Here is a 57,671-nt window from a genome sequence, read left to right on the forward strand (position 1 = left end):
GGGGCGCTTGCGGGACTGGGCGCTGGCGGGGCCCCGGCCCCACCGGCGCCCCCGGCCCCCCCCCCCGCCCCCCGCCCCCCCCCCCGCCGGCGGGCTCGCGGCCGTCGACCACGGGCTGCCGCTGCTGGGGCACCACCTGGTGCGCTGGGCCGAGCTGGCCCTGGAGCGGGCGGCCGCGCGCGCGGACGTGCTGGAGCGCAGCCGCCGCCTCGGCGCGGACCTGGAGCAGCTGCTGGTGCGGCACTGGAACTTCGCCGGCCCGGTCTGCCCGGAGCTCATCCGGCTGACCAGCCGGATGATGGCGCAGACCCCCACCGACGTCATCGCCGAGCTGCTGCCGGCCTTCAGCGCGCTCGACGAGCGGGAGGCGCTGCGGGCGCTGGCCGGCCGTCCCGTGCTCGTGCTGGCCGCCGAGCGCGACCTCATGACCCCCGCCGCGCACTCGCGCGAGATCGCCGACGCCCTGCCCGGCGCCGAGCACGTGCTGGTGCGCGGCGCCGGGCACCTGCTGATGCTGGAGCACCCGGCCGTGGTGACGGCGCGCCTGGAGCGGCTGCTGGCCCGCTCCGACGCCCGCCGCGCCGCCGCGCTGCACGAGGTCGTCGTGCCGCTGCCCCGGCGCACCCGGCGGCGGCGCCGGTGAGCGCGCTGGAGCTGGTGCTGGCCGGGCCGCAGGAGACCGCGGCGTTCGGCGCGCGCCTGGGCGCGCTGCTGCGCGCGGGGGACCTGCTGGTCCTCGCCGGCGACCTGGGCGCCGGCAAGACGACGCTCACCCGGGGCCTGGCCGAGGGCCTGGGGGTGCGCGGGCCGGTGACCTCGCCGACGTTCGTCATCGCCCGCGTGCACCCCTCGCTGCGGGGCGGGCCGCCGCTGGTGCACGTGGACGCCTACCGCCTCGGCTCGCTGGCCGAGGTCGACGACCTCGACCTCGACGCCTCCGCCGAGCAGGCCGTCACGGTCGTGGAGTGGGGTCGCGGGCTGGTGGAGGAGCTGGCCGGGGAGCGCCTGGAGGTGGACCTGCTGCGCCCGCACGGGGCGAGCGGCGCGGCCAGCGACGAGGTCCCCGTGGAGCCGCGCACGGTGCGGCTGCGCGGGATCGGCGCGCGCTGGGCCGGCCTGGCCGGGGACCTGGGCCTGGACGGGGGCACGGACCCGGGCCCGGGCCCGGGCCCGGACCCGGTGTGAGCACGCTGGCCGAGCGCGCCGGGGACGACCGCGTCCACGGGCACCGCTCGCGGGCGCTGCCGCCGGCGCGCACCGGTGTCCTCGTCCTGCACGGGTTCACCGGCACCCCGCTGAGCGTGCTGGCCTGGGCGCAGGCGTTCGAGGCCGCGGGCTGCGACGTCGAGGTGCCGCTGCTGCCGGGGCACGCCAGCACCCCCGCCGACTGCGACCGCACGGGCTGGGCGGACTGGCTCGCGGCGGCCGAGCGGGCGCTGGAGGCCCTCGACGGGCACGAGCGGGTCGTCGTGGCGGGGCTGTCGATGGGCGGCGCGCTCGCGCTGCGGCTGGCGCAGCTGCACCCGCTGCGGGTGCACGCCGTCGTCGTGGCCAACCCCGCCGTGGCGCTGCACCCGGCCAAGGCGCTCGCGGTGGCCACCCTCGGGCGGGTGCTGCCGAGCTGGCCGGCGATCGCCGGCGACCTGGCCGACCCGGGTGCGAGCGTGCTGGCCTACGACCGCACCCCGCTGCGCGCGCTCGTCTCGCAGACCGGCGGCTGGCGCGAGGTGCGCCGCGAGCTGCACCGGGTCACCCAGCCGCTGCTGGTGCTGCGCTCGCGCACCGACCACGTCGTCCCGGCCTCCTCGTCGCGGCGCGTCCTCGCCGGCGTCTCCTCCCGCGAGGTCGCCGAGGTGGTCTACGACGCCAGCTTCCACGAGCTGACCTCCGACGTGGACGCGCCCGCGGTGTTCGCCGACTCCGTGGCCTTCGTGCGGCGGGTCAGCTCCCGCTGAGCGTGCGCAGCCACCAGCCGGGGGCGTCCGCGAACGGCTCCGGCGGCGCCGGCCAGGCCGCCAGCGCCCGCGCCCAGCTGTGCGCGCGGGTCACCCGGCCCAGCCGCACGCCCAGCTCGACGGCGCGCTCGGCGGCGCGCGCGTCCGCGGGCGCCCAGCCCGCGGCGGCCCACTGCGCCAGGTAGGCCCGGCGCGCCGGGGCGGGGTCGGGCACGTCGAGGGCGACGAGCAGGCTCGTGAAGGGGTGCGCCACGCACGCGTCGCCCCAGTCGAAGGGCCGCCCACCGGCGGCGAAGACGTTGCCGTCGTGCAGGTCGTCGTGCTGCAGCGCCGCCGCCGGGCCGAGCTCGGCGAGCTCGGCGGCCTCCTCGCGCAGCCGGGGCAGCTGGTCGCGCACCTGCGGCGCCCAGCGCCGCACCAGCTCCGCGGCGACCTCGGGCAGCACCGGCAGGCGCAGGTCGGGCACGCCGAGCGCGACGAGGTCGTCGGCGTGCGCGGTGCTGGCGGCCTGCACCTGCGCGTAGCCGGCGAGGACGTCGGCCCAGCGCCGGGCGGCCGCGCCCGCGTCGGCCGGCGCGACCTCGCGCACGGTGGGGCCGCCGTCGGGCAGCAGCACCCGCCCGCGCTCGGCGTCGACCGCCAGCGGCGGCAGGGCGTGCGGCAGCCGCCAGCGCGCCAGCGCCTCCAGCAGCCGCACCTCGTGGCGGGTGGCCCCGGGGCAGGCCTTCAGCCACACCGGCCCGTCCGGCGTGCTCAGCCGCCACACCGTCGACCAGGGGCGGTGCTTGACGAGCTCGGCGGCCAGGACCGCCACCCCCCGCTCGGCCAGCCGCTCCCGGGCCCAGCCCGGCGCCCGCCCGTCCACCGCGCCGTCCCGCGCGCCGTCCCGCGCGCCGTCCTGCGCGCCGTCCTGCACCGCGTCCTCCTCCTGCACCGGCCTAGGATCCCCTGCGTGCTGCTGCTCGCGATCGACACGGCCACCGACGGCGTGGCGGTCGCCGTCTGCGACGGGGAGCGGGTCCTGGCCGCCCGCCGCGCCGGTGACGCCCGCTCCCACACCGAGGTCCTCGTGCCCACCGTCGGCGAGGTGCTCGCCGCCGCCGGCCGCGAGCGCACCGAGGTCACCGACGTCGCCGTCGGCGTCGGGCCGGGCCCCTACACGGGTCTGCGGGTGGGGCTGGCGACGGCGCGCACGCTGGCGCTGGCGTGGGGGGCGGCGGTGCACGGGGTGTGCTCGCTGGACGTGCTCGCCGCGCAGGCCGTCGCCGGAGGGCTGGCGGGGGAGTTCCTCGTGGCCACCGACGCCCGCCGCCGCGAGGTGCACACCGCCCGCTACGTCGCGGACGGGGACGGGGTGCGCCGCACCGCGGGGCCGGACGTGCTCGCCCCGGCCGCCGTCGAGCGCGCCGGGCTGCCGGTGGTGGGGCGCGGCACGCAGCTGCACCCGGACGCCCTCGGGCCGGCCACCGCGCCCTTCGAGGTCGACGGCGGCGCGCTGGCGCTGCTGGCCGTGGACGCCCTGGCCGGGCGGGGCGGGTGGCGGCTGCTGCCGCCCGAGCCGCTGTACCTGCGCCGCCCGGACGCGAGCGTGCCCGGCGCCCGCAAGCGCGTCACCGCCTGAGCGGCGGGCGCTCCTAGGGTGGGCCGGTGAGCGAACCCGCCGCGGCCCCCGCGCTGCGACCCATGCGCTGGTGGGACGTCGCCGCCGTGCACGCCCTGGAGGTCGACCTGTTCGGGCGCGGCGCCTGGTCGGTGGAGTCCTTCTGGGGCGAGCTGGCCCGGCCCGACCGCACGTTCCTCGTCGCCGTGCAGCCCGGCGGGGACCTCGTCGGCTACGGCGGGGTCGTCGTCGCGGGTGCCGACGCCGACGTGCAGACGATCGGCGTCGCGCGCACCGCCCAGGGGCGGGGGCTGGGGCGCCGGCTGCTGCGCGCGCTGCGCGGCGCCGCGCGCGACGCCGGCGCCACCCGGCTGCTGCTGGAGGTCCGCGCCGACAACGCCCCCGCGCAGGCGCTGTACCGCAGCGAGGGGTTCGAGCAGATCGCCCGCCGCGCGCGCTACTACCAGCCCGACGACGTGGACGCGCTGATCATGCGGGCGGACCTGCGGGGCTGAGGGGGTCCGCGCCGAGCGGCTCCACGACGAGCACCGACTGCCGGCCCGCCAGCCGGGTCAGCACGATCGTCGCCGGCCGCGACCCCTTCAGCGCCAGCTGCCGGCGCAGCTGGTCGGGGTCGACGGCCGTGCCGCGCTTCTTGACCGTCAGCGCCCCCACGTCGAGCGCGCGCAGGCGCGCCCGCAGCGGCTTCAGCCCGAAGGGCATGACCTCCAGCACGCGGTAGCCGCGCGCGAACGGCGAGGAGGCGGGTGCGTCGGTGCTGACGTAGGCGATCGTCTCGTCGAGCAGCCGGCCGCCGAGGTCGGCGGCGACGCGGCCGACCAGGCCCGCGCGGATCACCGCGCCGTCGGGTTCGTGCAGGAACCCCCCGACGGGGCCGACCTCGGCCTGCGGCAGGTCGGTGTCGTCGAGCTCGTCGACGCGGCCGCCGCGCACCACCCGGGCGCTGCGGGCGGTGCCCGCCCGCGCCAGCGGCCCGTGCCACAGCGCGCACTCCACGACCTCCCCGTCCACCGACGTCCACTGCGCCTCCGCGCCCGCGGGCAGCGCGGCGTGCGGGACGCCGGGGGCCAGCTTGGCGCCGGTGGCGGGGACGCGGGCGGCGGTCGCCAGCACGAACGACAGCGGGGGCGAGGTGGCCTCCGGGTCGAAGACGCGCCGTCCCGAGCTCGTGCGCCGGGCGGGGTCGAACCACGCCCCGTCGCCCTCGCCCAGCTCGTCGGCGACCCCGGCGGTGACGTCGGCGCAGCGCACCGGCCGGCCGAGGTTGTGGGCGGCGACGGCGGCGGTCACGGGGTCGGCGTCGACGGCCAGCACGTCCAGGCCGGCGTCCAGGAAGGCCAGCGAGTCCGCGCCCACGCCGCAGCCGAGGTCGGCCACGCGGCGCACCCCGGCGGCCGCGAAGCGGCGCGCGTGCTCGGCGGCGACGACGGCCCGGGTGGCCTGCTCGGTGCCGGCGGCCGTCAGCAGCAGCCCGTGCGCGCGGGGGCCGAGCTTGGCCGCCGCCCGCTCGCGCAGCCGCGCCTGCGTGGTGGCCAGCGCCGCCAGGTGCGGGTCGTGGCCGGCGCGGCGCAGCCGCTGGGCGAGGGCGACGGGGTCCTCGCCGGCGCTGCCGGCGAGCTCGTCGAGCAGCGCGCGGCCGGCCGGGGAGGTCAGCGCGTCGACGTCGTGGACGTTCACCCGGACGATGCTGCCAGGACGGGGACCGGATCTGGCACTCGGCCGACGTGAGTGCTAGCGTTCGGGAGCAGCGTCGGTGGCACTCCCCCCATGGGAGTGCCAACCGCGAGGCAGCGGCCGCCCGGCACCCGCGACGACGGTCGTCCGCCACCTCGCAGCCGACCTTCCCGCACGAGTACGCGACAGAGAAGGGGAGGGCCGCACCAGTGTCGGTCTCCATCACTCCGCTCGAGGACCGCATCGTCGTCAAGCCGCTCGACGCGGAGCAGACGACCGCTTCCGGTCTCGTCATCCCGGACACCGCCAAGGAGAAGCCCCAGGAGGGCGAGGTCCTGGCCGTGGGCCCGGGTCGCGTGGACGACAACGGCAAGCGCGTCCCCGTCGACGTCAGCGTCGGCGACAAGGTCATCTACTCCAAGTACGGCGGCACCGAGGTCAAGTACGGCGGCGACGAGCTGCTGATCCTCTCGGCGCGCGACGTCCTCGCCAAGGTCGCCAAGTAAGCGGCACGAGGTCCTGACGCCCCGGGCGCCCACCACCGGGCGCCCGGGGCGTTCCTCGTCCGCTGCCGAGCTCAGAAGGAGAACGCACCACATGGCCAAGCAGCTGTCGTTCAACGACACCGCCCGCAAGTCGCTGGAGCGCGGTGTCGACGCGCTCGCCAACGCCGTCAAGGTCACCCTCGGCCCCAAGGGCCGCAACGTGGTGATCGACAAGAAGTGGGGTGCGCCGACGATCACGAACGACGGCGTCACCATCGCCCGCGAGGTCGAGCTCGAGGACCCGTACGAGAACCTCGGCGCCCAGCTCGCCAAGGAGGTCGCCACCAAGACCAACGACGTCGCCGGTGACGGCACCACCACCGCGACCGTCCTGGCCCAGGCCATGGTCAAGGAGGGCCTGCGCAACGTCGCGGCCGGGGCGGCCCCGTCCGGCCTCAAGCGCGGCATCGACGCGGCCGTGGACGCCGTCAGCGACAAGCTCCTGTCGCTGGCCCGCGACGTCGACGGCAAGGGCGACATCGCCCACGTCGCGACGATCTCCGCCCAGGACCCGGCCGTCGGCGAGCTGCTCGCCGACGCCTTCGACAAGGTCGGCAAGGACGGCGTCATCACGGTCGAGGAGTCCTCCACGACCGCGCTGGAGCTGGACTTCACCGAGGGCATGCAGTTCGACAAGGGCTACATCTCGCCCTACTTCGTCACCGACGCCGACCGGCAGGAGGCCGTCCTCGAGGACGCCTACGTGCTGGTCCACCAGGGCAAGATCTCCACGGTGCAGGAGCTGCTGCCGCTGCTGGAGAAGGTCCTGCAGGCCTCCAAGCCGCTGCTGATCATCGCCGAGGACGTCGACGGCGAGGCGCTGTCCACCCTCGTGGTCAACAAGATCCGCGGCACCTTCAACGCCGTCGCGGTGAAGGCCCCCGGCTTCGGGGACCGCCGCAAGGCGATCCTGCAGGACATCGCCACCCTCACCGGCGCGCAGGTCGTCGCCGAGGAGGTCGGCCTCAAGCTCGACCAGGTGGACCTCGACGCGCTGGGCACCGCCCGCCGCGTGACGGTCACCAAGGACGACACCACGATCGTCGACGGCGCCGGCTCCTCCGAGGACGTCGCCGGTCGCGTGGCCCAGATCAAGGCCGAGATCGAGCGCACCGACTCCGACTGGGACCGCGAGAAGCTCCAGGAGCGCCTCGCCAAGCTCTCCGGCGGCGTCGTCGTCATCAAGGTCGGCGCGCACACCGAGGTCGAGCTCAAGGAGAAGAAGCACCGCATCGAGGACGCCGTCTCCGCGACGCGCGCCGCGATCGAGGAGGGCATCGTCGCCGGCGGCGGCTCCGCCCTGGTGCACGCCGTCTCCGTGCTCGAGGACGGCCTGGGCAAGAGCGGTGACGAGGCGACCGGTGTCGCCCTCGTGCGCAAGGCGGCCACCGAGCCGCTGCGCTGGATCTCCGAGAACGCCGGTCTCGAGGGCTTCGTCGTCGTCGAGAAGGTCCGCGCGCTCGAGCCCGGCAACGGCCTCAACGCCGCGACCGGCGAGTACGTCGACCTGCTGGCCGCCGGGGTCATCGACCCCGTCAAGGTCACCCGTTCCGCGCTGCGCAACGCCGCGTCGATCGCGTCGATGGTCCTGACCACCGACACCCTCGTCGTGGACAAGAAGGAGGAGGAGCCCGCCGCCGCGGGCCACGGTCACGGCCACGGCCACTGACCCCTCCTGACGCGACGAAGGCCCGGTCCCCCCGAGGGGGCCGGGCCTTTCGTCGTCCCGCGCGCCGCACCACACCGCGCACGGTGCTCGACGACGGGTGTCAGCTGGCGATGCGCAGCGCGCGGCGGCGCTCGGTGGCGTAGACGGCCTCGCGGTCGTCCTCGGTCAGCCCGCCCCACACGCCGTAGGGCTCGCGCACCTTCAGCGCGTGCTCGCGGCACTGCTGCAGCACGGGGCAGGTGGCGCAGATGGCCTGGGCGGCGGCGTCGCGGTTGCGGCGCGCGGGGCCGCGCTCGCCCTCGGGGTGGAAGAAGAGGTTCGGGTCCGCCTCGCGGCAGGCGCCGATGAGCTGCCACTCCCAGATGTCGGCGACGGGTCCGGGGAGGCGGGAGATCTCGGCCATGGTGCGCTCCTGGGGAGGGGAGGGATCTTGCTGACTGGGGATGAAGCTACAACCGCGCCAGAAGTTGTTCAAGCCCCTGGCGCGAAGTTGTTCACGGTGATCCGAGCGCGCCGCCACCGCGCCGGTCCCGGGTCATCCCCGGGTCACCCGCCGCGGAGGCCGAGAACGGCCCGAGCAGCCACGTCGCGGGCCCGCAGGTGGCGCGACGGTGCACAACCCGTGAACAACCCTGTGGATCGCGGCGTGAGCGGGCTCACACCCCGCGACCACGGGTCGCGACCCCGCTGAACAACCGTGAACAACTTCCGGGTGGGGGGTGAGTGGCGGGGTGTCCGGCGGCTTGGGAGGATCGGGCGGTGTCCTCCTCGGCTCAGGGAGCTGCCGTGCCGCCGGCCCCGCGCATGACGCTGACCGTCGCCGCCGTCGCCCGCCGGCTGGGCGTCGCACCGGCCACCCTGCGCACCTGGGACCGCCGCTACGGGCTGGGGCCCTCCGAGCACACCGCCGGCGCGCACCGGCGCTACTCCTCTGCCGACCTCGCCCGCCTGGTCGTCATGCGCCGGCTCACCCTCGAGGGCGTCGCACCGGCCGAGGCCGCCCAGCTCGCCGCGACCACCGCCGTCGCCGACGGCGGGTTCGCGCTGGCCAGCGTCTCCACCATCCCGGCCGCGGTCATCGAGGCCGCGGTCACCGACGCCGCGGCCATCGCCGGCCCCGGTTCCGGCGGCCTGGCGGCGCTGTCCGGCGACGCGCCCGCCCTGGGCCTGGAGCCGCTGGCGAGCCTGCGGGCCGACGCGGGCGCCGGGCCTGCCGACGCGGTGCCCGGCGAGCCCGAGGGGGCCGAGGACGAGGACGAGTCCGAGGACGCCGAGAGCCGCCCGCCGCTGCCGGGTGCGCGCGGCGGGGAGGAGGCCGCCGACTGGGCCGTCAGCAGCCTCGCGGACCGCTTCGGCGAGGAGGTGCGCAGCCGCGGCGTCGCCCCCGCCTGGGACGCGGTGCTCGGGCCGGCGCTGGCCACCCGCGACGCCGCCCTGCACGAGGCCGTCGCCCGGGCGCTGGCCGCGCTGCCGGTCGCCGCGGGCGAGCGCGCCGTGCTCCTGGCGGGCGTGGACGCCCGCTCGCACGGGCCGGTGCTGCTCGCGGCGGCCGCCGCGCTCGCCGAGACCGGCACCGCCGCCCGCGCCCTCGGCGACGGCGTGCCCGTGCGCGTGCTGGCCGCCGCGGTGCGCCGCGCCCGCCCCCCGGCCCTGCTCGTGCACGCCGCCGCCGCCCCCGGCGGTGCGCTGCTCGAGGAGCTCGCGGACCTGCTGCGCGTGCGCCCGGCCCCGCTCGTGGTGCTCTGCGGCGCGGGCTGGCCCGCCGACGCCGCCGACCGCCTGCCGGGGTGCGAGCACGCCCCCGACCTCACCGGTGCGGTCGCCCGCTGCGCGGAGGCCGTGCGGGCCTGACCGGGTCCGACCGGGTCCGACCGGGTCAGGCCGGTCGCGCGAACGGTTCCCGGCGCGTTCACCGCAGGTTCGTGCGCCGGGACCCTCAGGACCGGGCGATCACCTGCCGACAACTCCCTGTGTGGTGCACCCGACGTGCGCCGCGGCGAGGCCACGGACGGCCCCGCTCCACCCACACAGGGAAGAGGTCGTGGTGGCAACGGTTCTGGTCTGTGATGACCTTCCACTGGCTCGTGAGGCCATGCGGCGCATGGTCGCCGCCGTTCCGGGCGTGACCCGGGTCGTGGGCGCCGCTTCCGGCGAGGAGGCGCTGCAGCGCTGGCCCGTCGAGCGTCCCTCGCTCGTGATCATGGACGTGCGGATGCCCGGCATCGGCGGCGTCGAGGCGGCCCGGCGGCTGCTCGCGCGCCACCCCGAGGCGAACGTGCTCATGGCGACGATGGCCGAGGACGGCGACGGCGTGGCTCGTGCGGTCGCCTCCGGCGCCCGCGGCTACCTCGTCAAGGACGTCTCGCGCGAGGAGCTGGCCACGGCCGTCCTCCAGGCGCTGCAGGACGTCTCGCGCCGCCGCGGCGGCAACCGCACGCGCGCGGTGCTGACCGGCCGCGCGCCCGTCCTCACCGAGCGCGAGCAGCAGGTGCTCGTCGGGATGAGCCGCGGGCGCAGCAACGCGGAGATCGGCCGGGAGCTCTTCCTGTCCGAGGACACCGTCAAGACGCACGCCCGCCGGCTGTTCCGCAAGCTCGAGGCCGCCGACCGCGCTCAGGCGGTGGCTGTGGGATTCCGCTGGGGTCTCGTACGGTAGGCAGGTGAGCCCGGGGGGCGACGACGCCGGTGGACGGCAGGACGCGGACGCCAGACGGCGTGACGCCGGTCCTGCCGTCGTGCCCGACGTCCCCCGGGTGGAGCTCGCCGGACCCGCCCTGGACGGGTCCACGGGCGCAGACCTCGACCTGGACGCCGCCCCGGACGCCGCCGGGCAGCCGGACGCGGACGCCGGTCCGGACGCCGCCGCGGGTGTAACGCCCCCGCGGTCGGCAGCGATGAACAGCACGGATGCCGGGGGGCTCCAGGAACTGGCGACGCGCGCCCTGTCGGGGGAGCAGGGCGCGGTCGCCGACCTCCTGGCAGCGGTGCGCCGCCTCGTCCACCGTTACTGCCGGGCCAAGCTCGGGCGACTGCCCGGAGCTGATCACGCCGCCGAGGACGCGGCACAGGAGGTCTGCATCGCCGTGCTGACGGCACTACCCCGCTACAAGGACACGGGCCGCCCGTTCGAGGCGTTCGTGTACCGCATCGCGGCCAACAAGGTCGCCGACGCGCAGCGGGCCTCCTACCGGGCCCCCGTGCCCACCGACGACGTCCCCGACGCCGCCACCACCGAGCCGGGGCCCGAGCAGGTGGCCCTCGACGCCTTCGACGCCGAGACCGTCGGCCGGCTGCTGGACACCCTGCCGCCCAAGCTGCGCGAGATCATCACGCTGCGCGTGGGCGCCGGGATGTCCGCGGAGGAGACCGGCCGCGCCCTCGACATGACGGCCGGTGCCGTGCGCGTGGCGCAGCACCGCGCCATGCAGAAGCTGCGCAAGACCGCGCTGGCCGACACCTCGCTGCAGGTGGCGCCGTGAGCGGGCGGGACGGGGACGGTGGCCGCGGCCACCTGCGGGACGGGCACCTGCGCGGTGCCCGGGGACGAGCTGCGGACGGCGGGGGAGGGGACGTGGACGAGGAGTCGTTCTCGGTGCCCGAGCTGCTGGCCACCGACGCGCTGCTCGACCGCCTCGGCGCCCACCGGGCCACCGGCCGCGACCTGGACGACACCGTCGCGCGCCTGCTCGACGCCTACGCGCTGCACGCCGACCCCGACACGGCCGGTGTCCGGCCGGTGCCGATCGAGGAGATCGTCGCCGCGTCCGAGGCCGCCCCGGAGCCCGAGCCCGTCCAGGCGCCCCGCGTGCTGCTGGCCCGCCGCCGCACCCTGCAGCGGCTGGGCCGCGGCGGTGCGGCCACCGCGGCCGTGCTGGCGCTGCTGGGCGGCACCGCCGCCGCGGCGGCCACCGGCGCCGGCTCCCTGGGCGTGCGCGGTGGTCCCGTCCCCGCGGCGGTCTCCGCGCGGCTGCCGGAGTGGTTCCCGGACACCGTCTTCACCGCCTTCGCCGGCACGCCGGCCGAGCGCGCCCAGCGCGAGCTGCAGCAGGCCGTGCGCGAGGCCCGCGCCGGCGACTCCGAGGCCGCCCTGGCCCGCGTGAGCAACCTGCACGAGCAGCTGGCCGCCGCCGACATCGACGGCACGCTCGCCGAGGCCGTCGCCAGCACCCTCGCGGTGCTGCAGAGCGGCCAGGTCCCCGACGAGGACGTCATCGCGGGGGTGCAGCCCGGCTCCGCGTCCAGCGCGCCCGCGGGCACGCTGGACGCCCTCGTGGAGGCCTCCACGGCGACGACGGCCGCACCCTCGCCCGCGCCGAGCTGGGTGGCGCCGCTGGCCCCCGGCCGCACCACGGGCACCCAGCCGTCGACCTCCCCGTCCACCTCGCCGTCCACCTCTCCGTCGGCCTCGCCGTCCACGGGCTCGGACGGCCCCACCGGCAGCCCGACGGCACCGGGCGTCCCCACCGGGGGCGTGCGCCCGACGGCACCGGTCGTGCCGTCCCCGTCCGCGCCCGCCACCTCCGCACCGGCGCTCCCGCAGCAGCCGGCGCCCACCGCCTCGACCGGTGCGCCGTCCGCGCCGCCCCCCGGCGGCACCGGGAGCGGGTCGCCCACGGGCACCCCCGCCGACACCCCGTCCGGCACCGGGGCGCCCACCGGGCCGGGCTCGCCGACGGACCCCGGCACCGGTGCACCGACCGGGCCGGTGGACCCGTCCACCCCGGCCGCGCCGGAGCCGAGCGCGCCGGGGCCGAGCGCACCGGCACCGAGCGCGCCGGAGCCGGACGGGTCGGTGCCGCCGACGACCGACGCGCCCGCACCCACCCCGCCCGTCGAGGTCGTCACGCCGACGCTGCCGGTCGTCGTGCCGTCCCCGAGCGCCGGGGTCGAGCCGACGGCCGAGGTCGAGGCCACCTCCGCCGCGACCGCCCCGGCGCCCGAGCCGACCGCGGACGCGTCCGCGCAGGGCTGACGCGGGCCGTAGCATCGTGGGTGTGAGCGCGCGCAACCCCGAGGACACCGCTGCCGACACCGCCGCGAACCCCGAGCACGACCCGTTCGGGTTCACCGGGCTGACCTACGACGACGTGCTCCTGCTGCCGGGGGAGTCCGACGTCATCCCCTCCGAGGCCGACACCTCCAGCCGGATCTCCAAGCGGGTGACGCTGCGCATCCCGCTGCTGAGCTCGGCCATGGACACCGTCACCGAGTCGCGCATGGCCATCGCGATGGCCCGCCAGGGCGGTCTCGGCGTGCTGCACCGCAACCTGTCCGCCGAGGAGCAGGCAGCGCAGGTCGACCTCGTCAAGCGCTCGGAGTCGGGCATGGTGACCCAGCCGGTCACCACGACCCCCGAGGCCACCCTCGCCGACGTCGACGCCCTCTGCGGGCGCTACCGCATCTCCGGCGTGCCCGTCGTGGACCCCGACGGCACGCTCGTGGGCATCGTCACCAACCGCGACCTGCGCTTCGAGAGCGACTTCTCCCGCCCGGTGCGCGAGGTCATGACCAAGGCCCCGCTGGTCACCGCCCCCGTCGGCATCAGCACCGACGACGCGATGCAGCTGCTGCGCCGGCACAAGATCGAGAAGCTGCCGATCGTCGACGACCGGGGCCGCCTGACCGGCCTCATCACCGTCAAGGACTACACCAAGTCCGAGCAGTACCCGCTGGCCACCAAGGACGACGACGGCCGCCTGCGGGTGGCGGCGGCCATCGGCATCTTCGAGGACGCCTGGAAGCGCGGCATGGGCCTGGTCGAGGCGGGCGTGGACGTGCTCGTCGTCGACATGGCGCACGGGCACTCCCGCGCGGTGCTGGAGATGATCTCCCGGCTGAAGTCCGACCCCGCGGCCGCGCACGTGGACGTCGTCGGCGGCAACGTCGCCACCCGCGCCGCCGCGCAGGCGCTCGTGGACGCAGGCGTGGACGGCATCAAGGTCGGCGTGGGCCCGGGCTCGATCTGCACCACCCGCGTCGTCGCCGGTGTCGGCGTCCCGCAGGTCACCGCCATCCACGAGGCCTCCAAGGCCGCGCGCCCGGCCGGCGTGCCGGTCATCGGCGACGGCGGGCTGCAGTACTCCGGCGACATCGCCAAGGCCCTCGTGGCCGGCGCCGACACCGTGATGCTCGGCTCGCTGCTGGCGGGCTGCGACGAGAGCCCGGGCGAGCTGGTGTTCATCAACGGCAAGCAGTTCAAAAGCTACCGGGGCATGGGCTCGCTGGGCGCCCAGCAGACCCGTTCCGGCGCCCGCTCCTTCTCCAAGGACCGCTACTTCCAGAACGACGTCGCCTCCGACGACCGGTTCGTGCCGGAGGGCGTGGAGGGCCAGGTGCCCTACCGCGGGCCGCTGGCCGCCGTCGCCCACCAGCTCGTCGGCGGCCTGCGGCAGTCGATGTTCTACTCGGGCGCGCGCACCGTCCCCGAGCTGCAGCGGACCGGGAGGTTCGTGCGCATCACCGCCGCGGGGCTGAAGGAGTCGCACCCGCACGACATCCAGATGACCGTCGAGGCGCCGAACTACAGCGGTCGCTGAGGCCCGCCGGCCGGCTGCCCGCAGCCCACCCACCGGTCGCCGTGCACCGGCGGCCGGTGGGCAGCCGGTAGCCTGACGGGGTGTACGAGATCGAGATCGGCCGCGGCAAGCGGGGGCGTCGCGCCTACAGCTTCGACGACATCGCGGTCGTGCCCAGCCGCCGCACGCGCGACCCCGAGGACGTCTCGACGGCCTGGCAGATCGACGCGTACCACTTCGACATCCCGGTGATGAGCGCGCCGATGGACTCGGTGACCTCACCGTCCTCGGCCGTGGCGCTGGGCCGCCTGGGCGGTCTGGGCGTGCTCGACCTCGAGGGGCTGTGGACGCGCTACGAGGACCCGCAGCCGCTGCTGGCGGAGATCGCCGGCCTGGACCCGGCCGTGGCGATCCCGCGCATGCAGCAGATGTACGCCGAGCCGGTGAAGGCCGAGCTCATCACCCAGCGCCTGGCCGAGGTCCGCGCCGCGGGCGTCACCGTCGCCGGCGCGCTCTCCCCGCAGCGCACCCAGGAGTTCTGGAAGGTCGTCGTCGACGCCGGCGTGGACCTCTTCGTCATCCGCGGCACCACCGTCTCCGCCGAGCACGTCTCCGGGCGCAGCGAGCCGCTGAACCTCAAGCGGTTCATCTACGAGCTCGACGTGCCCGTCGTCGTCGGCGGGGCGGCCACGTACACCGCCTCGCTGCACCTCATGCGCACCGGTGCGGCCGGCGTCCTCGTCGGCTTCGGCGGCGGCGCCGCGCACACCACCCGCACCGCGCTGGGCATCCACGCGCCGATGGCCTCCGCCGTCGCCGACGTCGCGGCCGCGCGCCGCGACTACATGGACGAGTCCGGCGGGCGCTACGTGCACGTCATCGCCGACGGCGGTGTCGGCACCTCCGGCGACATCGTCAAGGCCGTCGCCTGCGGCGCGGACGCCGTCATGCTCGGCGCCGCCCTGGCCCGCGCCACCGAGGCGCCCGGCCGCGGCTGGCACTGGGGCCCCGAGGCGCACCACGCGGTGCTGCCGCGCGGGGAGCGGGTGCACGTCGGCACGGTCGCGCCCCTGGCGGAGATCCTCAACGGCCCCGGCCGGGTCGCCGACGGCTCGACGAACCTCATGGGCGCGCTGCGCCGGTCGATGGCCACCACGGGCTACTCCGACCTCAAGGAGTTCCAGCGCATCGAGGTCGTCGTCTCGCCCTACCAGCCCCGCTGAACCAGCCCCGCTGAACGACCGGACCCGCCGCAGCGGATCCGCTGGACGAACGGACCACCGTGCCCCACCCGGAGCAGACCCCCTGGACGCCCGACGCCATCGGCCCGCAGGAGGGGCGCACGGTGGTCGTCACCGGCGCGAACTCCGGGCTGGGCTTCCACGTCGCCACCGAGTTCGCGCGCCGCGGCGCCGACGTGCTGCTGGCGTGCCGCAACGCCGAGCGCGGGCGCGACGCGCTGGAGCGGCTGCGCGCGGAGGTCCGCGACTCCGGCGTCGAGGCCAGCGCCGAGGTCGTCGCGCTGGACGTCGCCGACCTGGCGAGCGTGCGGCGCGCGGCCTCGGACCTGCTGCACCGGCGCTCCAGCATCGACGTGCTGGTCAACAACGCCGGTGTCATGGCGCCGCCGTTCGGGCGCACCGCCGACGGCTTCGAGACGCAGGTGGGCACGAACCACCTGGGCCACTTCGCCTTCACGGGCCTGCTGCTGCCGGCGCTGCTGGCCGGCGGCGGAGCGCGCGTGGTGAACGTCTCCAGCGTGGCGCACCGCTTCGGCCGGCTGGACCGCGGGAACTACCAGAGCGAGCGCAGCTACCGGAAGTGGCCCGCCTACGGGCAGTCGAAGCTGTCCAACCTGCTGTTCGCGCTGGAGCTGCAGCGCCGGGCCGCCGCCGTGGGCGCCCCGCTGGTCTCGACCGCCGCCCACCCGGGCCTGTCGGACACGAACCTGTGGAAGTCCACGCCGCTGTCGGGCAACCGCGTCGGGGAGGCCGTGGGCGCCGTCCTCAGCCGCGCCATCGCCCAGTCCCCGGCCCAGGGCGCCTGGCCGCTGCTGCGCGCGGCCACCGACCCGCAGGCGCGCGGCGGGGAGTTCTACGCACCGGGCGGACCGCGCGAGTGGCGCGGTTTCCCGGTGCAGGTCCGGGCGAGCGCGGCGGCCTACGACACCGCCGACGCAGCCTGGCTGTGGGCCCGCTCGGTGGAGTGGACGGGCGTCGGCTTCGAGCAGCTCACCGCCTGAGGCGGGCCTCCGCGCGGGCACTCGCGCGGGCGCTCACGCCGGGGCCTGCGCCCCGGCCCGCCCGCGGCGCAGCAGCCGCGGCAGCGGCAGCGCGGTGAGCACCGCGGCGGCGACGGCGACGACGGCCAGCCCGGCGGCCGGGCCGGAGGACTCCGAGAGCGCACCGCCCACCGCCGCGCCCGTCGCCACGCCCAGCACGATGCCGGAGTTCAGCAGGGCCATGACGAACGCGCCGCGCTCGGCGGCCACGAGCGCGGCCGCGGTCGTGCTGATCGTCACCAGCCCGGGCCCCACGAACAACCCGGTGACCAGGACGGCGCCGCTGAGCGCGAGCAGGCCGTGCCCGGCGGCGGCCACGAGCAGGCCCGAACCGGCGAGCATCCCGGCGCCGCACGCCAGCCAGCGCAGCGCCAGGCCGACCCGCTCGGGCACGAGCACCAGGCACAGCGTCGTGGCGGTGGAGCCGATGGCCATGACGGCGTAGACGAGCGAGCCCGCGGACGCGCTGCCGCCCGCCTCGGCGGCGGCGGTGACACCGGTCTGGGTGGCGCCGAAGACGGTCCCCATCGCGAGCATCCCGGCCACCGGCCCGGCCACCGCCCACGGCACCCGCGGGCGGGGGCCGCCGTGCTCGGCGGGGCGGGGGGCGGTCACCCGGTGGGTGCGGTGGCAGGCGAACGCGGTGACGAAGACGGCCACCAGGGCGGCGGCCACGACGAGCGCACCGGCGGGCCCGGCGAGGACGCCGACGATCCCGACGAGGGCCGGGCCGAGGATGAAGGCGGCCTCGTCGACGGTGCCCTCGAAGGCGAACGCGGTCCGCTGCTCCTCGACGCGGGGCGTCATCCGCAGCCACCGGGCGCGGGAGAACCCGCTGACCGAGGGCAGCGTCAGCCCCACGCAGGCGGCGGCCGCCAGCACCGTCCAGCCGGCCGGGCCGGCGAGGGCGGCGAAGAGGCCGGCGACGGCGAGCAGGTGCAGCACCACGACGGTCAGCAGGGCGCCGCGCTGACCGCGGCGGTCGGCGAAGGCGCCCACGACGGGGACGCCGACGGCCTCGCCGACCGCGGCGCAGGCGCTGGCGAGGCCGCCGACGGCCACCGAGCCGCTGGCGGAGGTGACGAGCGCGAGGACGGCCAGCGGCACCATCGTGATGGGCAGGCGGCCGACGGCGGTCGCGGCGAGGTAGGCGGCGCCGGACAGCTCCGGCAGGCGGGAGTAGCGGGACAGCAGGGCGGGCGAGCTCACGGGCAGGCTCCATCGTCGTGGCGCGCCTCCCCACCTCTGACGCGCCGCAGCCCTGAGTCGTTCTGGGAGGGATCCTAGCCCGGCGGGCGCTCCTGGCCGCCGTGCCAGCTGCGCCACAGGCTCGCGTAGGGGCCGTCGGCGTCGACGAGCTCGTGGTGGGTGCCCAGCTCGGTGATGCGCCCGCCCTCGACGACGGCGATGCGGTCGGCGTCGTGCGCGGTGTGCAGCCGGTGCGCGATGGCGACCGTCGTGCGGCCCTCCAGCACCCCCGCCAGCGAGCGCTCGGTGTGCCGGGCGGTGTTCGGGTCCAGCAGCGAGGTGGCCTCGTCGAGCACGAGGGTGTGCGGGTCGGCGAGCACCAGGCGGGCCAGCGCCACCTGCTGCGCCTGCGCGGCGGACAGCTCCACCCCGTTCTCGCCGACGGTCGTGGCCAGCCCCTGCGGCAGGGCGCGCACCCAGCCCAGGGCGCCGACGGGCTCCAGCGCGGCCTCGACCGCGCCGTCGTCGGCCTCCGGCACGGGCAGCGCGACGTTGTCGCGCAGGGAGGCGCTGAAGACGTGCCGCTCCTGGGTGACGAGCGCGACCTGGCGGCGCATCGCCTCCAGCGGCAGCCCCGTCACCTCCGCGCCGCCCACCCGCACCGAGCCGCTGGTGGGCGGGGCGATGCCGGCGATGAGCCGGCCCAGCGTCGACTTGCCGGCACCGGTGGGCCCGACGACCGCGAGCCGCTCGCCGGGCTCCAGCGACAGCGAGACGTCGTGCAGCACGGGGCGCCCGGGGGCGTAGGCGTAGCCGACCCGCTCGGCGCGCACGTCGTCGGAGACGGCCTGCTCACCGCTGACCTCGCGGTCGGGCGGGACCGTCGCCAGGCCCACCACGCGCGCGAAGGAGGCCTGCCCGACCTGCAGCTCGTCCCACCAGATGAGCAGCTCGTTGACGGGGCCCACGAGCTGGCGCAGGTAGAGGACGACGGCCGCGACCTGGCCGGTGCTGGCGAGGTCGTGGCGCACGAGGTGGCCGCCCCACACGAGCGCGACCACGACGGGCAGCAGGTAGGACATCTCGATCGTGGGGAACCACCGCAGGCGCAGCCCGAGGGTGTAGCGCTCGCGCTGCACGGTCTCGCCGATGACGCGGTCCACCAGGCGCACCCGCTGGTCGGCCAGCGCCAGCGCCTCCACGGTGCGCACGTTCTCGACGTTCTCGCCGAGCGTGGTGGAGATCCGTCCCCACCACGCGCGCTCGGCGGCGTACCCGGCCGCTGCCCGGCGCAGGTACCAGCGGGTGCCGACGAGCAGGCCCGGCAGGCCGACGACGACCGCCAGCGCGACGAGCGGGCCGGTGAGGAAGGCCGCCGCGACGGTGAGCAGCGCCGTCACCGACGCCACGAGGATCGCCGGGGCGCCGTAGCGCACGGTGTAGCTGAGGGCGTCGACGTCGTTGGTCGTGCGGGAGACGAGGTCCCCGGTGCCGGCCTGCTCGACGACCGACAGCGGCAGCCGGGTGGCGCGGCCCAGGAACTCCTCGCGCAGCTCGGCGAATACCTCCTCGCTCAGCGACAGCGAGCGGTAGCGCGCCACCCGGGCCAGCAGCGCCTGCGCGACGACGGCGGCGACCAGCAGCACGACGGTGCGGTCGACGTCGCCGAGCACGGCGGCCGGGTCGGCCCCGCGCGCCGCGGCGACGACGTCGTCGACCAGGCCGCCCAGCAGCCAGGGGCCGGCCAGGCCCACCAGCGCGGCGCCCGAGTGCAGCGCCATCATCACCAGCCCCGGCCGGCGGTGCCGGCGCAGCAGGCGGCGCACGTCGCGCAGCACGTGCGCGCGGTCGGCGACCGGCAGGGTGGTGCGCTCGTCGAGGAGGGCCTCGACGCCCTCGGTGGTGGTGCTCACGAGCTCTCCTCGCCGGGCAGGGGGGCGGGTACGGGGCGGCGGCCGCCGGACTGGGCGGGGACGGTGTCCGCGCTGCCGCCGGTGCTCGTGCCGGTGCTCGCGCCGGCGGCGGCGTCGCGGGTGACGAAGCGCCGGTAGCCGGCGTCGCGGGCCAGCAGCTCCGCGTGCGTGCCGCTGGTCACCAGCCGCCCGCCGCGCACCCAGTGCACGGTGTCGGCCTGCGGCAGCACCAGCGGGCTGGCGCTGGCGACGAGCGTGGTGCGCCCGGCGCGGGCCGCGCGCAGCCGGCCGGCGATGCGGGCCTCGGTGTGCGCGTCCACGGCGCTGGTCGGCTCGACGAGGACGAGGACCTCGGGGTCGCGCAGCAGCACCCGGGCCAGGGCCAGGCGCTGGCGCTGGCCGCCGGACAGCGAGCGGCCGCGCTCGGCGACCGCGCCGCGCAGGCCGCCGTCGACGAGGTCGACGACCTCGGTGGCGTCGGCGACCCGCAGGGCGGCGAGCACCTCCGCGTCGGTGTGCAGGTTCTCCGGGTCCACCTGCTCGCGCAGGGTGCCGCTGAACAGCTGGGCGTCGTCCTCGGCGAGGACGACCCGGCGGCGCACCTCGGCCACGGGCACCTGCCGCAGCGGCACGCCGGACAGCGTCGCGCCGGTGCCCGCGCCCGTGCCCGCGCCCGTGCCCGTCGCGGGGGCGTCCTCGAAGCGGGCCAGCCGCCGGCCCAGCGGCCCGGCGTCCTCGGGCGGGTCGCTGACGACGACCGTCAGCGCGCCCGGCACGGCGACGACGCCGGAGGCGGGGTCGGCCAGCGGGCCGGCCGGCGGGTGCTGCAGCTGCCCGGCCGGGGCGTCGGCCAGCAGCGGCGGCACCTCCAGCATCGTCACCAGCCGGCGGGCGGCGACGAGGGCGCGGGCGTACTTGTCCGCGGTCTCCACGAGCATGCGCAGCGGGGAGGTGAGGAAGGCGGCGTAGCCGTAGAGCGCGACGAGGTCGCCGGGGGTGATCTCCCCGCGGACGGTGGCGCGCGCGCCCGCCCACACCAGGGCGGCGACGAGCAGGCCGGGGACGAGCACCTGCAGCGCCTCCAGCGCCGACTCCCAGGCGGCCACCCGCACGCCCGCGGCCCGCACCTGCTGGCTCTTGGCCCGGTAGCGGGAGAGGAAGAGGTCCTCGCCGCCGACGCCGCGCAGGATGCGCAGGCCGCGGACGGTGTCGGTGCCCAGCGCCGTCAGCTGCCCGGTGAGCTCGCGCTGGCGCCGCTGGCGCTCCTGCAGCGGGCGCAGCAGCACCAGCAGCGCCACGAGGACCGCGGGGATGCCGAGCAGGACGATGAGCCCCAGCGGCACGGAGGTGCGCAGCACGAGCACGGCCACGACGACGACGGCGAGCACCGAGGCCACGGCGCGCTGGGTGACGTCGAAGGCGTCGGCCAGGCGGGGGCCGTCGGAGGCGGTGCTGGCGAGCACCTCGCCCTGCGGCAGCCGGGCGGTCACGGCGGTGCCGGCGCGGGCGGTGTGCCGGCCGACCTGCTGCAGCGTGCGGAAGCAGGCGGTGAGCCAGTTCGTGACGCCGTAGTAGTGGCGCACCACGGCGGCCAGCGTCGTCGCGACGGCCAGCGCCAGGACGAGGGCGGACCACCGCAGCAGCGCGCCGTCGTCGCCGGCCAGGACGCCCTCGTCGAGGGCCTTGCCGACGGCGGCGGGCAGGACGGCCTGCGTGAGCATCCAGGCGCAGCCGAAGGCGGTGCCGATCGCGAGGGAGCGCCACTGCTGCGCGGCCGTGCGCAGCAGCAGCTTCAGAGGGGAGCGGACGTCGGGGGCGCCGGGGTCGGCGAGGGGGAGTTCCCGCACGTGGATCGACGGTAATCGTTGTCCGGGCGACTCTCCATCCGATATCGGACCCGCGTCCCACCGGCGGCCGCCGGACGTCGTGCGACGCCGGCGCCACGGTGCGTGAGCGCCGCCGTGGCACAGTGGTCCCGTGGGGGGACAGGAGGGGCCCGGGCCCCTGGACGCGCACGTGCGGCTGCTGCACCTGCCGCTGCTGCTGCGGGCCCGGCTGAACCGCCACGTCGAGGCGCTGCTGCGGGAGTTCGCCCTCATCCGGATCGGCGGGGAGCGCGGGGACGGCGCCTCGCTGCCCACCCGGCTGCTGGAGCTCAGCGTCGAGCTGGAGACCACCTACGCCCCGCTGCGCGCCCAGCGCGCGCAGGCGATGGAGGATGCGCTCGCCGCGGGGGCCACGCACTTCGACGCCGAGTACGACACCACGACCGCGTCGGCGCCCTACGTGCAGCACCTGCTCGACGTGCTCGAGGAGGCCGACGCGTACTGCCGCACCCGGCACCTGCTGACGCTGCCCGCCGAGCCCGGGCTCGTCGCCTTCCGCCGCTGGCTGTTCGGCGAGATCGTCGGCCAGCTCGCCGGTGGGCCGGCCCGGCCCTGGCGGGACGAGGACGCCGGGGAGGCGGTCGCGGCGCCCGGCGCCGTCGCCGCACCGCCGACCGGGGCGGGCGGGCCGGCCGGGGAGGCCGTCGGGCCGCCGCTGGTGCTGGACCCGGTGGCCGACGCGGTGGCCGCCGCCCGCCGCCACGTGCGCTCCACGTTGCGCCGCATGGACGCCGAGGACGTCGAGGAACCCGCGGAGCTGGCCGTCTCGGAGGTCGTCACGAACGCCGTGCTGCACGCCCGCACCCCGTTCGCGATCACCGTGCGCGCCAGCGCCTCCGGCGGGGTGCGCGTCGAGGTCGCCGACGCCTCGCCGGCCCCCGTGCAGGTGCGCCGCCTCGGCAGCTCGGCCACCACCGGCCGCGGGCTGCAGGTGGTGGCCTCGCTGTCCACGGACTGGGGCGTCGAACCGCTGCCCGCCGGGCAGGGGCCGGGCAAGACGGTGTGGTTCGAGCCGCGCCCGGACGCCGGGGCGGCGGCCGGCTGGTCCGTCGACCTGGAGGGGCTGCTGTAGCTGCGGCCGGGGCGACCGGCGGGGGGCCCGGAGGCAATACCCTGGGGAGGTGACGCCGCAAGCGCCCGAGAACCAGTCCGAAGCGACCGACACCGCACCGGCGGAGGTGGCCGCGGAACGCGCCCACCGCCCCGTCCTCGTCGTCGACTACGGCGCCCAGTACGCGCAGCTCATCGCGCGGCGGGTGCGCGAGGCCGACACCTACTCCGAGATCGTGCCCAGCTCCACGCCGGTGCACGAGATCCTCGCCAAGGACCCGGCCGCGGTGATCCTCTCCGGCGGCCCGTCCAGCGTGTACGCCGAGGGCGCCCCGCAGGTGGACCCGGCGCTGTTCGAGGCGGGCGTGCCCGTCCTCGGCATCTGCTACGGCTTCCAGGCGATGGCCCAGGCCCTGGGCGGCGAGGTCGCCCGCACCGGCCGCCGCGAGTACGGCGGGACGGCCGCGCAGCTGCAGGACGCGGCCTCCTCCACGCTGCTGCGCGACCAGCCGGCCGAGCAGTCGGTGTGGATGTCGCACGGCGACAGCGTCGCCAAGGCCCCCGAGGGGTTCCGCGTGACGGCCTCCTCGGCGGGCACCCCCGTCGCGGCGTTCGAGGACGACGAGCGCCGCCTCTACGGGGTGCAGTGGCACCCGGAGGTGAAGCACTCCACGCACGGCCAGGACGTGCTGGTGAACTTCCTGCGCCACGGCGCCCGCATCGACCCGGACTGGACGACGGGCAACGTCATCGAGGAGCAGGTCGCCCGCATCAAGGCGCAGATCGGCGACGGCAAGGTCATCTGCGCCCTGTCCGGCGGCGTGGACTCGGCGGTGGCGGGCGCGCTCGTGCAGCGCGCGGTCGGCGACCAGCTCACGTGCGTCTTCGTCGACCACGGCCTGCTGCGCGCCGGTGAGGCCGAGCAGGTCGAGAAGGACTTCGTCGCCGCGACCGGTGTGAAGCTGCACGTCGTGGACGCCGTCCAGCGCTTCGCCGACGCCCTCGACGGCGTCAGCGACCCCGAGCAGAAGCGCAAGATCATCGGCCGGGAGTTCATCCGCGTCTTCGAGCACGCCGCCCGCGAGGTCGTCGCGAAGGAGGGGTCCGACGAGGTGAAGTTCCTCGTCCAGGGCACCCTCTACCCGGACGTCGTGGAGTCCGGCGGCGGCACCGGCGCGGCGACGATCAAGAGCCACCACAACGTCGGCGGCCTGCCCGACGACCTCGCCTTCGAGCTCGTCGAGCCGCTGCGGGCGCTGTTCAAGGACGAGGTGCGCGCCGTCGGGCTGCAGCTCGGCCTGCCCGAGGCGATGGTCTACCGCCAGCCGTTCCCGGGCCCCGGCCTGGCGATCCGCATCGTCGGCGCGGTCACCCCGCAGCGCCTGGAGGTCCTGCGGGCCGCGGACGCCATCGCCCGCGCGGAGCTCACCGCGGCCGGCCTGGACCGGGAGATCTGGCAGTGCCCGGTCGTGCTGCTCGCCGACGTCCGCTCGGTCGGCGTCCAGGGCGACGGGCGCACCTACGGGCACCCCGTGGTGCTGCGGCCGGTGAGCTCCGAGGACGCCATGACGGCCGACTGGTCCCGGCTGCCCTACGACGTCCTGCAGCGGATCTCCACGCGCATCACCAACGAGGTGCCCGAGGTCAACCGCGTCGTGCTCGACGTCACGAGCAAGCCGCCGGGGACCATCGAGTGGGAGTGATCCCGCGCTGATCCCGCGCTGATCCCGCGCGGGGAGCCCCGCCGCCGGTCGCGGCGGGGCTCAGAGCGCGGCGGCCAGCCGGCGCACGGCCTCGTCGACGGCCGCCTCGTCGGCGGCGGGGACGCACAGGCGCAGGTGCGCGGCCTCCTCCTCGGCGACGGCGAAGTGCCGTCCCGGGCTGACGGCGACACCGCGCTCCAGGGCGCGGCGCGCCAGCTCCACGTCGTCGGTGCCGCGGGGCAGGCGCAGCCACAGCGAGAAGCCCCCGCGCGGGCGCACCCAGGAGCAGCCGGGCAGCTCGCGGGCCAGGGCGGTGCACAGGGCGTCCACGCGGGCGCCGAGCGCTGCCGACAGGGTGCGCAGGTGCCCGTTCCAGCCGGCGCCGGTGACGAGGTCGACGGCGGCCTCCTGCAGCGGGCGGGCGACGACGAGGTGGTCCACCGTGCGCAGCGCGCCGATGCGCTGCGCCACCGGCCCGCGGGCGATGACGCACCCCACCCGCAGGCTCGCGCCGGCCACCTTGCTGAGGGAGTTCACGGTGATGACCCGCCCGTCGGTGTCGTCGCGCAGCAGCGAGGGCGGGGCCGTGGGGCCGTGGCCCAGCCAGCGCGCGAAGTCGTCCTCGACGACGAAGGCGCCGGCGCGCGCGGCGATCTCCAGCACGGGCCGGCGCCGCTCGGCGGCCAGCACGTGCCCGTCGGGGTTGGCGTAGGTCGGCTGCAGGTACAGCAGGCGGGAGCCGGACTGCTCGAAGGCGCGCTCGAGCAGCTCGGGGCGCACGCCGTCGGTGTCGGTGGGCACGGGCACCGGCACGAGCCCGGCGCTGCGCAGCAGGGAGATGACGCCGGGGTAGCTGGGCACGGCCACGAGCACGGGGCTGCCGGCCGGCACGATCGAGCGCAGCACCGTCGACAGCGCCCCCTGCCCGCCGGGCATGACGCAGACGTCCTCGCGGTCGGCGCCCAGCTGCTGGGCGAACCAGGTGCGCAGCTCGGGCAGCCCCGCGGCGGGCGGCACCGACCAGGCCTGCGGGCGGCGGGCGGCGCGGGCCATCGCCGCGGCCAGCCGCGAGGTCGGCTGCAGCCCCAGGTCGAGGTAGCCGCGGGCCAGGTCGAGGGCGCCGTCCGGAGGAGCGGCCAGCGCGGCGAGCACCCCCTCGGCGTCGACGGGGGAGGTGCCCAGCGCCACGCGCTGCCAGTCGGTGTCGAGCGTGGGCGTGCGGGTGGCGCGGGCGACGAAGGTGCCCGCGCCGGGGCGGGTGGTGAGGGTGCCGTCGGCGACGAGGACGTCGACGGCGCGCTGGACGGTGACCGGGCCGACCCCGTGCTCGGCCACGAGCCGCCGGCTGCTGGGCAGCCTGGCCCCGGCCGGCATCGAGGCGGCCAGCTCGCGGAGGCTGGCGGTGACCCGCTGCACGCTGCTACCGTTTTCCATGAGAGATGACAATAGCGCTACTCCACGTGTCGGCGATAGCGGCAGGAGCGCGCGGTGAGCGCCCTGCTCGTCCTGGTCCTGCTGCTCGCGCTGGCGGTGCTGGCCCCGCTCGTCGGCGCCGACACCCGGTACCCCGGCGCCGGGCGCCGGGCGGACCGCCCAGCTCCCCGGAAGCGCTATCGCTTCCGTTCGAGTACCGCTACCGCCCCCGAGGTGCGTCGCGGGAGCCTGCGCGGCGCCGCGTAACCTGGCCCGCGTGCTGGACGAGGCCGGGGAGCGGCGTCCGCGGTCGAGCGCGTCGCGCACCGCGGCGCTCACCGCGGCCGCCCTCCTCGTCGTCGCCGTCTGCGTGGGCCTGGGCCTGTGGCAGTGGTCCCGCGGGCACGTCGTCGTCGACGACCCGCCCGCCCGGCGGCCCGTCACCGCCGTCGAGCAGGTCGTCACCGCCGGCGCCGCGGCCGGCTCGGCGCAGGCGGTGCTCTCCCGCGACGAGGTCGGCGCCCGCGTGCGGGTGAGCGGCACCTTCGACCCCGCCGTCGACCTGCTCGTGGCCGCCCGCCCGCTGGAGGGGCGCCAGGGCTCCTGGGTCCTGGGCGTGGTCCGCCTGGCCGACGGCTCCGGCCTGCCCGTGGTGCGCGGCTGGGTGCCCGAGGGGGCACCGGCCCCCGCCCCGCCGGCCGGGCCGGTCGAGCTGACCGGTGTCGTGCAGCCCCCCGAGGGCTCCGACGTGGCGCCCTCCACCGCTGCGCTGCCCGCGGGGCAGGTGTGGTTCGTCAGCGCCGCCGACCTCGTCAACCGCGTCGACTACCCCGTCGCCAGCGCCTACGTCGTCGACACCGCCCCCGCGGCGGGCCTGCGCGCGGTCCCGCCCGCGGACCCGGGCGAGGCCCGCCGCCGGCTGGACTGGGGCAACATCGCCTACGCCGCCCAGTGGTGGGTGTTCGCCCTGTTCGCCGTCGTCGTCTGGGTCAGGGCCGTGCGCGACGGGCGCAGGGACGCGGGGGAGGATGTCCCCGAGGAGGCGGCCGTCGCGGAGGGCGCGGCCGACGGCGACGGAGGACGAGACATGAGTGGTACCCGGTGAGCGCCGACCGCGTCGCGGGCGGGCTGCGGTCGCAGGCCAAGGTGCGCTCGGCGCTGCTGCGCTACCGCGTGCTGGCCTGGCTGACGGGCATCGGGCTGGTCGTCCTGACGTACTCGCTGCTGCGCTACCCGCTGCGCGCGGCCGACGTGGAGCTGCCCGGCGCCGAGGCGATCAGCCGCGTCCTCGGCCCGCTGCACGGGACCCTCTACATCCTGCTGCTGGTGTGCACCTTCGACCTCGGCACCCGGGTGCGCTGGCCGTGGGGGCGGATGGTCCTCACCGCGCTCGCGGGCACCGTCCCCTTCCTGTCGTTCTACGCCGAGCGCAAGAACCAGCGCGCCGTCAACGACCAGCTCGCCCGCGCGTGACGCAGGACCTCGGGCAGCGGCCCGCGCTGCAGCGGGTCGTCGTGCACGTGGCGGTGCGCACCGTCCGCGGCGCACCGGCCGGCGGTGTCCTCCTCGACGCCGCCGGCGTGCTGCCGCACGCCGTGCTCGCCCACGGCGAGACGCCCGCCGCCGCGGCCCGGCGCGCGGTCGGCCTCCCCGTCGTGACCGGTGCCGTCCTGGCGGTGGACGACGGCGTGCGGCGCGCGGCGGTGCCCGCCGGCGGGGTCGAGGCCGCCGCCGGGGAGGACGGCGTCGACGAGGTCGACGTGCACAGCGTCCACGTGGTGCTGGCCGCCGACCTGCCCTCGTCGCCGGAGGAGCTCCCCCCTCCGCTGCGGTGGGCGCCGGTCCCCGGCGGCTGGCCGCTGGCCGCCGACGCCGACGTCGCGGTCGAGCAGGCCGAGCTGGCGCGGTCGCTGCCGCCGGCCGACCCCCGCACGCCCGTGGTGCGCCAGCGGCTGGCCTGCTACGCGGTCGTGCTCGGCGACGACGCCCTGCTGCTGACCCGGCTCAGCCCGCTGACGCCCAGCCCCGGCCGCTGGACGCTGCCGGGCGGCGGCGTGGACCACGGCGAGCACCCGCTGGCGGCGGTGGTGCGCGAGGTGCACGAGGAGACGGGCATGGACGTCGAGGTCGACGGGCTCGCCGACATCGCCGCCGAGCACTTCACCGGCCGCTCCCCGCGCGGGGTGCTGGAGGACTTCCACGCCGTGCGGATCCTCGTGACGGCCACGCCCCTGCAGGTGCGCGAGCCCGAGGTGCTCGACGTCGGGGGCAGCACCGACCTCGCGCGGTGGGTGCCGCTGGCGGAGGCGGAGTCCGTCGGGCTCGTCGCCGTGGCCCACCGGGGGCTGCAGATCGCGCTGGCCGCCCAGCGCGCGGGCTGAGCCCGCGCGCCGCCCGGGCGAGCCCTCAGGTGGTTCCCAACCACGCCCCGTGACTGGCAGACTCCGCCCGCGTCGTCCCCTGCGCGGAAGCGAGCCCATGCCCCACGGTCGTCCCCTCGTCCGGTTCCTGTCCTCGGGTGCAGCCCTGGCGGTGCTGGTGTCCCCCGCGTGGGCGGTGCCCGCCAGCGCCGCGGCCACCCCCACCGCCACGGCCACCCCCAGCGCCTCGCCGACGGCCACGCCGACGGCCACCGCCACGGCCACCGCCACCGCCACGCCGACCGCCACGGCCACGCCGGCCGCGGTCGCCGTCCCCGCGCTGCTGCCGGCCCCCGCGGCCGGCCAGACCCAGATCCAGATCGGCGCCTTCAACGACTTCCACGGTCGCCTGGAGGCCCCCGACGAGACCGACGACGGCGCGCCCGTCGGCGGTGCCGCGCAGCTGGCCGGCGCGCTCGGCGCGCTGCGCGCGCAGCAGCCGAACACCGTCGTCGCCTCCGTCGGCGACAACGTCGGCGCCTCCACGTTCACCTCGTTCAGCCAGCAGGACGCGCCGACGATCGAGGCGCTCAACGCCATGGACGTCGCCGTCTCCGCGGTCGGCAACCACGAGTTCGACAAGGGCTTCGCCGACCTCACCGACCGCATCGGCGTGCGCGGCGAGCCCGGCGCGGGCGGGGCGGCCCCGCTGGCGGGCTTCCCGTACCTCGGCGCCAACGTCGCCCTCGCCGACGGCCGGCCCGCGCTGCCGGAGTACGCCGTCACCGACGTCGGCGGCATCCGCGTCGGCTTCATCGGCGTCGTCACGCAGGCGACGCCGAGCCTGGTCTCCCCGGACGGCATCCGCGGCCTGCAGTTCACCGACCCGGTGGCCGCCGCGAACCGGGTGGCCGCCCAGCTCTCCGACGGCGACGCCGCCAACGGCGAGGCGCAGGTGCTCGTGCTCCTGGCGCACGAGGGCTCGGCCGGCACCGACTGCGCCACCGTGGCCACCGAGGGCGCCTTCGGGAAGATCGTGCAGGGGGCCTCCCCGCAGATCGACGCGATCCTGTCCGGGCACACGCACCAGCTCTACGACTGCGAGTTCCCGGTGGCCGGCAAGCAGGTCGCCCGCCCGGTGCTGTCCGCCGAGTCGTACTCGACGGCCGTGGACCGCCTCGTCCTCAACGTCGACACCGCCACCGGCGACGTCGTCGCGCAGGCCCACCAGGTGCTGCCGGTCGTGGGCTTCACCCCGGACCCGCAGGTCCAGCGGATCGTCGACGAGGCGGTCGCCTCCGCCGAGGAGGTCGGCGCGCGCCCCGTCGGGCGCATCACCGCCGACATCACCCGCGCCTTCGCGGGCGGCGAGGACGACCGCGGCACGCAGTCGCCGCTGGCCAACCTCGTCGCCGACGCGCAGCTGCAGCAGACGCTGGGCGCGCGGGCGCAGATCGCCTTCGAGAACCCCGGCGGCGTCCGCGACGACCTGCGCTTCGCCCCCTCGGGCGCCGAGGGCCCCGGGGTGGTCACCTACGCCGAGGCGGCCGCCGTCCAGCCGTTCGCGAACTCCGTGGTCACCCTCAGCCTCACCGGCGCGCAGGTCCGCCGGGTGCTGGAGGAGCAGTGGCAGCCCGCCGGCTCCTCGCGGCCCTTCCTCGCGCTCGGCGTCTCCGAGGGCTTCGCCTTCACCTACGACCCGGCCGCACCCGCCGGCCGGCACGTCGTCTCGGCGACGCTGGACGGGGTGGAGCTCGACCCCGCGGCCACCTACCGGGTCACGGTGAACAGCTTCCTGGCCTCCGGCGGCGACAACTTCACGACGCTGGCCGAGGGCACCGAGCGCACCGAGCTCGGGCGCACCGACCTGGAGGCGTTCACCGCCTACCTGGGGCTGCCGGAGAACCAGCCGCTCTCGCCGGACCAGCAGCCGCGCTCGGCCGTCGCGGTCCCCGCACCCGCTCCCGCGCCGACCACCTCGGCCCCCGCGCCCGTCGCCCCGGCGCCCAGCGCCCCGGCGACGACCGCGCCGGCCGTGGTGCGCCCGACCGCCCGCCCGAGCGCGCGGCCGTCCGTGCGCCCGGTGGTCCGCCCGACGCGCACCGCGGCCCCCGGCCGGCTGGCGAACACCGGCGCCGAGGTGGCGCCCTTCGTGGTGACGGGGTCGGCGCTCGTGCTCACCGGTGGGCTGCTCGTCCTCGGGGCCCGTCGCCGGCGCGCCTCAGCACCGCCACGGCGGGCTCCGCCCGCGCTGGACGCACGAAGACCCGCCCGGTCGGCTGACCGGGCGGGCCTTCGCCACGAGGTGGTCGTCCCGAGCGTCGCCTCTCGGCGAGTGGCCGCTCGCAGCGGCTGAGGGTGAGGCCCGGGGACACGTACCGGAACGACCAGCCTGTCCAACCATCGGCACCCGCGGGGCATTCCTGCAGCCCCGGGCCGCCGCGGGCGTGCGGGCGCCCCGTCAGTGCCGGTGCGCCGGGTGCCCCGCGGGGGCCGGCCGCTCCAGCGCCGTCCCCTCCACGTCGAGGGCGGGCAGCCACCGCAGCCACCGCGGCAGCCACCACGCCGCCCGGCCCAGCAGCGACAGCGCGGCGGGCACGAGGACCATCCGGACCACGATCGCGTCGGCGAGGATGCCGACGGCCAGCGCGAAGGCGATCGGCTTGATCGTCGCGTCGCCCTCGGGCACGAAGCCCGCGAAGACGGAGAACATGATCGCGGCGGCGGCCACGACGACGGGCGCGGCCTGCCGGAAGCCGGTGCGCACGGCCTCGACGGGCTCGGCGCCGTGCGCGTGCGCCTCGTGCATGCGCGAGACGAGGAAGACCTGGTAGTCCATCGCCAGGCCGAAGAGGATCCCGACGACGATGATGGGCGCCAGGCTCAGCAGCGGGCCGGTGCTCTCGGCCTGCACGAGGTCCTTCAGCCAGCCCCACTGGAAGACCGCGGTGGTCGCCCCGAGCGCGGAGCCGATCGTCAGCAGGAACCCCAGGACGCCGACGACGGGGACGAGGATCGAGCGGAAGACGAGCACGAGCAGCAGGAACGCCAGGCCGACGACGAGCACGAGGTAGACCGGCAGCGCCTCGGCGAGGGTGGCGGAGACGTCGACGCTCACGGCCGTCGTGCCCGTGACGTAGGCCTGCGTCCCGGGGGCGTCGTCGGCGGCGATGCGCTCGCGCATCCGGTGCACGAGGTCGGTGGTCGCCTCGTCCTCGGGGTCGGTGGTCGGCACGACCGTGACCAGGGCGGCGCTGCCGTCGGCGTTCGGCGCGGCGGGCGTCGCCAGCGCCACCCCCTCCAGCCCGGCCAGCTCGGTGCTCAGCGCCTGCCCGCGCGCGGGTGCGCCGTCGCCGGTGACGAGCACGAGCAGCGGTCCGGTCACGCCCGGGCCGAAGCGCTCGGACAGGACCTGCTCGGCCCGCGCCTGGGTGCTGCCGTCGGGCCAGGCGGTGCTCAGCGTCGTGCGCATCGAGGCGACCGGGACCGTGATCGCGCCCAGGGCCACGACGGCGGCCAGCAGGGTCACCCAGCGGTGGGTGCTCACCGCGCGGCCCCAGCGGGCGAACAGGCCCGTCGGCGCCGGCGCGTCGGCCGGGTCGCCGACGGCCACGTGCTTGCCGGAGGCGTGGGTCAGGGCCCGCCGCGCCGAGCGCGGCAGCGCGCGCAGCCCGATGAGGCCGAGCGCGGCCGGCACCAGCGTGAGCGCGACGAGCACGGCCACGACGATGGTGGCGGCGGCCGCCAGGCCCATCTCGGTGAGGAAGGGGATGCCCGCCACGGCCAGGCCCGCCAGGGCGATGACGACCGTGGTGCCCGCGGTGAGCACCGCCGAGCCGGCGGTGCCGACGGCCACCGCCACGGCCTCGGGGACGCCGCGGCCGGCCAGCAGCTCGTGGCGGAAGCGCGTGACGATGAAGAGGGCGTAGTCGATGCCGACTGCCAGGCCGAGCATGACCGCCAGGATCGGGGTCGTGGACTGCAGGTCGACGAAGCCGGTGAGCGTGGTGATGCCCAGCGCGCCGATGCCCACGCCGACGACGGCGGTGAGCAGGTTCATCCCGGCGGCCACGAGCGAGCCGTAGGTGATGGCGAGCACGACGAGCGCGACGACGACGCCGATGACCTCGGCCGGGCCGCCGACCTCGGAGACGCCCTGGGTGGCCGTGCCGGTGACCTCGACGTCCAGGCCGTCCCCGCGCGCGGCGCCGACCGCGTCGAGGAGGGCCTCGCGGTCCTCCTCGGGGATCTCCGCGGCCTGCACGGGGTAGCCGACCGTGCTGTAGGCGGCGCGCAGGTCGGGGGAGACGGCGGGGGCGGCCGGGTCCAGGGGGTTGCTCGCGCCGCCGGCGCCGGGCAGGGCGCCCAGCACCTGCACGGCCGCGGCGATCCGGGCGGCGTTCTCCGGGGCGGTGACCTGCTGCCCCTGCGGCACCTCGAAGACCACCTGCGCGGAGGCGCCGCCGGCGGTGTCGCCGAACTCGGAGTCCAGCAGGCGCAGCGCCGTCGTGGACTCCTGGCCGGGGATCTCGAAGCTGTTGACGGTCGAGCCGGACAGGGTGGCCGCGCCGACGCCGGCGAGCGCGAGCAGCAGCACCCACAGCGCGACGACGAGGACCCGGAAGCGGTGGGCGGCCCGCCCGAGGCGGTGCAGCAGGGTGGCCAAGGCTCAGTCCTCCGTGCGGGGGGTGGGACGGTCGGTGGGGTGCCCCAGGGCGCCCAGGGCGGCGGCGACCAGGTGCGGCTGCACGAGCGCGGGGGCGAGGTCGCGGCAGGCGAGCGAGGTGACCGCGAGCCCGCCGAGGGCGGTGGTGATCCGGACGGCGCGCTCGGGGTCGGCCTCCACCTGCAGGCTCGCGCCGAACGCGCGGAAGAGCACCTCGCCGATGCTGTCCAGGCGCTCGGCGCTCATCGCGGAGCCGGGGGAGCTGAGGGCGGTGAGGACGAAGGCGACCAGCCCGGGGCGGCGGGTGGCCAGCTCGGCCATCGCCCGCAGGACCTCGCCGTCGCGCTCCGGGCCGGCGGGCAGCGGCGCCACGCGCCGGGCGAGCAGCTCCAGGCGCTCGACGGTGGAGGTGACGGTGGCCTCCCGCAGCGCCTCCTTGCTGGGGAAGCGGTGCAGCAGGCCGGTCTTGGAGTAGCCGACGGCGTCGGCGACGCGCTGCACGGAGGTCTGCTCGACGCCGTGGCGGGCGAACAGCGCGGCCGCCGCGTCGAGGATCTCCTCGTCGATCTCCTCCTTGGTGGGACGTGGCACCCGACCAGGGTAGACCGGTTCCGACCGGAACGGTCCGTCGAGGACCGGGGCGGTCCGCCGGGCAGGTGTCCCGTGTCCGCACCCAGCCCTACCCTGGAGGGGCCATGAGCACACTCTTCGACGACCTCCCGCTGGGTCCCTCCGGCTCCGGGGGCGGCTCCGGCGGGCAGCCGTCCGCCGGCTCCTCCCGCGGCCCCGCCCCCGCCGACCTGCTGACCGGGCTGAACCCCCAGCAGCGCGAGGCGGTCGTGCACGCCGGCTCCCCGCTGCTCATCGTCGCCGGGGCCGGCTCGGGCAAGACGCGCGTGCTCACCCACCGCATCGCCCACCTGCTCGCCGAGGGCCGCGCGACGCCGGGGCAGGTCCTGGCCATCACCTTCACCAACAAGGCCGCCGCCGAGATGCGCGAGCGCGTCGCGGCGCTCGTGGGCGACGTGGTCGGCATGGGCGCGCGCAGCATGTGGGTCTCGACGTTCCACTCCGCGTGCGTGCGGATCCTGCGCCGCGAGGCCACCCACCTCGGCATGCGCTCCTCGTTCTCCATCTACGACTCCGCCGACGCGCAGCGGCTCATGGCGATGGTCGGCCGCGAGCTGGAGCTGGACCCCAAGAAGCACGCCCCGCGGGCGATGTCGGCGATGGTCTCCAACCTCAAGAACGAGCTCGTCGACGAGGACGCCTTCGCCGAGCGCGCCCACTCCGAGGACGGCACCGCCACCGAGCGCGTGCTCGCCCAGGTCTACCGGGCCTACCAGCAGCGGCTGCGCCAGGCCAACGCCATGGACTTCGACGACCTCATCATGTCGACGGTCCACCTGCTGCAGGCCTTCCCCGACGTCGCCGAGCACTACCGCCGCCGCTTCCGGCACGTCCTCGTCGACGAGTACCAGGACACCAACCACGCCCAGTACGTCCTCGTGCGCGAGCTCGTCGGCACCGGCGAGGGGCCCGTGCCGCGCGGCGAGCTGACGGTCGTCGGCGACGCGGACCAGTCGATCTACGCCTTCCGCGGCGCCACGATCCGCAACATCGTCGAGTTCGAGCAGGACTACCCGGACGCGCGGACCGTGCTGCTGGAGCAGAACTACCGCTCCACGCAGACGATCCTGTCCGCGGCCAACGAGGTCATCCGGCACAACGAGGACCGCCGCGCCAAGAACCTGTGGACGGCCTCCGGCGCGGGGGAGCAGATCGTCGGCTACGTCGCCGACGACGAGCACGACGAGGCGGCGTTCGTGGCCGAGGAGGTCGACCGGCTGCACGACGCCGGCGCCGCCCGCTACGGCGACGTGGCGGTCTTCTACCGCACCAACGCCCAGTCGCGGGCGCTGGAGGAGGTCTTCATCCGCACCGGCCTGCCCTACAAGGTGGTCGGCGGCACCCGCTTCTACGAGCGCCGCGAGGTCAAGGACGCCGTCGCCTACCTGCGGCTGCTGGACAACCCCGACGACACGGTGAACATGCGCCGGGTCCTCAACGTGCCCAAGCGCGGCATCGGCGAGCGCGCCGAGGCCGCGGTGCTCGTGCTCGCCGAGCGCGAGCGGATCAGCTTCAACGAGGCGCTGTGGCGCGCCGACGAGGCGATCGGGCTCGCCTCCCGCTCGCTCAAGGCGATCAGGGGCTTCGCCCAGCTCGTCGACGACCTGCGCACCCTGGCCGAGTCGGGGGCCTCCCCGGCCGTCGTGCTGGAGGCGGTGCTGGAGCAGACCGGCTACCTCGCCGAGCTGCGCGCCAGCGGCGACCCGCAGGACGAGTCGCGCGTGGAGAACCTCGCCGAGCTCGTCGCCGTCGCCGAGGAGTTCGCCGACGCCACCCCCGGGGGCACGCTGTCGGACTTCCTCGAGCGCGTCTCGCTGGTCGCCGACGCCGACCAGATCCCCTCCGAGGGCGAGGACGAGGGGGTCGTGACCCTCATGACCCTGCACACCGCCAAGGGCCTGGAGTTCCCCGTGGTCTTCCTCACCGGCATGGAGGACGGGACCTTCCCGCACCTGCGCTCGCTGGGCGACCCCGACCAGCTCGCCGAGGAGCGCCGGCTGGCCTACGTCGGCCTCACCCGCGCCCGCGAGCGGCTCTACCTGACCCGCTCGGCCGTGCGCAGCGCCTGGGGCGCGCCCCAGCAGTACCCGCCCTCGCGCTTCCTCGACGACGTCCCGGCGACCCTCGTCGACTGGCGGCGCGGGCAGTCGGTGTTCGGCGACGTCTCCTCGCCCAGCTCCTCCACGCGCCTGGCCTCCCGGCCCGGTGTCCGCTCCAGCGGCACCCGCCCCGTGATCGCGCTGGCCCCGGGGGACCGCGTCACCCACGACTCCTTCGGCATGGGCACCGTCGTGCGCATCGAGGGCGAGGGCGACAAGACCATCGCGCACATCGACTTCCGCTCCGAGGGCACCAAGCGGCTGCTGCTGCGCTACGCCCCCGTCGAGAAGCTCTGAGGCGTGCCCGCTCCCGCGCAGCCCGACGACGTCGGCGCCGACCTCGACGCGTGGGTGCGCGGCTGGGTCCTCGCGCGCGGCGTGAGCGGTGCCGTGCGGACCCCCCACTGGTGGCGCGTGCCCACGGGCACGGACACCGAGCGCTGCCGGTGGGTGCTGACCACCCCCTCCGCCGCCGCCGTGCGCGAGGCGGTGGCCGAGGCCCGCGCCGAGACCGACCACGTCAAGACCGCCGGCGACCCCGCCGCGTGGCTGCCCCGCCTGGGCCCGGGCTGGCGGCCGGAGCAGCCGACGTGGCTGATGACGACCCCCCTGGCGGCGGTGCACCCGCCCGCCGCGCCCCCGGGGTACCGCCTCGCCACCAGCACCGCCGGGGCCACCACCGTGCTCACGGTGCACGCCGCCGACGGCACCCCGGCCGCTCGCGGTCACCTCGCCGTGGCCGGCGCCGACGCGGTCTTCGACCGGATCAGCACCGAGGCGCAGCACCGGCGCCGGGGCCTCGGCTCCCTCGTCATGACGCACCTCGCCGCCGCCGCCCGCGCCGGCGGCGCCCGGCGCGGCGTCCTGGTGGCCAGCGCGCAGGGGCGGGCCCTCTACACCTCGCTGGGGTGGCGCACCCGCTCCCCGATCACCGGAGCGCACCGCCACCTCGGGACCGGGGCCGTGGGCTCCCCGCGGTAGCGGCCGACGAACCGTCCGCCACCGCGGGCAGGCTCCGACGATCCGTCGCTTGCCCCCGGCGCGCGGCCGTCGTGGGATTCCTGCATGGACGACTCCCCGCCCCCCGGCCCGGTGCGCATCGCCGGCCTGCAGACCAGCGGGACCCCCGGCGACGTGGCCGCCAACCTCGCCGAGCTGGAGCGCGCCGCCCGCCGGGCCGCCGAGCGCGGTGCGCAGCTGCTCGTCACCCCCGAGCTGTTCGTCACCGGCTACGACATCGGTGCGCAGGAGGTGGCCCGCCTCGCCCGCCAGGACCTGCTCGCCCCGGTGCGGCGCATCGCCGCGGACACCGGCCTGGCGATCGTCCTCGGCGCCCCGGAGGCGGACGGCGAGGCCGTCTACAACAGCGCCTTCTTCGTCGACGACACCGGCGAGGTCACCGGCCGCTACCGCAAGACGCACCTGTTCGGCGAGCTGGACCGGCGCACCTTCGCCCCGGGGCACGACCTCGTGCACGTCGTGGAGCACCGCGGTCTGCGCATCGCCCTGCTCATCTGCTACGACGTCGAGTTCGGCGAGGCCGTGCGCGCCGCCGCCCGCGCCGGAGCGCACCTGGTGGCCGTGCCCACCGCGCAGATGGAGCCGTTCGCCTTCGTGGCCGAGCACGTCATCCGCACCCGCGCCTGGGAGAACCAGGTGTACGTCGCCTACGTCAACCACGACGGCGTGGAGGGCGGGACGACCTACGTCGGCCGCAGCAGCATCGTCGCGCCCTCCGGGGACGTCCTGGACTCCGTCGTGCACGGCGACCACCTGCTGGTCGCCGACGTCGACCCGGCCGTCGTCGCCGACGCCCAGCGGCGCAACCCCTACCTCACCGACCTGCGCAGCGACCTGTACGCCCGGCACGCCGAGCAGTTCCCGCACACCCCCTGACAGCGAGGTCGAACCCGTGAGCGTCCCGCCCACCACCGCGTCCAGCGCCGCCCCCGCCGGTGCGGGGGCGCGCCTGTCCGGGCGCCTCGGCGTCGGCAGCATCGTCTTCATGGTCGTCGCGGCGGCGGCGCCGCTGACCGTCGTCGGGGGCAACGTCCCGCTGGCGATCGGCAGCGGCAACGGCGCCGGCGCTCCCGTGGGGTTCGTCCTGGCGGCCGCGGTGCTGCTGGTGTTCTCCGTGGGGTTCGTCACGATGACCCCGCACGTCTCCGAGGCCGGGGCGTTCTACTCCTACGTCACCCGCGGGCTGGGCCCGCGCGCCGGCATGGGCAGCGCGTACGTGGCGCTGCTGGCCTACACCGCCATCCAGGTCGGCATGTACGGCTACCTGGGCTGGGCCCTGGGCGACCTCGTCACCCGCTACGGCGGTCCGGAGGTGCCCTGGTGGGCGTACGGGTTCGCCGGGATCGCCGTCGTCGCCCTGCTCGGCCACCGGCACATCGACCTCAGCTCCCGGGTGCTCGGCGTCGCGCTCGTCCTGGAGATCGGCGTCGTCCTCGTCCTCGACGCCGCGATCGTGCTGCGCGGCGGCGCGGCCGGTGTCGACGCCGTCTCCTTCACCCCGCAGGCCGTCGCCTCCGGCCCGCTCGGCGTCGCGGTCCTGTTCGCCCTGACGGGCTTCATCGGGTTCGAGGCCACCGCCGTCTTCCGCGACGAGGCCCGCGACCCCGAGCGCACCGTCCCGCGCGCCACCTACCTCGCGGTCCTCGTCATCGGCGCCTTCTACGCGCTGTCCTGCTGGGCCGTCGTCGTCGGCGTCGGCTCCGGGCGCGCCCAGCAGGTCGCCCGGGAGTCGCTGGACGCCGGCGGCAACATGCTGCTCGACGCGGCCGGCACCTACGTGGGCACCGTCCTGCGCGACCTCGTGCAGGTGCTGCTGGTCTCCAGCGTCTTCGCCTGCGTGCTGTCCTTCCACAACATCGTCGCCCGCTACCAGTTCGTCCTCGCCGGCAGCGGGCACCTGCCGCGCCGGCTCGCCGCCGTCCACCCCCGGCACGCCTCGCCCGCGGTGTCCTCGCTGGTGCAGACCCTGACGGCCGCGGTCCTCGTGGCGGTCTTCGCCCTCGTCGGCCTCGACCCGCTCGTCGGCGTCTTCGGGTCGATGGCGGGCGTCTCCACCGTCGGCATGGTCCTGCTCATGCTGCTGACCTCGGTGGCCGTCGTCGCGTTCTTCTCCCGCCGCCCGGACCTGCGGGCGGGGCGGACCGGCCGCGCCCTGCTCGCCCCGGCCCTGGCCGTGCTGGCGCTCGCGGTGAGCCTGTGGCTGGTGGCCTCGAACTTCACGCTCGTGACCGGCGGCAGCGCCGGGGTGAGCCTGCTGCTGGGGCTGCTGCCCGTCGCCGCGTTCGCGGCCGGGGCCCTGGCGGGCGGGCGCCGCACCGCCTGAGCGGTGCCTCAGCCGCGCTCGTCGGCGCCCGCCGGGCCCTGCTCGCCGGTGCCGCCGCCACCGCGCGGGCGCCGCGCGACGGGCAGCCGCCGCAGCTGGAAACCCCTCAGCCGGCGGCGGATCCGCGCCGCCTGGCGCTCGTTCAACAGGGCCGCGCGGCGGACCGCCCGCTCGGTGCTGTCGTGCCGGTCCATCCGTGGCCTCCGTCCTGGAGAGAGGACTGTGACACGGGGGGCCGACAGTTGCACCCGGACACCCTCCGGACCACCCGGACGCAGCAGCACGGACCCGGGCCCCCGCCTCAGCCGGCCCCGGGCAGGTGCCCCCACAGCACGTCCAGCGCGCCCTCGAGCTCCACGCGGCCCAGCGCCGCGGGCAGCAGCAGGGTGCTCGCGCGCGGGAGGGTCCCCGACCAGCCACCGGCCCGGACGGCGACCTCCTGCTGCCCGACGTTGGTCAGCACCTGCGCGGTCGCGAACTCCCGCCCGACGGTGACTGGGGCGCCGGAGCGCCAGCGGTGCAGGACGAAGTACGCGCTCTCGCAGCAGACGACGCGGCGCACGCCGTCCTCGTCGGCGGGGCCCGCGCCGTCGCGCACGCTCGGGCGCTCGGCCAGGCGGGCCTCGCGCAGCAGGGCGTCGACGTTCGCGGCGCGCTCGTCGTCGGGGACGGGGGAGCCGTCCTCCATCTGCCAGCCCATCGCGTGCTGCTGCAGGTCGGAGGTCTGCTCGATCTCGTAGACGAGCGTGCCGGGACCGAAGGAGTGCACGGTGCCGGCGGGCACGAGGACGGTGTCGCCGGCGGAGACGGGGAAGCGCACGAGGACGTCGTCGAAGCGGTCGGCCAGCAGCGCCTCGCGCAGCTGCTCCTCGCCGACGTCGGGGCGCACCCCGCACAGCACGGTGGCCTCCGGCGCGGCGGCCAGCACGTGCCAGGCCTCGGTCTTGCCGTTCTCCTCCCCGCGCAGGCGACGCGCCGCCTCGTCGTCGGGGTGGACGTGCACGGGCAGCGCACCGGTGCCGTCGATGAACTTGGTGAGGATCGGGAACCGGCTGCCGCGCCAGCCCGCGCCGACCAGCCCCTCGGGGTCGCGGGTGACGAGCTCGCGCAGCGGGGTGCCGGCCAGCGGGCCCTCCTGCACGAGGCCCACCTCGCCGTCGACGTCGCTGACCTCCCACGTCTCGGCGACCGGGCCGTCCGGCAACCCGCTGCGCCCGAGCAGGTCCGCGATGGCGCGGCCGCCGAACACGTGCTGCTTGACGGAGGTGCTCAGGTGCAGCGGGTACCAGTCCACGGTGGTGCGCTCCTCAGAGGATCGGGGTGCCGCCGGTGACGGCGACGCGGGCGCCGGAGACGTAGCTGCCGTCGTCGGAGGCGAGCAGCACGTACACGGGGGCCAGTTCGGCGGGCTGGCCCGGGCGGCCCAGCGGTGCCTGCTGGCCGAAGCTCTCGACCTGCTCGGCGGGCATCGTCGAGGGGATGAGCGGCGTCCAGATCGGCCCCGGCGCCACGCTGTTGACCCGGATCCCCTTCTCGCCCAGCAGCTGCGCCATCGAGGCGCACATGTTCGCGATCCCGGCCTTGGTGACCGAGTAGGGGATGAGCGTCGGCTTGGGGTTGTCGGAGTTCACCGAGCTGCTGCCGATGATCGACGACCCGGGGCCCATGTGCGGCAGCGCCGCCTTGGACAGGTAGAAGAACGCGCTGAGGTTGGTGTTGAGGGTGTGCAGCCACTCCTCGTCGGAGATCTCCTCCAGCGACTCGTGGCTCATCTGGTACGCGGCGTTGTTGACGAGGACGTCGACCTTGCCGAACTCCTGCACGCACTTGTCGACGATCGCGCGGCACTGCCCGGCCTGCGAGACGTCACCGGGCACGAGCACCGCCCTGCGGCCGGCCTCCTCCACCCACTTCGCCGTCTCGCGGGCGTCCTCGTCCTCGGACAGGTAGCTGATGACGACGTCGGCGCCCTCGCGGGCGAAGGCGATGGCCACGGCCCGCCCGATGCCGGAGTCGCCGCCCGTGATGATCGCCGCCTTGCCGGTCAGCTTCCCGCTGCCCCGGTAGGACTGCTCGCCGTGGTCGGGCTTCGGGTCCATCTGCGCGGTGGTGCCGGGCGGTTCCTGCTGCTGCGACGGCTGGGACACCGGGTGCTCCTCTCGTGGTGGACGTGCTCTCCCCGGACCCCCTACCCGGCCCGCCGCGTCCTACCCGGGGAAGGTGGCCGGGTGCGCCTCCTCCACCCCGTGGCGCGGGCCGGGCCGGGGGCTGCTGGCGGTCGCCGCGTGCGTGGGGGTGCCCCGCGGCGTGGTCCTGCCGGGTGTGCGCGCGCGCCGCGGCGCCGTCGTCGGGGCGCCGGTGGCGGGCACCCGTCATCGGCCTGGCCCGCTGAGCGGCCCACCGGGTCGGCCGGCGCCGGCTACTCGAAGCGGGCGGGGTCCCCCGCACCGACCCGCACGACCTCCGGGGAGCCCGAGGAGAGGTCGACGACGGTGGTCGGCACCGTGCCGCACTCCCCGGCGTCGACGACGGCGTCGACGACGTGGTCGAGCTCCTCCTTGATCGTCCAGGCGTCGGTGGGCGGCTCGGAGACCCCGGGCAGCAGCAGCGTGCTCGACAGCAGCGGCTCCCCGAGCGCGCTCAGCAGCGCCCGCACGAACGGGTGGTCGGGGATGCGCACGCCGACGGTCTTCTTGCGCGGGTGCGCGAAGCGGCGCGGCACCTCCTTGGTGGCGGGCAGGATGAACGTGTACGGGTTCGGCGTCGCGGCCTTCACGGCGCGGAACTGGGCGTTGTCCTGGTGCACGAACTGCCCCAGCTGGGCGAAGTCGGAGCACACGAGCGTGAAGTGGTGGCGCTCGTCGAGGTGGCGGATGCGGCGGATGCGGTCCGCGCCGGTGCGGCTGTCCAGCCGGCAGCCCAGCGCGTAGCAGGAGTCGGTCGGGTAGGCGATGAGCGCGTCCTCGCGCAGCATCGCCACCAGCTGGGCGATCGCCCGCGGTTGCGGGTCCTGCGGGTGCACCTCGACGAATCGTGCCACCCGGGGACTGTAGGCACTCAGCCCGGGACCCGCACCCGAGCGAAGTCGACCGTGCGCCGGTGCCGGAAGCCCATCGCCTCGTACAGCCGGATCGCGGGGGTGTTCGTCGCCGCGGCGTGCAGGAACGGCAGCTCCCCCCGGGCGGCGATGCCGTGGGCGACGGCGCGCACCAGCGCGCTCGCCAGCCCCCGCCCGCGGGCCGCCGGGTCGGTGCACACCGCGCTGACCTCGGTCGCACCGCCGACGTGCAGGCGCTCCCCGGCCATCGCCAGCAGCCGGCCGCCCTCGCGGACGCCGACGTAGCGGCCCAGCAGGTGCGTGCGCGGCAGGAACGGGCCCGGCTGGGTGCGCGCGGTGAGGTCGAGCATGTCCGGCACGTCGTCCTCGCCCAGCTCCACCGCCCCCGGCACGGCGGCCAGGTCGGCCGTGCGCAGGTCGGGACCCGCGACGAGCTGGACGCCGGGCAGGACCGAGGTCACCGCGAAGCCGTCCGGGACGGCGCCGCCGAAGGCGGGCACGAGGACGGTGGCGCCCGCCCCGGCGAGCGCCGCCAGCTCCCGCCAGGCCCGCTCGTCGCCCTGGTCCGCCAGGCCGCAGAAGGGCGAGACGTCGGCGGGGTAGCGCCGGCCGGTGCCGGTGCCCTCCGCCAGCCGCGCGTGCGGGCCGCTCAGCGCGGACCAGACGGGGTTGTCCAGGGCGGGGTCGTCCGGGGCGGGGTCCTGCGGGGCGGGCGGGTCGTGCGCGATCACCCGGGCATGGTTCCACGCCGCCGCGCGGCGCCGGCGCGGGCCAGCGCCGCGCAGCAGAGCGCCACCTGCGCCGCGGTGAGCAGCGACACCAGCGCCAGGGCGGGCCCGGAGCCGAGCGCCGGCAGCGCGCTCGCGTGCGCGCCGTGACCGGTGACGAGCAGCGGTGCGGCGCTCGGCGGTGCCGCGTGCAGGGTCAGCAGCGCGCCGTGGGCCGCGAGCATGCCGCCGCCGGTCAGCGCGCACGTCGCCCACGCGCGCCGGCACGGCGCGCGCCACAGGTGCCCCGCGCACGGCAGGCACACCAGCGACATCAGCAGCAGGGCCGCCGCCGCGGGCAGCGAGGCACCGGCGTGGGCGAGGGCGAGCGGGACGTGCAGGACCGCCGCCGCCCCCCCGAGCGCGGCGGCGGCCCTGCTCGCCCGGCTGCTCACGCGCTGCAGCACCCTCCGGCGGCGGCGCCGTGGGAGGACACCGGTGCCGCCGGGACGCCCAGGGTGGGGTTGCGGTCGAAGAACCCCACCGGCTTGAGGGTGAACCCGGTGTGGTCGACGGGCATGACGGGCCAGTCCTCCGGCCGCGGGAAGTGCGTCAGGCCGAAGGTGTGCCACAGGACGACGTCCTGGCCGTCGAGGTCGCGGTCGGCGGCGGCGAACGCGGGCAGGCCGGCGCCGCCGGGGTTCTGGTTCACCAGGTCGCCCGCCGGGTAGCGCTCGTCGGGCGAGTACCGCGTCACCCACAGGTGCTTGGTGGCGAACGTCGCCCGGTCGTGGACGGAACTGGTGTCGTCGGCCAGCAGCACCGGCTGGTGCTCGGGGTGCAGCGCGTACCCCGTCGGCTGCCCCAGCGCGTTGGTCCGCTCGGTGTTGACGACGTGCCAGACCCGCCCGCTCGCGCCGTTCGCCTCGCGCTGGGCCACCGACTCCGAGGTCAGCCGCGTCACCTTGCGGGCGAAGGCGTTGCCGTAGGGGTTCCCCGGACCGCGCGGCACCCGCACCGCCTCGACCTCCTCGACGGCGTTGGCCACGCCGTCGACCGTCATGTCCAGCCGCGCGGAGAACAGGTGCTGGTGGAAGGGGGCGGCCAGGCCGGGGGCGATCTCGGTGGAGTGGGCCAGGCCCTCCTCGGGGTGGGCGGCGGTGAAGACGACACCGGTCGCCTTGGCCTCCAGCTCGATCGTGCCGTCGAGGTAGAGGTACCAGTAGAACCCGTAGTCGTAGTTGCCGATCGTGGTGAAGAAGGAGATGACCAGGCGGCGCTGGCGGCGCGTCTGCGCCATCCCGTTGAACATGTCGGTGTGCTTCCACAGCACCCCGTGGTCCTCCTCGTGCAGGCAGATCGCGTTCTGCACCGTCCGCGGCCGGCCGGACTCGTCGGCCAGCACCGCGTCGAGGTAGTGGATCTCCCCGAGGCAGTCGCAGCCCAGCGCCAGGGAGTTCACGTACCGGCCGAACAGGTACTCGCCGGTGTCGAAGTAGTTCTGCCAGAACCGCACCGGCGAGGGGTCGGCGTAGGGGACGACCATCTCGGCGATCGAGGCGCGGTAGACGACCGGGCGCTGGACCTCCTGCTCGGCGGGGGTGGCCGCGGTGGGGTCGGCGACGGACAGCTGGTGCAGCGTCAGGCCCTCGCGGGCGTCGAAGCCGACGCGGACCCGCCAGCCCGCCCAGCTGACGACGTCGCCGTCGACGGAGAAGCTGGGGCCCTCCGGCTGGGTGATGGAGATGGGCTTGAGGTCGGTGCGCTCGCTCTGGGCGTGCGGGGCGGCGTCCCAGCGGCCGGTCTGCTGCGGGACGTCGAAGCGCCGGTGGTCCAGGACGTGCAGCACCCGCTGCGCGGTGATGTCGACGAACGCGACGACCCCGTCGACGGGGTGCGCCCACGGCAGCGCCTCGTCGTCGGGCTGGTGGAACCCGAAGACGCGCATGATGCGGGCGCTGCCGGGATCGGTCCCGGGGATGTCGTCGTAGGAACCCGACGACAGCGGCACCGAGCGCACCCGCGCCGGGTCCAGGCCGCGGGCGCGCATCGCCGCGACCCAGCGCTCGTCGGCGTTGACGATCGGCTCGATGAGCTCGAACTCCGCGTCCAGGATCGGCAGCTGCCCCTCGGCCGGGCCGTCGACGACGCGGTCGGCGACGACCTCCCCGCGGTCCAGCGAGACGGCCACGTCGCGGCCGGTGCCCGAGGCGGTGTCCAGCAGCAGCACGCGCACGGTGCGGGTCACGCGGTCGCCGGGGGAGAAGGCGAGGACCTCGGCCTTGGGCGGTTCCAGCAGCCCCACGTAGGCGAACCTCGTGGTGGGGCCCAGCGCCCCCGCCTCCTCGAGCAGTCCGCGGGTCGCGTCGATCTCCGCCGCGGTCAGCCGGTCCAGCGGGTGGGCCGGGCCGGAGCCGGGGACGAGGTCGGTGGCGGGGGTCTCCAGCAGGCTCATGCGTCGATCTCCGGGGTGTTCTCGTGGACGGGCTGGGCGGGGACGGGCTGGGCGGGGACGGACTGGGCGGGGCCGCCGACCTGGTGCGGCACGGTGGCGGCCTGGGCGCTCGCGGTGGCGAGCGGGTCCGCGCCGGGCCTGAGGAGCCCGACGAGCGGGCCCACGAGGTAGCTGGCGGCGGTGAGGGCCAGGAACACCGCGCCGACGGTCCAGCCGCCGACGAGCAGCCCGAAGTTCGTCGCCGTCAGGTACGCGGCGACCCCGAGGCCGACGACGCCGATCGCGGGTGCGAGCAGGGTGTTCCACGGGCGCGGGTCGACGCGGTTGCGGCGGAAGAAGACCAGGACCGCGACGCAGGTGAGCAGCATGAGCAGGACGAACCCGAGCGTGGCGATGCCGGACATCCACGCGTAGACCTGCAGCACCGGGTCGAGCGAGGTGGCCGCGAACACCGCCAGCAGCACGAGCGCGGAGGCCGTCTGCAGCAGCGAGGCGACGTGCGGGGAGCGGTGGCGGGCGTGGCTGCGGCCCCAGGAGCGCGGCAGGACGCCGGTGCCGGCCATCGAGAACACGTAGCGGTTGAGGACGTTGTGGAACGACAGGACGCAGGCGAACAGGCTCGTCAGCAGCAGGACCTGCACGAGGTCCCCGACGACGGTGCCGGCGTAGTCGGCGGCGGTCGTCACGACCATGCCCTCCGGGTCCTCGGCGGCCGCGGCGACCGCGCCCTCGTCGCCCCAGGCGGAGACGATCGCCCACGCCGAGACGGTGTAGAAGACGCCGACGAGGGCCAGCGAGGCGTACGTGGCGCGCGGGATGGTGCGGTCCGGGTCGCGCGCCTCGTCGCGGAACACCGCGGTGCACTCGAACCCGATGAACCCGGCGAGGGCGAACATCAGCCCGATGCCCGGTGCGCCGGCGGCGATGCCCGACGGGGTCAGCGACGCGGTGGAGAAACCCCCGTCCCCGCCGCCGGCCAGCACGACCCCGGCGTCCACGACGAGGACGATCCCGACCTCGGCGACGAGCAGGACGCCCAGCACCCTGCTGGAGAGGTCGATGTGGCGGTAGCCGAGCAGGCCGACCGCGGCGATCGAGAGCGCGCTCCACACCCACCACGGCAGGTCCGGGCCGCCGAGGTCGTCGGCGACCACGCCGCCGAGCGCGGCGCCCAGGTAGCCGTACACCGCGGCCTGGATCGTCTGGTAGGTCAGCAGCGCCAGGAACGAGGCGCCCAGGCCGTGCCAGCGCCCGAGCCCGGCGCCGACGTAGGTGTAGAACGCGCCGGCGTTCGGCACGTAGCGCGTCATGGCGGTGAACCCGACGGCGAAGAAGAACAGCACGACCGCGCCGATCGCGTACATCGCCGGGTACCCCGCGCCGTTGCCCAGGGTGATCCCCAGCGGCACGCTGCCGCCGACGACGGTCAGCGGCGCCGCGGCCGCGACGACCATGAAGACGATCGAGCCGACGCCGAGCCGGCCGCTGAGGCGGGCGGGCGCTCCCGGGGGGACCTCGGTGTTCGCGGTGTTCGCGGTGTCCGCGGTGGTCGCCATGACGCTCCTTGCGCGAGGACGCACGGCGGCCGGGCGGCCGCCTGGGGCGATCCTCGACGGCGCGCGTTTCCGCCGTGTTGCCCGCGCGTGACGACTCGTCGCGTCGCGCGGGGCGCTCCCGGCGACGGGTTCCCCCGTCGCGGGAGCGCTCAGCCCAGGTCGAGCAGCCCCCGCGCGGCCAGGTCGTCCACGGCCTCCCGGGCCGTCTCCAGCGAGGTGCGCCGGGGCCGGTAGCCGAGCAGCTCGCGGGCCTTGCGCGTGCTGGCGCTGTGGCTGCGGGACAGGTGCTCCCAGCTGGCGTCGGCGTGCTCGCCGGCGGCCGCGCGGAACTCCTCCCAGGAGACGGGGCGCAGGTCCGCCTCCCGGCCGAACCACCCCGCGGCCGCGCGCGCGAAGCCGCGCACGGTCAGCGCGCGCTCGGAGACGACGTGGAAGCTCTCCCCGGCCGCGGCCCGCGGGGCGGCCAGGGCCAGCTCGAAGCCCTGGGCGACGTCGTCGGCGTGGACGTGGTGCAGGGTCTCCAGCCCGAGGCCGGGCACGAGCAGCGGCCGGCCGGTGGCCAGCCGGTGCCACACGTCGGGGTCGAGGTTGCCCAGCGGGGTGATCACCGGCCAGCCGGCGCCGCTGATGTGCCCCGGGTGCAGGACGGTGGTGGGCAGGCCGCCGCCGCGGGTCTCGGCCAGCAGCAGCTCCTCGATCGCCGCCTTCTGCGTGCCGTACTCGCCGAACGGCTCGCGCGGGTCGTCCTCGCGCAGCGGCGAGGCCGCCGCGGGGCCGTGCACCCAGATGGTGCCGCAGTGCAGCAGGAACGTGCCCCGCGGGCGCAGCGCCGCCACCAGCTGCCGCGCGGAGGCCGGGGTGAAGCAGACGAGGTCGACGACGGCGTCCGCGCCGAGCGCGGCGACCCGCTCGCCGAAGGTGCCGGCGGCGTCCTCGGCCTCGCGGTCGGCCACCACCCGCTCGACCCGCTCCCAGGCCGGGTGCGGGTGGTACGGCTGCCGCTCGCCGCGGCTGAGGGCGACCACCTCGTGCCCGGCCCCCACGAGGCGGGGCACGAGGTGGGTGCCGACGTGGCCGGTGGCTCCGATGACGACGACGCGCATCCGGCCACCCTGCCCGCCCGTCAGCCCGCGTGCGCGCCGAGCTCCGCCACCAGGGCGCCGACGAGGTCGCCGGCGCCCGCGGCCGGCTCCAGGGCGTCGGCGAGGGCGCCCAGGACGAGCGCCACCCCCACGGCGCCGGGGTCGGGCAGGCCCAGCGCCCGCTCCCCGACGTAGGAGGCCCGCCCGCGCCGGGGCAGCATCCGCGCGGTGGCCGCCGCGCCGTCGACGGCCGCGCGCACGAGGTCGGCGAGGCCGCCGGTGGAGGCGGCGGCCGCCGCCGCCGGGTCGACCATCGTGCGGTCGCCCGGCCGGGCGCCGCCGACGCGCTGCACCGCCGCCACCGCGCCGGCCAGCCCCGCGCGCACCGCGTCGGCGTCCGCGCGCGGCGCCTGCTCCAGCGCCGTGCGCAGCTGCTGGAGCAGCAGCCCGTACAGCGGGCCGCTGGAGCCGCCGACCTCGTCGAGGAAGGCGTGCTCGGCCGCCCGCAGCCCCCGCGCGGTGGCCGGCGCGTCGGCGGGCGCGGTGGCGCCCAGCGCCGCGCGCACGCCGCCGGCGAGGTTGTCGCCGAAGTCGCCGTCGCCGCTGGCCTGGTCCAGGCGGGTCAGCACCGGGTGCGCCCGCTCGACGGCCGCCCGCAGGGCCGTCAGGAAGGCGTCCTCCCCCACGGGGTCGCCCGCGGGGTCGGCGGCGGGGTCGGCGGCGGGGTCGGCGGCGGGGTCGGCGGCGGGCGCCGGCGCGACGGGCTCGGCGCTGGGCAGCGCGGGGGTGGCGGTGGGGGCGCGCAGCAGCTCGACCCACCCCGGCTCCAGCGCGGTCAGCGTCAGCGAGAAGCCGCGCATGTCCAGCGCGGCCACGTAGGTGCCGGCCAGGGCGACGGCCGGCTCCAGCCCGCGCTCGTCGAGGCCGCGGGCGACCCGGTCCAGGATCGAGTACAGCTCCAGCTGGGTCACCGACCCCAGCCCGTTGACCAGGACCGCGTACCCGGCGGGCGTCGCGGGCACGTGCTCCAGCAGCTGCCCGAGCATCCGGTCGACGAGCTCGTCGGTGCCCGGGCGCTCCACGGTGCTCACGGCCCGCTCGCCGTGGATGCCGACGCCGTACTCCAGCTGCCCCGCGGGCAGCTCGAAGGCGAGGCCCCCGCCGCCGGGGGAGGTGTGCGCGCGCGAGGCCACGGCCAGGCTGCGGGAGGCGGCGACCACGCGCCGGCCCAGGTCGGCGAGCTCGGCCAGCTCCGCGCCGGCGTCCGCGGCGGCCGCGAGGACCTTCTCCACCAGCACGGTCGCGCCGGTGCCGCGCCGGCCGGTGGCCGAGCCCTCGACCTCGGTGGCCAGGTCGTCGTCGACGAGGACGGTCTCCACGGCGGTGCCCTCGGCGCGCAGCCGCTCGGCCGCGATGCCGAAGTTGATGACGTCACCGGTGTAGTTCTTCACCACCAGCAGGACCCCGCCGGGGCGGGCGACCGCGCGCGCCGCCGCGTGGACCTGCCGGTTGTGCGGGGAGGCGAAGACCTGCCCGGGCACGGCGGCGTCCAGCCCGCCGCGGCCGACGAAGCCGGTGTGCAGCGGCTCGTGCCCGGAGCCGCCGCCGGAGACGATCGCGACGCGCCGGCCGGGGTCGGGGTCGGCGGCCGCCACGAAGGCCGGGTCCCGGCTGACGCGCACCGACGCGCCGTGGGCGCGCGCGAAGCCGGCGAGGGCGGAGGCGACGACGTCGTCGCCCGTGGAGAAGTGGTCGAGGCTCACGGCCGCCATCCTGGCCGCTGCGCCCCGCCGGCGGGAGGGGGTGGCGCGGTGTGACCGGGGTCTCCGGGGCTCCCCGCGAGCCGGTGGCCGGCCGGGGCTAGTGTGCTGGTGCCCGGTGCTGCACGCAGCAACTTCCGACCGATGACGAGGAAGACGAGGACGACTGGTGGACCTCTTCGAGTACCAGGCGCGCGACATGTTCGCCGCGCACGGCGTACCCGTGCTGGACGGCAGGGTCGCCACCACGCCGGAGGAGGCCCGGGCGGCCGCCGAGGCGATGGGTGGCGGCACCGTGGTGGTCAAGGCGCAGGTGAAGACGGGCGGCCGCGGCAAGGCCGGCGGCGTCAAGCTCGCGCACTCGCCCGAGGAGGCGGCCGAGCGGGCCCGCGAGATCCTCGGCATGGACATCAAGGGCCACACCGTGCACCAGGTGATGGTCGCCCAGGGCGCGAGGATCGCCGAGGAGTTCTACTTCTCCGTCCTGCTGGACCGCTCCAACCGCACCTACCTGGCGATGTGCAGCGTCGAGGGCGGCATGGAGATCGAGCAGCTGGCCGTCGAGCGCCCCGAGGCGCTGGCCCGCGTGCCCGTGGACGCGCTCACCGGCATCGACGCCGCCAAGGCCGCCGAGATCGTCGAGGCGGCCGGGTTCGCGCCCGAGCTGCGCGAGGCCGTCGCCGACGTGGTCGTGAAGCTGTGGGGCGTCTTCACCGCCGAGGACGCCACGCTGGTCGAGGTGAACCCGCTGGTGCGCACCGAGGACGGCGCGGTCGTCGCCCTCGACGGCAAGGTGACGCTCGACGAGAACGCCGACTTCCGCCACCCCGAGCACGCCTCGCTCGTCGACGCCGCCGCGGCCGACCCGCTGGAGGCCAAGGCGAAGGAGATGCACCTCAACTACGTCAAGCTCGACGGCGAGGTCGGCATCATCGGCAACGGCGCGGGCCTGGTGATGAGCACCCTGGACGTCGTCGCCTACGCCGGCGAGCAGCACGGCGGCGTCAAGCCCGCCAACTTCCTCGACATCGGCGGCGGCGCCTCGGCGCAGGTCATGGCCAACGGCCTGGACGTCATCCTGGGCGACGCGCAGGTCAAGAGCGTGTTCGTCAACGTCTTCGGCGGCATCACCGCCTGCGACGAGGTCGCCAAGGGCATCGTCTCCGCGCTCGGCATCCTCGGCGACGAGGCCACCAAGCCGCTGGTGGTGCGCCTGGACGGCAACAACGTCGAGGAGGGCCGGCGCATCCTCGCCGAGGCGGACCACCCGCTGGTGACCGTCGTCGACACCATGGACGGCGCGGCCGCCAAGGCCGCCGAACTCGCGAGCACCGGAAAGGCCTGAGCCCCGTGGCGATCTTCCTGAACTCCGACAGCAAGGTCATCGTCCAGGGGATGACCGGCTCCGAGGGGCGCAAGCACACCCAGCGGATGCTGGCCTCCGGCACGAACGTCGTCGGCGGCGTGAACCCGAGCAAGGCCGGTCAGAGCGTCGACTTCACCGGCGCCGACGGCTCGCCGGTGCAGGTGCCCGTCTTCGGCACCGTCGCGCAGGCCCGCGAGGCCACCGGCGCCGACGTCAGCGTGGTCTTCGTCCCGGCGAAGTTCACCAAGGCGGCCGCCGTGGAGGCCATCGAGGCCGACACCCCGCTCGTCGTCGTCATCACCGAGGGCGTCCCGGTCAAGGACACCGCCGAGTTCTTCGCGCTCGCCCAGCAGCGGGGCACCACCCGCATCATCGGGCCGAACTGCCCCGGCCTGATCAGCCCCGGCAAGTCGAACGTCGGCATCATCCCGGCGAACATCACCCCGCCCGGGCGCATCGGGCTGGTGTCCAAGTCGGGCACGCTGACCTACCAGATGATGTACGAGCTGCGCGACATCGGCTTCTCCTCCGCCGTCGGCATCGGCGGGGACCCGGTCATCGGCACCACGCACATCGACGCCCTGCAGGCGTTCCAGGACGACCCCGAGACCGACCTCATCGTCATGATCGGCGAGATCGGCGGCGACGCCGAGGAGCGCGCGGCCAAGTTCATCGAGGCCAACGTCACCAAGCCCGTCGTCGGCTACGTCGCCGGCTTCACCGCCCCCGAGGGCAAGACGATGGGCCACGCCGGCGCGATCGTGTCCGGCTCCGCCGGCACCGCGCAGGCCAAGAAGGAGGCCCTCGAGGCCGCCGGCGTCAAGGTCGGCAAGACCCCCAGCGAGACCGCGAACCTCGCCCGGGAGATCTTCGAGAAGCTCTGATCCCGCCCCGCAGCCCCCGCCGACCGCGTGTCGGCGGGGGCTGCGCGCGTCCGGCGGGGGAGCATCGAGGAGATGTCCACGCTCGTCGAACCCTCCGCCAAGGCTCCCAGGACCACGGCCGCCGACCTGCTGCCGCTGCTGACCGCGGCGCTGCGGGCCGTGCTCGCGCTGCTCGTGCCCGTCCTCGTGCTGAGCGTCCTCGCCTGGATCGCCTCCGTGCGCTCCACCTCCTCCCTGGCCGCCGTCTGCCGCGTCGGCGCCGACCTGTGGCTGCTCGCGCACGGCGCCACCGTCGCCGTCGTGGGCGGCGAGGTCGGCCTCGCGCCGCTGGGGATCACGCTGCTGGCGGTGCTGTCCGCCGTGCGGGCGGTGCGCGCCTGGGCGCGCGACCAGGGCGCCGCCGACCGCCCCGTGCCCTTCTGGGCGGCGGTGGGGACCTTCGCGGGCGGCTACGCGCTGCTCGCCGGGTTCGTCGCGCTCGTCTCCCGCTCCGGGGTGAGCGCCGCCGCGCCGGTCGGCAGCACGGTCGGCGGGCTCGTCGTGGGCGCCGTCGGCGCGCTCGCGGCGCTGTGGCCGCACCGGCCGCCGCTGCCCGCGGCCGTGCCCGCCCTCGTGGCCGCCGCCCTGCGCCCGGCGCTGGCCGCCTGCGCCGGGCTGCTCGCCGTCGGCTCGCTGGTCGTGGCCGCCGCCCTGGCCCGCGGGCACGCCGGCGTCCTGCTGCTGCACGAGGCGCTCGACCCCGGGGTCCTCGGCGGAGCGCTGCTGACGCTCGCGCAGGTGCTGCTGCTGCCGACCCTGGCCGTGTGGGGGCTGGCGTGGGCCTCGGGCGCCGGCTTCGCGGTCGGCGCCGGCACCTCGGTGGCACCCGGCGGCACGAGCCTGGAGGCGCTGCCGGCGGTCCCCGTCCTCGGCGCGCTGCCCGCCCCGGGGCCGGGACCCGTGCTGGCGTGGGCGGCGCTGGCGCTGCCCGTCCTCGTCGGCGCGCTCACGTGGGCGCTGCAGACCCGGCGCGGGCCCGTCCCCGGCGGGCTGCTGCACCGCTGCGGCGCGGCCGTGCTCACCGGCGTGCTCGCCGGCGGCCTCACCGGGCTGCTCGCGCTCGCCGCGAGCGGGCCCGCCGGCGCCGGGCGCATGGGCGAGCTCGGCCCGTCCCCGCTGCTGACGGCCGCCGTCGTCGCCGGCGAGGTCGCCGCCGGCGCGCTGCTGGCCCTGTTCGCCGGCCGCGCCTGGCGCTCCCGGCGCGGCGCCCGGCACGTCGTGGTGCTGCCCGAGGAGGGCCGCACCCCCGGCAAGCTGCTCACGGACGACTGAGCGGACGCACTAGAGTCCCTCTCCGTGCCCGCCCGTGTGGTCGTCCTCGCCTCCGGCTCCGGTTCGACGCTGCAAGCGCTGCTCGACGCGGCCGACCCGTCGTTCGAGGTCGTGGCGGTGGGCACCGACAAGGCCGGCGCCCCCGCCCTGGAGCGGGCCCGCGCCGCGGGGGTGCGGACCTTCACCGTCGCACCGGGCGGCTTCGCCGACCGCCCCGCCTGGGACGCGGCGCTGGCCGCGGCGATCGCCGCGCACGAGCCCGACCTGGTCGTGCTGGCCGGGTTCATGCGCATCCTCGGCGCGCCCGTGGTCGACGCCTTCGCCGGCCGCCTGGTCAACACCCACCCGGCGCTGCTGCCCGCCTTCCCCGGCGCCCACGGCGTGCGCGACGCCCTCGCCCACGGCGTGAAGGTCACCGGCTGCACCGTCCACCTCGTCGACGCCGGTGTCGACACCGGGCCGATCCTGGACCAGGTGGCCGTGCGGGTCCTCGACGACGACGACGAGGCGAGCCTGCACGAGCGCATCAAGGTCCACGAGCGCGAGCTCCTCGTCGACGTCGTGGGCCGGCTGGCCCGCGCAACCCCCGCACCCGCAGCAGCACCCGACAGCGAGAGGACGGCCACCCGCCGATGACCGCGGATCACAAGGTCCCCGTGAAGCGCGCCCTGGTCAGCGTGTACGACAAGACCGGGCTGGAGGAGCTCGCGCAGGGCCTGCACGCCGCCGGCGTGGCCATCGTCTCCACCGGCTCCACGGCCTCGCGCATCGCCGCGGCCGGGGTCCCGGTGACCCCGGTGGAGGAGCTCACCGGCTTCCCCGAGTGCCTGGACGGGCGGGTGAAGACGCTGCACCCGCGGGTGCACGCCGGCATCCTCGCCGACCGGCGGCTGCCCGAGCACGTGCAGCAGCTGGCCGACCTCGACGTCGAGCCGTTCGACCTCGTCGTGGTGAACCTCTACCCCTTCGCCGCGACCGTCGCCTCCGGCGCCGGGTACGACGAGGTCGTCGAGCAGATCGACATCGGCGGCCCCTCGATGGTGCGCGCGGCGGCCAAGAACCACCCCAGCGTCGCCGTCGTCGTCGACCCCGCCCGCTACGGCGACGTGCTGACCGCCGTCGCCGGCGGCGGGTTCGACCTGCCCCAGCGCAAGCGGCTGGCCGCCGCGGCGTTCGCGCACACCGCCGCCTACGACACCGCCGTCGCCGGCTGGTTCGCCGAGCAGACCCTGGACGAGGGCGACGAGGGCTGGCCGGCGGTCACCGGGACGGCGCTGGAGCGCACCGCCGTCCTGCGCTACGGGGAGAACCCGCACCAGCGGGCCGCCGTGTACGCCGACCCGGCCTCGGAGCCGGGCATCGCGCAGGCCGTGCAGCTGCACGGCAAGGCGATGTCCTACAACAACTACGTCGACGCCGACGCCGCCCTGCGCGCGGCCCACGACTTCACCGCCCCGGCCGTGGCCGTCATCAAGCACGCCAACCCGTGCGGCATCGCGACCGGCACCGACGTCGCCGACGCCCACGCCAAGGCGCACGCCTGCGACCCGGTCTCGGCCTACGGCGGCGTCATCGCCGCCAACCGCCCGGTCACCGCGGCGATGGCCGCGCAGGTCGCCGACGTCTTCACCGAGGTCGTCATCGCCCCCGGCTTCGAGCCGGAGGCGCTGGAGGTCCTGCAGCGCAAGAAGAACATCCGGCTGCTGCAGCTGCCGGAGGGCTACGGCCGCCCCCCGCAGGAGTGGCGCCCGGTCTCCGGCGGGATGCTCGTGCAGTCGCTGGACCGCATCGACGCCGACGGCGACGACCCCGCGCACTGGACCCTCGCGGCGGGCGAGGCCGCCGACGAGGCCGTGCTGGCGGACCTGGTCTTCGCCTGGCGCGCGGTGCGCTCGGTGCGCTCCAACGCGATCCTGCTGGCCTCGCAGGGCGCCTCGGTCGGCGTGGGCATGGGCCAGGTCAACCGGGTGGACTCCTGCCGGCTGGCCGTCGAGCGCGCCGGCGCCGAGCGCGCCCGCGGTGCGGTCGCCGCCTCCGACGCGTTCTTCCCCTTCGCCGACGGTGCGCAGATCCTCATCGACGCCGGGGTGCGGGCGATCGTGCAGCCCGGCGGCTCCATCCGCGACGCCGAGGTCGTCGAGGCGGCGGCGCGGGCCGGCGTGACGATGTACTTCACCGGCGCCCGCCACTTCGCCCACTGAGGCCGCGGTGCCCCCGGCCCCGGCCCCGGAACGGGTCCCCCCACCGGGCAACGCCGTGCTCGCGACCCTCGTCGCCGGGCTCGTCGCCGCCCTGGTGCTGACCTGGTTCACGGGACCGACGACCGGGGGCATCCTCCTCGGCGCCGACCTCGCGGTCGCCGCCGTGCTGCGGCTGGTGCTGCCCGTGCGCATCGCCGGGGCGCTGGCCGTGCGCTCGCGCGCGGTCGACGTCGCGGTCCTGCTCGTGCTCGCCGTCTCCTGCATCGCGCTCGCGGGGATCGTGCCGACACCCTCCTGACGCGCGGTGGCCTGGGTTACGCTGCCGGGGACCATCCAGAGCGGCTGAGAGACCTGGCTCGTCGACGCCGCAGCAACCGCACGCCCCGCCGGGCGCGCAGGTGCTTCCGCCAGGACCGATGGAGGAAGGCACACCGATGTCCCTGAAGTTCGCCTACTGGGTCCCCAACGTCTCCGGTGGTCTCGTCGTCTCGACCATCGAGCAGCGCACCAGCCACGACCCCGCCTACAACGTCGAGGTGGCCAGGGCGGCCGAGCGGGTCGGCTTCGACTACGCGCTGACCCAGGTCCGCTACCTGGCCTCCTACGGCGCCGACGCCCAGCACGAGTCCACCTCGTTCTCGCTCGCGCTGCTGCTGGCCACCGAGCGGCTGAAGGTGATCGCCGCCGTCCACCCGTTCTTCTGGCACCCCGGCGTCCTGGCGAAGTTTGCCGCGACCGCCCAGGAGCTCACCGGCGACCGGCTCGCGCTCAACGTCGTCTCCGGCTGGTTCAAGGACGAGGCCACGCAGCTCGGGGTCACCTGGCACGAGCACGACGAGCGCTACCGCCAGTCCGAGGAGTTCATCCGCCTGCTGCGCGGGGTGTGGAGCGAGGACGGCTACAGCCAGCGGGGCGACTTCTTCAACGCCACCGGCATCACCTTCCGCCCGCAGCCGAAGGTCCAGCCCGAGCTGTTCCAGGGCGGCAACTCCACGGCCGCGCAGGCGATGGCCGGGCGCGTCAGCGACTGGTACTTCATGAACGGCAGGTCGATCGCCGACGCCGCCGCGCAGGTGCGCGAGGTGAGTGCCCTCGCCGCCGCGAACGGACGCTCGATCAAGTTCGGGCTCAACGGGTTCGCCGTCGTGCGCGAGACCCGCGAGGAGGCCGGGGCGGTGCTGGAGGAGATCGTCGCCAAGGCCGACGTCGCGAAGGTCGAGGGCTTCGGCGCGGCCGTCCAGGAGGCCGGCAACGCCACGAAGGACCGCAAGGGCATGTGGGCCGACAGCTCCTTCCGCGACCTGGTGCAGTACAACGACGGCTTCCGCACCGGCCTGGTCGGCACGCCCGACGAGGTCGCCCGCCGCGTGCTGGCCTACCGGCTCGTCGGCGTGGACCTGCTGCTGCTGGGCTTCCTGCACGTCAAGGAGGAGGTCGAGGCGTTCGGCGAGCTCGTCATCCCCCGGGTGCGCGAGCTGGAGCAGCGGCTCGTCGCGGGGGAGGACCTGCAGCTGGGCCCCGAGCTGGACGAGGCGGTCGCCGCGGCGACCAGCCCCGTGCCCGCCTGAGCCGGTCCGTGGTGGGCCGGGGCGGGCGGCGCGGGCGCCCGCCCGCCCGCCTGCCCGTCCAGCTGCCCGCCCTCGCCGGAGCCCTGCTGGCCGTCACCGCCTGCTCCCAGCAGGCGCCGGCCGCGCCCGCCGGGACGCCGGCACCGGTGGCGCGCCCCGCCACCGGTGCCGAGGCACCGCCACCGCCGGTCGTCGTGCTCGACCCCGGCCACAACGGCGGCAACGCCACCGCCCCCGGGGTGATCGGCGCGCCCGTGCCGGCCGGCGGCTTCACCAAGCCGTGCAACACCACGGGCACCTCCACCGACGCCGGCTACCCCGAGCACGCCTACGCCTTCGACGTGAGCCTGCGCGCCGCGGAGCTGCTGCGGGCCCGGGGGGTCGTCGTCGTGCTCACCCGCACCGACGACACCGGCGTCGGGCCCTGCGTGGACCGCCGCGCGCAGATCGCGAACGAGGCGCGGGCGGCGCTCGCGGTCTCCGTGCACGCCGACGGGGCCGCGGCCTCCGCGCGCGGCTACCACGTCGTGGAGCCCGCGCTCGCGCCCGACGGCGGCAACGCGGCCGTCCTGGCGGCCTCCGACGTGGCCGCCCGCGACCTGCTGGCCGCCTTCGGCGCCGCGACGGGGTCGCCGCGCGCCGGCTACCCCGGCGACCTCGTCGAGCCGGGCCTGACCCGCCGCGACGACCTGGCCGGGCTCAACCTCGCCCGCACCCCGGCGGTGCTGCTGGAGTCGGCGAACATGCGCAACCCCGAGGAGGCGGCGGCCGTCTCCGACCCGGCGTGGCGCCAGCGCGCCGCGCAGGGCGTCGCCGACGGCGTGCTGGCCTTCCTCGCGCGCTGAGCGGCCGGCACCACGTACCGTGCCTGCCGTGAGCGCCCCTCCCGTGACCGCCCCCGCCGACGCCACCACCGAGCTCGTCGTCCTGCTGACCGAGGACGGCTCGCCGTGCGGCACGGCGCCCAAGGCGGACGTGCACCACAGCGCGACGCCGCTGCACCTGGCGTTCTCCTGCTGGGTCCTCGACGACGCCGGCCGCACCCTGCTGACCCGCCGCGCGGACGGCAAGCGCACCTGGCCGGGCGTGTGGACGAACTCCTTCTGCGGCCACCCCGGCCCCGGGGAGGAGCCCGAGCAGGCGGTGCACCGGCGCGCCGGCCACGAGCTGGGCACCAGCGTCGTCGACGTCGCCCCGGCCCTGCCGCTGTTC

General features: G+C 76.5%; 53 protein-coding genes and 1 riboswitch (1 of these 54 running past the window's edge). Of the genes, 34 read left to right on the forward strand and 19 right to left on the reverse strand.

Annotated features, from left to right (window positions below):
* The 3 genes from ACRYM2_RS07550 to ACRYM2_RS07560 form a co-directional block, all read left to right on the forward strand.
* The coding region (locus ACRYM2_RS07550) for an alpha/beta fold hydrolase (protein ID WP_432521172.1) at positions 1-643 on the forward strand (643 nt) is incomplete at its 5' end.
* On the forward strand, positions 640-1,185 hold the full coding sequence (gene tsaE / locus ACRYM2_RS07555; RefSeq protein WP_432521174.1) for a tRNA (adenosine(37)-N6)-threonylcarbamoyltransferase complex ATPase subunit type 1 TsaE: 546 nt from the start codon (positions 640-642) through the stop codon (positions 1,183-1,185). The genes ACRYM2_RS07550 and tsaE, both read left to right, overlap by 4 nt.
* A complete protein-coding gene (locus ACRYM2_RS07560) occupies positions 1,182-1,955 on the forward strand; it encodes an alpha/beta hydrolase (protein WP_432521176.1) in 774 nt (257 codons plus the stop codon). Before tsaE ends, ACRYM2_RS07560 begins: the two co-directional genes overlap by 4 nt.
* Here ACRYM2_RS07560 and ACRYM2_RS07565 read toward each other — a convergent pair.
* Positions 1,942-2,889 (reverse strand): aminoglycoside phosphotransferase family protein, encoded by a 948-nt coding sequence (locus ACRYM2_RS07565; RefSeq protein WP_432521178.1) that lies wholly within the window; start codon positions 2,887-2,889, stop codon positions 1,942-1,944. The two genes, ACRYM2_RS07560 and ACRYM2_RS07565, sit on opposite strands and share 14 nt — an antisense overlap.
* An 18-nt stretch (positions 2,890-2,907) precedes the next feature.
* On the opposite strand from ACRYM2_RS07565, the gene tsaB reads away from it, so the two are divergent.
* Positions 2,908-3,576, forward strand: coding sequence for a tRNA (adenosine(37)-N6)-threonylcarbamoyltransferase complex dimerization subunit type 1 TsaB (gene tsaB / locus ACRYM2_RS07570; RefSeq protein WP_432521180.1), 669 nt, complete (start codon positions 2,908-2,910; stop codon positions 3,574-3,576).
* 26 nt (positions 3,577-3,602) lie between these two features.
* Entirely contained in the window at positions 3,603-4,070 is a 468-nt protein-coding gene (gene rimI, locus ACRYM2_RS07575) for a ribosomal protein S18-alanine N-acetyltransferase (protein WP_432521182.1), read from the forward strand.
* Here the strand turns inward: rimI and ACRYM2_RS07580 are convergent.
* Positions 4,045-5,253: a class I SAM-dependent methyltransferase gene (locus ACRYM2_RS07580; protein ID WP_432521184.1), complete on the reverse strand. Its 1,209-nt coding sequence runs from the start codon at positions 5,251-5,253 to the stop codon at positions 4,045-4,047. The two genes, rimI and ACRYM2_RS07580, sit on opposite strands and share 26 nt — an antisense overlap.
* 206 nt (positions 5,254-5,459) lie before the next feature.
* Here ACRYM2_RS07580 and groES point away from each other — a divergent pair, with 206 nt between their 5' ends.
* Positions 5,460-5,756, forward strand: a complete 297-nt coding sequence (gene groES, locus ACRYM2_RS07585; protein ID WP_432521186.1) for a co-chaperone GroES — start codon at positions 5,460-5,462, stop codon at positions 5,754-5,756.
* A 91-nt stretch (positions 5,757-5,847) separates the two neighbouring features.
* Positions 5,848-7,464, forward strand: a complete 1,617-nt coding sequence (gene groL, locus ACRYM2_RS07590) for a chaperonin GroEL (protein ID WP_432521188.1) — start codon at positions 5,848-5,850, stop codon at positions 7,462-7,464.
* Positions 7,465-7,564: 100 nt separating this feature from the next.
* Here groL and ACRYM2_RS07595 read toward each other — a convergent pair whose 3' ends face one another.
* Positions 7,565-7,867 carry a WhiB family transcriptional regulator gene (locus tag ACRYM2_RS07595; RefSeq protein WP_432521190.1) on the reverse strand — a complete coding sequence of 101 codons (303 nt, stop codon included), beginning with the start codon at positions 7,865-7,867 and terminating at the stop codon, positions 7,565-7,567.
* A gap of 401 nt (positions 7,868-8,268) precedes the next feature.
* Here ACRYM2_RS07595 and ACRYM2_RS07600 point away from each other — a divergent pair, with 401 nt between their 5' ends.
* The 7 genes from ACRYM2_RS07600 (at position 8,269) to ACRYM2_RS07630 (ending at position 16,221) form a co-directional block, all read left to right on the forward strand.
* Positions 8,269-9,315: a MerR family transcriptional regulator gene (locus tag ACRYM2_RS07600; RefSeq protein ID WP_432521264.1), complete on the forward strand. Its 1,047-nt coding sequence runs from the start codon at positions 8,269-8,271 to the stop codon at positions 9,313-9,315.
* A gap of 193 nt (positions 9,316-9,508) precedes the next feature.
* On the forward strand, positions 9,509-10,120 hold the full coding sequence (locus ACRYM2_RS07605; RefSeq protein WP_041291960.1) for a response regulator transcription factor: 612 nt from the start codon (positions 9,509-9,511) through the stop codon (positions 10,118-10,120).
* A gap of 238 nt (positions 10,121-10,358) precedes the next feature.
* Complete coding sequence (shbA, locus tag ACRYM2_RS07610; RefSeq protein ID WP_432521266.1) at positions 10,359-10,943, forward strand: RNA polymerase sigma factor ShbA; 585 nt, start codon at positions 10,359-10,361, stop codon at positions 10,941-10,943.
* Between the two features lie 92 nt (positions 10,944-11,035).
* Positions 11,036-12,436: a hypothetical protein gene (locus ACRYM2_RS07615; protein WP_432521192.1), complete on the forward strand. Its 1,401-nt coding sequence runs from the start codon at positions 11,036-11,038 to the stop codon at positions 12,434-12,436.
* A 22-nt stretch (positions 12,437-12,458) separates the two neighbouring features.
* Positions 12,459-14,000: an IMP dehydrogenase gene (gene guaB, locus ACRYM2_RS07620; RefSeq protein WP_420814580.1), complete on the forward strand. Its 1,542-nt coding sequence runs from the start codon at positions 12,459-12,461 to the stop codon at positions 13,998-14,000.
* Between the two features lie 80 nt (positions 14,001-14,080).
* Positions 14,081-15,202, forward strand: a complete 1,122-nt coding sequence (locus tag ACRYM2_RS07625; RefSeq protein WP_432521195.1) for a GuaB3 family IMP dehydrogenase-related protein — start codon at positions 14,081-14,083, stop codon at positions 15,200-15,202.
* Between the two features lie 59 nt (positions 15,203-15,261).
* On the forward strand, positions 15,262-16,221 hold the full coding sequence (locus ACRYM2_RS07630) for an oxidoreductase (RefSeq protein WP_432521197.1): 960 nt from the start codon (positions 15,262-15,264) through the stop codon (positions 16,219-16,221).
* Between the two features lie 33 nt (positions 16,222-16,254).
* On the opposite strand, the gene ACRYM2_RS07635 is transcribed toward ACRYM2_RS07630, so the two are convergent.
* From ACRYM2_RS07635 to ACRYM2_RS07645, 3 genes are all read right to left on the reverse strand, one after another.
* The gene (locus ACRYM2_RS07635) at positions 16,255-17,469 is read right to left on the reverse strand and encodes an MFS transporter (protein WP_432521199.1); all 1,215 of its coding nucleotides are present in this window, start codon (positions 17,467-17,469) and stop codon (positions 16,255-16,257) included.
* Between the two features lie 74 nt (positions 17,470-17,543).
* The gene (locus ACRYM2_RS07640; RefSeq protein ID WP_432521201.1) at positions 17,544-19,361 is read right to left on the reverse strand and encodes an ABC transporter ATP-binding protein; all 1,818 of its coding nucleotides are present in this window, start codon (positions 19,359-19,361) and stop codon (positions 17,544-17,546) included.
* Positions 19,358-21,208, reverse strand: coding sequence for an ABC transporter transmembrane domain-containing protein (locus tag ACRYM2_RS07645; protein ID WP_432521203.1), 1,851 nt, complete (start codon positions 21,206-21,208; stop codon positions 19,358-19,360). Before ACRYM2_RS07645 ends, ACRYM2_RS07640 begins: the two co-directional genes overlap by 4 nt.
* Before the next feature lie 130 nt (positions 21,209-21,338).
* On the opposite strand from ACRYM2_RS07645, the gene ACRYM2_RS07650 reads away from it, so the two are divergent.
* Both ACRYM2_RS07650 and guaA read left to right on the forward strand, forming a co-directional pair.
* Positions 21,339-22,319 (forward strand): ATP-binding protein, encoded by a 981-nt coding sequence (locus tag ACRYM2_RS07650; RefSeq protein ID WP_432521205.1) that lies wholly within the window; start codon positions 21,339-21,341, stop codon positions 22,317-22,319.
* Positions 22,320-22,425: 106 nt separating this feature from the next.
* Positions 22,426-24,000, forward strand: a complete 1,575-nt coding sequence (gene guaA, locus ACRYM2_RS07655; RefSeq protein WP_432521267.1) for a glutamine-hydrolyzing GMP synthase — start codon at positions 22,426-22,428, stop codon at positions 23,998-24,000.
* Positions 24,001-24,060: 60 nt separating this feature from the next.
* Here guaA and ACRYM2_RS07660 read toward each other — a convergent pair whose 3' ends face one another.
* Positions 24,061-25,434, reverse strand: coding sequence for an aminotransferase-like domain-containing protein (locus tag ACRYM2_RS07660; RefSeq protein WP_432521207.1), 1,374 nt, complete (start codon positions 25,432-25,434; stop codon positions 24,061-24,063).
* Positions 25,435-25,488: 54 nt separating this feature from the next.
* Between ACRYM2_RS07660 and ACRYM2_RS07665 the strand changes: the two genes are divergently transcribed.
* The 5 genes from ACRYM2_RS07665 to ACRYM2_RS07685 all read left to right on the forward strand — a co-directional run bounded on the left by ACRYM2_RS07665 (position 25,489) and on the right by ACRYM2_RS07685 (position 30,129).
* Positions 25,489-25,680, forward strand: a complete 192-nt coding sequence (locus ACRYM2_RS07665; RefSeq protein WP_432521209.1) for a hypothetical protein — start codon at positions 25,489-25,491, stop codon at positions 25,678-25,680.
* A 10-nt stretch (positions 25,681-25,690) separates the two neighbouring features.
* Positions 25,691-26,518 (forward strand): SURF1 family protein, encoded by an 828-nt coding sequence (locus tag ACRYM2_RS07670; protein WP_432521211.1) that lies wholly within the window; start codon positions 25,691-25,693, stop codon positions 26,516-26,518.
* Positions 26,515-26,886, forward strand: a complete 372-nt coding sequence (locus ACRYM2_RS07675; RefSeq protein WP_432521213.1) for a DUF3817 domain-containing protein — start codon at positions 26,515-26,517, stop codon at positions 26,884-26,886. The genes ACRYM2_RS07670 and ACRYM2_RS07675 overlap by 4 nt, the downstream gene beginning before the upstream one ends.
* Entirely contained in the window at positions 26,883-27,794 is a 912-nt protein-coding gene (locus tag ACRYM2_RS07680; protein WP_432521215.1) for an NUDIX hydrolase, read from the forward strand. Before ACRYM2_RS07675 ends, ACRYM2_RS07680 begins: the two co-directional genes overlap by 4 nt.
* Positions 27,795-27,891: 97 nt before the next feature.
* Positions 27,892-30,129 (forward strand): bifunctional metallophosphatase/5'-nucleotidase, encoded by a 2,238-nt coding sequence (locus tag ACRYM2_RS07685; protein ID WP_432521217.1) that lies wholly within the window; start codon positions 27,892-27,894, stop codon positions 30,127-30,129.
* Positions 30,130-30,234: 105 nt separating this feature from the next.
* Here the strand turns inward: ACRYM2_RS07685 and ACRYM2_RS07690 are convergent, their stop codons facing one another.
* A complete protein-coding gene (locus ACRYM2_RS07690) occupies positions 30,235-32,439 on the reverse strand; it encodes an MMPL family transporter (RefSeq protein WP_432521219.1) in 2,205 nt (734 codons plus the stop codon).
* A gap of 3 nt (positions 32,440-32,442) precedes the next feature.
* Positions 32,443-33,030: a TetR/AcrR family transcriptional regulator gene (locus tag ACRYM2_RS07695; RefSeq protein ID WP_432521221.1), complete on the reverse strand. Its 588-nt coding sequence runs from the start codon at positions 33,028-33,030 to the stop codon at positions 32,443-32,445.
* Between the two features lie 104 nt (positions 33,031-33,134).
* Between ACRYM2_RS07695 and pcrA the strand changes: the two genes are divergently transcribed.
* The 4 genes from pcrA to ACRYM2_RS07715 all read left to right on the forward strand — a co-directional run bounded on the left by pcrA (position 33,135) and on the right by ACRYM2_RS07715 (position 38,511).
* A complete protein-coding gene (gene pcrA / locus ACRYM2_RS07700) occupies positions 33,135-35,465 on the forward strand; it encodes a DNA helicase PcrA (RefSeq protein ID WP_432521223.1) in 2,331 nt (776 codons plus the stop codon).
* Between the two features lie 3 nt (positions 35,466-35,468).
* Positions 35,469-36,149: a GNAT family N-acetyltransferase gene (locus ACRYM2_RS07705; protein ID WP_432521225.1), complete on the forward strand. Its 681-nt coding sequence runs from the start codon at positions 35,469-35,471 to the stop codon at positions 36,147-36,149.
* 84 nt (positions 36,150-36,233) lie between these two features.
* On the forward strand, positions 36,234-37,064 hold the full coding sequence (locus ACRYM2_RS07710; RefSeq protein WP_432521227.1) for a carbon-nitrogen hydrolase family protein: 831 nt from the start codon (positions 36,234-36,236) through the stop codon (positions 37,062-37,064).
* Between the two features lie 16 nt (positions 37,065-37,080).
* Positions 37,081-38,511 (forward strand): APC family permease, encoded by a 1,431-nt coding sequence (locus ACRYM2_RS07715; protein WP_432521229.1) that lies wholly within the window; start codon positions 37,081-37,083, stop codon positions 38,509-38,511.
* 8 nt (positions 38,512-38,519) lie between these two features.
* Here ACRYM2_RS07715 and ACRYM2_RS07720 read toward each other — a convergent pair whose 3' ends face one another.
* The 10 genes from ACRYM2_RS07720 to ACRYM2_RS07765 all read right to left on the reverse strand — a co-directional run bounded on the left by ACRYM2_RS07720 (position 38,520) and on the right by ACRYM2_RS07765 (position 49,132).
* Positions 38,520-38,705: a hypothetical protein gene (locus tag ACRYM2_RS07720; RefSeq protein WP_432521231.1), complete on the reverse strand. Its 186-nt coding sequence runs from the start codon at positions 38,703-38,705 to the stop codon at positions 38,520-38,522.
* A gap of 107 nt (positions 38,706-38,812) precedes the next feature.
* Complete coding sequence (locus ACRYM2_RS07725; protein WP_432521233.1) at positions 38,813-39,805, reverse strand: type I phosphomannose isomerase catalytic subunit; 993 nt, start codon at positions 39,803-39,805, stop codon at positions 38,813-38,815.
* 13 nt (positions 39,806-39,818) lie between these two features.
* The gene (locus tag ACRYM2_RS07730; RefSeq protein WP_432521235.1) at positions 39,819-40,658 is read right to left on the reverse strand and encodes an SDR family oxidoreductase; all 840 of its coding nucleotides are present in this window, start codon (positions 40,656-40,658) and stop codon (positions 39,819-39,821) included.
* 272 nt (positions 40,659-40,930) lie between these two features.
* Entirely contained in the window at positions 40,931-41,551 is a 621-nt protein-coding gene (locus tag ACRYM2_RS07735; protein ID WP_432521237.1) for an L-threonylcarbamoyladenylate synthase, read from the reverse strand.
* 17 nt (positions 41,552-41,568) lie between these two features.
* A complete protein-coding gene (locus ACRYM2_RS07740) occupies positions 41,569-42,300 on the reverse strand; it encodes a GNAT family N-acetyltransferase (protein ID WP_432521239.1) in 732 nt (243 codons plus the stop codon).
* Positions 42,297-42,731: a hypothetical protein gene (locus tag ACRYM2_RS07745; RefSeq protein WP_432521241.1), complete on the reverse strand. Its 435-nt coding sequence runs from the start codon at positions 42,729-42,731 to the stop codon at positions 42,297-42,299. The genes ACRYM2_RS07740 and ACRYM2_RS07745 overlap by 4 nt, the downstream gene beginning before the upstream one ends.
* Complete coding sequence (locus ACRYM2_RS07750; RefSeq protein WP_432521243.1) at positions 42,728-44,731, reverse strand: primary-amine oxidase; 2,004 nt, start codon at positions 44,729-44,731, stop codon at positions 42,728-42,730. Before ACRYM2_RS07750 ends, ACRYM2_RS07745 begins: the two co-directional genes overlap by 4 nt.
* Positions 44,728-46,287 (reverse strand): APC family permease, encoded by a 1,560-nt coding sequence (locus tag ACRYM2_RS07755; RefSeq protein WP_432521245.1) that lies wholly within the window; start codon positions 46,285-46,287, stop codon positions 44,728-44,730. The genes ACRYM2_RS07750 and ACRYM2_RS07755 overlap by 4 nt, the downstream gene beginning before the upstream one ends.
* A 149-nt stretch (positions 46,288-46,436) precedes the next feature.
* On the reverse strand, positions 46,437-47,390 hold the full coding sequence (locus ACRYM2_RS07760) for an NAD-dependent epimerase/dehydratase family protein (RefSeq protein ID WP_432521247.1): 954 nt from the start codon (positions 47,388-47,390) through the stop codon (positions 46,437-46,439).
* A 20-nt stretch (positions 47,391-47,410) separates the two neighbouring features.
* The gene (locus tag ACRYM2_RS07765; protein ID WP_432521249.1) at positions 47,411-49,132 is read right to left on the reverse strand and encodes a dihydroxyacetone kinase family protein; all 1,722 of its coding nucleotides are present in this window, start codon (positions 49,130-49,132) and stop codon (positions 47,411-47,413) included.
* Between the two features lie 166 nt (positions 49,133-49,298).
* Between ACRYM2_RS07765 and sucC the strand changes: the two genes are divergently transcribed.
* The 9 genes from sucC to idi all read left to right on the forward strand — a co-directional run.
* Entirely contained in the window at positions 49,299-50,474 is a 1,176-nt protein-coding gene (sucC, locus tag ACRYM2_RS07770) for an ADP-forming succinate--CoA ligase subunit beta (RefSeq protein ID WP_432521251.1), read from the forward strand.
* Between the two features lie 5 nt (positions 50,475-50,479).
* Positions 50,480-51,379 carry a succinate--CoA ligase subunit alpha gene (gene sucD, locus ACRYM2_RS07775; protein ID WP_432521253.1) on the forward strand — a complete coding sequence of 300 codons (900 nt, stop codon included), beginning with the start codon at positions 50,480-50,482 and terminating at the stop codon, positions 51,377-51,379.
* Positions 51,380-51,451: 72 nt separating this feature from the next.
* A complete protein-coding gene (locus tag ACRYM2_RS07780) occupies positions 51,452-52,690 on the forward strand; it encodes a cell division protein PerM (protein ID WP_432521254.1) in 1,239 nt (412 codons plus the stop codon).
* Positions 52,691-52,714: 24 nt separating this feature from the next.
* The gene (gene purN / locus ACRYM2_RS07785) at positions 52,715-53,326 is read left to right on the forward strand and encodes a phosphoribosylglycinamide formyltransferase (RefSeq protein WP_432521255.1); all 612 of its coding nucleotides are present in this window, start codon (positions 52,715-52,717) and stop codon (positions 53,324-53,326) included.
* A complete protein-coding gene (purH, locus tag ACRYM2_RS07790) occupies positions 53,323-54,891 on the forward strand; it encodes a bifunctional phosphoribosylaminoimidazolecarboxamide formyltransferase/IMP cyclohydrolase (RefSeq protein WP_432521257.1) in 1,569 nt (522 codons plus the stop codon). The genes purN and purH overlap by 4 nt, the downstream gene beginning before the upstream one ends.
* 55 nt (positions 54,892-54,946) lie before the next feature.
* Positions 54,947-55,189, forward strand: coding sequence for a DUF3017 domain-containing protein (locus ACRYM2_RS07795; RefSeq protein WP_432521259.1), 243 nt, complete (start codon positions 54,947-54,949; stop codon positions 55,187-55,189).
* A gap of 28 nt (positions 55,190-55,217) precedes the next feature.
* Positions 55,218-55,314, forward strand: a riboswitch (SAM riboswitch).
* 11 nt (positions 55,315-55,325) lie between these two features.
* The gene (sfnG, locus tag ACRYM2_RS07800) at positions 55,326-56,459 is read left to right on the forward strand and encodes a dimethylsulfone monooxygenase SfnG (RefSeq protein WP_432521260.1); all 1,134 of its coding nucleotides are present in this window, start codon (positions 55,326-55,328) and stop codon (positions 56,457-56,459) included.
* A gap of 8 nt (positions 56,460-56,467) precedes the next feature.
* A complete protein-coding gene (locus tag ACRYM2_RS07805; RefSeq protein ID WP_432521262.1) occupies positions 56,468-57,304 on the forward strand; it encodes an N-acetylmuramoyl-L-alanine amidase in 837 nt (278 codons plus the stop codon).
* A gap of 28 nt (positions 57,305-57,332) precedes the next feature.
* On the forward strand, positions 57,333-57,671 hold the 5' portion of the coding sequence (gene idi / locus ACRYM2_RS07810) for an isopentenyl-diphosphate Delta-isomerase (protein WP_432521263.1). It continues 219 nt past the right edge of the window; the window shows 339 of its 558 coding nt (coding positions 1-339); its start codon is at positions 57,333-57,335; its stop codon lies off the right edge, out of view.

It is taken from the genome of Kineococcus aridisoli (genome assembly GCF_050871885.1).
In the GTDB taxonomy this organism is placed as follows: domain Bacteria; phylum Actinomycetota; class Actinomycetes; order Actinomycetales; family Kineococcaceae; genus Kineococcus.

What these genes read in the sequence shown, in the direction of transcription:
- groL (WP_432521188.1), top strand. Translation starts at nt 5,848, where the DNA reads ATGGCCAAGCAGCTGTCGTTCAACGACACCGCCCGCAAGTCGCTGGAG.
- ACRYM2_RS07595 (WP_432521190.1), bottom strand. Translation starts at nt 7,867, where the DNA reads ATGGCCGAGATCTCCCGCCTCCCCGGACCCGTCGCCGACATCTGGGAG.
- ACRYM2_RS07600 (WP_432521264.1), top strand. Translation starts at nt 8,269, where the DNA reads ATGACGCTGACCGTCGCCGCCGTCGCCCGCCGGCTGGGCGTCGCACCG.
- shbA (WP_432521266.1), top strand. Translation starts at nt 10,359, where the DNA reads ATGAACAGCACGGATGCCGGGGGGCTCCAGGAACTGGCGACGCGCGCC.
- ACRYM2_RS07660 (WP_432521207.1), bottom strand. Translation starts at nt 25,434, where the DNA reads ATGGAAAACGGTAGCAGCGTGCAGCGGGTCACCGCCAGCCTCCGCGAG.
- ACRYM2_RS07685 (WP_432521217.1), top strand. Translation starts at nt 27,892, where the DNA reads ATGCCCCACGGTCGTCCCCTCGTCCGGTTCCTGTCCTCGGGTGCAGCC.
- pcrA (WP_432521223.1), top strand. Translation starts at nt 33,135, where the DNA reads ATGAGCACACTCTTCGACGACCTCCCGCTGGGTCCCTCCGGCTCCGGG.
- ACRYM2_RS07710 (WP_432521227.1), top strand. Translation starts at nt 36,234, where the DNA reads ATGGACGACTCCCCGCCCCCCGGCCCGGTGCGCATCGCCGGCCTGCAG.
- ACRYM2_RS07720 (WP_432521231.1), bottom strand. Translation starts at nt 38,705, where the DNA reads ATGGACCGGCACGACAGCACCGAGCGGGCGGTCCGCCGCGCGGCCCTG.
- ACRYM2_RS07750 (WP_432521243.1), bottom strand. Translation starts at nt 44,731, where the DNA reads ATGAGCCTGCTGGAGACCCCCGCCACCGACCTCGTCCCCGGCTCCGGC.
- ACRYM2_RS07755 (WP_432521245.1), bottom strand. Translation starts at nt 46,287, where the DNA reads ATGGCGACCACCGCGGACACCGCGAACACCGCGAACACCGAGGTCCCC.
- ACRYM2_RS07760 (WP_432521247.1), bottom strand. Translation starts at nt 47,390, where the DNA reads ATGCGCGTCGTCGTCATCGGAGCCACCGGCCACGTCGGCACCCACCTC.
- ACRYM2_RS07780 (WP_432521254.1), top strand. Translation starts at nt 51,452, where the DNA reads ATGTCCACGCTCGTCGAACCCTCCGCCAAGGCTCCCAGGACCACGGCC.
- purH (WP_432521257.1), top strand. Translation starts at nt 53,323, where the DNA reads ATGACCGCGGATCACAAGGTCCCCGTGAAGCGCGCCCTGGTCAGCGTG.
- sfnG (WP_432521260.1), top strand. Translation starts at nt 55,326, where the DNA reads ATGTCCCTGAAGTTCGCCTACTGGGTCCCCAACGTCTCCGGTGGTCTC.